At 72.7% G+C, this 55,419-nt stretch carries 57 protein-coding genes (2 of these 57 only partly in view); 23 read left to right on the top strand and 34 right to left on the bottom strand.

Annotated elements, in window-relative coordinates:
- Positions 1-475, top strand: partial view of an ABC transporter permease gene (locus ABZ794_RS12315; protein WP_357515542.1) — the 3' end only. 587 nt of this gene lie to the left of the window's left edge; the window shows 475 of its 1,062 coding nt (coding positions 588-1,062); its start codon lies beyond the left edge, outside the window; the stop codon is at positions 473-475.
- 177 nt (positions 476-652) lie between these two features.
- A complete protein-coding gene (locus ABZ794_RS12310) occupies positions 653-1,084 on the top strand; it encodes a carbohydrate binding domain-containing protein (protein ID WP_357515540.1) in 432 nt (143 codons plus the stop codon).
- Here ABZ794_RS12310 and ABZ794_RS12305 read toward each other — a convergent pair.
- On the bottom strand, positions 1,020-2,048 hold the full coding sequence (locus ABZ794_RS12305; protein WP_357515538.1) for a peptidoglycan-binding protein: 1,029 nt from the start codon (positions 2,046-2,048) through the stop codon (positions 1,020-1,022). The two genes, ABZ794_RS12310 and ABZ794_RS12305, sit on opposite strands and share 65 nt — an antisense overlap.
- A 254-nt stretch (positions 2,049-2,302) precedes the next feature.
- Between ABZ794_RS12305 and ABZ794_RS12300 the strand changes: the two genes are divergently transcribed.
- Complete coding sequence (locus ABZ794_RS12300) at positions 2,303-3,289, top strand: helix-turn-helix transcriptional regulator (RefSeq protein WP_357515536.1); 987 nt, start codon at positions 2,303-2,305, stop codon at positions 3,287-3,289.
- A 12-nt stretch (positions 3,290-3,301) separates the two neighbouring features.
- On the opposite strand, the gene ABZ794_RS12295 is transcribed toward ABZ794_RS12300, so the two are convergent.
- From ABZ794_RS12295 to pgsA, 8 genes are all read right to left on the bottom strand, one after another.
- A complete protein-coding gene (locus tag ABZ794_RS12295; protein WP_357515534.1) occupies positions 3,302-3,916 on the bottom strand; it encodes a DUF402 domain-containing protein in 615 nt (204 codons plus the stop codon).
- An 83-nt stretch (positions 3,917-3,999) separates the two neighbouring features.
- Entirely contained in the window at positions 4,000-4,752 is a 753-nt protein-coding gene (locus ABZ794_RS12290) for a YebC/PmpR family DNA-binding transcriptional regulator (protein WP_112583375.1), read from the bottom strand.
- Positions 4,753-5,035: 283 nt separating this feature from the next.
- Positions 5,036-5,641: a pyridoxal 5'-phosphate synthase glutaminase subunit PdxT gene (gene pdxT / locus ABZ794_RS12285; RefSeq protein ID WP_238688636.1), complete on the bottom strand. Its 606-nt coding sequence runs from the start codon at positions 5,639-5,641 to the stop codon at positions 5,036-5,038.
- A 103-nt stretch (positions 5,642-5,744) separates the two neighbouring features.
- Positions 5,745-6,662 (bottom strand): pyridoxal 5'-phosphate synthase lyase subunit PdxS, encoded by a 918-nt coding sequence (pdxS, locus tag ABZ794_RS12280; RefSeq protein WP_210785196.1) that lies wholly within the window; start codon positions 6,660-6,662, stop codon positions 5,745-5,747.
- 148 nt (positions 6,663-6,810) lie between these two features.
- Complete coding sequence (locus ABZ794_RS12275; protein WP_112583378.1) at positions 6,811-7,314, bottom strand: hypothetical protein; 504 nt, start codon at positions 7,312-7,314, stop codon at positions 6,811-6,813.
- 81 nt (positions 7,315-7,395) lie between these two features.
- Positions 7,396-8,556: a glycosyltransferase family 4 protein gene (locus ABZ794_RS12270; RefSeq protein WP_210785197.1), complete on the bottom strand. Its 1,161-nt coding sequence runs from the start codon at positions 8,554-8,556 to the stop codon at positions 7,396-7,398.
- A 16-nt stretch (positions 8,557-8,572) separates the two neighbouring features.
- The gene (locus ABZ794_RS12265; RefSeq protein WP_357515530.1) at positions 8,573-9,505 is read right to left on the bottom strand and encodes a phosphatidylinositol mannoside acyltransferase; all 933 of its coding nucleotides are present in this window, start codon (positions 9,503-9,505) and stop codon (positions 8,573-8,575) included.
- Positions 9,506-9,545: 40 nt separating this feature from the next.
- The gene (gene pgsA, locus ABZ794_RS12260) at positions 9,546-10,175 is read right to left on the bottom strand and encodes a phosphatidylinositol phosphate synthase (RefSeq protein ID WP_210785199.1); all 630 of its coding nucleotides are present in this window, start codon (positions 10,173-10,175) and stop codon (positions 9,546-9,548) included.
- Between the two features lie 250 nt (positions 10,176-10,425).
- Between pgsA and ABZ794_RS12255 the strand changes: the two genes are divergently transcribed.
- Positions 10,426-12,582 carry an elongation factor G-like protein EF-G2 gene (locus ABZ794_RS12255; RefSeq protein ID WP_357515528.1) on the top strand — a complete coding sequence of 719 codons (2,157 nt, stop codon included), beginning with the start codon at positions 10,426-10,428 and terminating at the stop codon, positions 12,580-12,582.
- Positions 12,583-12,688: 106 nt separating this feature from the next.
- On the opposite strand, the gene ABZ794_RS12250 is transcribed toward ABZ794_RS12255, so the two are convergent.
- Entirely contained in the window at positions 12,689-13,669 is a 981-nt protein-coding gene (locus tag ABZ794_RS12250) for an alpha/beta hydrolase (RefSeq protein WP_238688631.1), read from the bottom strand.
- Between the two features lie 231 nt (positions 13,670-13,900).
- Positions 13,901-14,959, bottom strand: a complete 1,059-nt coding sequence (locus ABZ794_RS12245) for an aldo/keto reductase (RefSeq protein ID WP_238688630.1) — start codon at positions 14,957-14,959, stop codon at positions 13,901-13,903.
- Between the two features lie 86 nt (positions 14,960-15,045).
- On the opposite strand from ABZ794_RS12245, the gene ABZ794_RS12240 reads away from it, so the two are divergent.
- Positions 15,046-15,540 (top strand): hypothetical protein, encoded by a 495-nt coding sequence (locus ABZ794_RS12240; RefSeq protein WP_357515525.1) that lies wholly within the window; start codon positions 15,046-15,048, stop codon positions 15,538-15,540.
- Between the two features lie 49 nt (positions 15,541-15,589).
- Here the strand turns inward: ABZ794_RS12240 and ABZ794_RS12235 are convergent, their stop codons facing one another.
- Positions 15,590-16,102, bottom strand: a complete 513-nt coding sequence (locus tag ABZ794_RS12235) for an HIT domain-containing protein (protein WP_238688677.1) — start codon at positions 16,100-16,102, stop codon at positions 15,590-15,592.
- Positions 16,103-16,278: 176 nt separating this feature from the next.
- Here ABZ794_RS12235 and ABZ794_RS12230 point away from each other — a divergent pair, with 176 nt between their 5' ends.
- Positions 16,279-17,007, top strand: coding sequence for a D-Ala-D-Ala carboxypeptidase family metallohydrolase (locus tag ABZ794_RS12230; RefSeq protein ID WP_210785203.1), 729 nt, complete (start codon positions 16,279-16,281; stop codon positions 17,005-17,007).
- 135 nt (positions 17,008-17,142) lie between these two features.
- Here the strand turns inward: ABZ794_RS12230 and thrS are convergent, their stop codons facing one another.
- Positions 17,143-19,152 (bottom strand): threonine--tRNA ligase, encoded by a 2,010-nt coding sequence (thrS, locus tag ABZ794_RS12225; protein WP_357515523.1) that lies wholly within the window; start codon positions 19,150-19,152, stop codon positions 17,143-17,145.
- Between the two features lie 188 nt (positions 19,153-19,340).
- Between thrS and ABZ794_RS12220 the strand changes: the two genes are divergently transcribed.
- Positions 19,341-20,273 carry a DUF1775 domain-containing protein gene (locus tag ABZ794_RS12220; protein WP_357515521.1) on the top strand — a complete coding sequence of 311 codons (933 nt, stop codon included), beginning with the start codon at positions 19,341-19,343 and terminating at the stop codon, positions 20,271-20,273.
- 142 nt (positions 20,274-20,415) lie between these two features.
- Here the strand turns inward: ABZ794_RS12220 and ABZ794_RS12215 are convergent, their stop codons facing one another.
- Entirely contained in the window at positions 20,416-21,336 is a 921-nt protein-coding gene (locus ABZ794_RS12215) for an ADP-ribosylglycohydrolase family protein (protein ID WP_210785206.1), read from the bottom strand.
- Positions 21,337-21,409: 73 nt separating this feature from the next.
- Here ABZ794_RS12215 and ABZ794_RS12210 point away from each other — a divergent pair, with 73 nt between their 5' ends.
- Positions 21,410-22,099, top strand: a complete 690-nt coding sequence (locus tag ABZ794_RS12210; RefSeq protein WP_091401712.1) for a response regulator transcription factor — start codon at positions 21,410-21,412, stop codon at positions 22,097-22,099.
- Between the two features lie 29 nt (positions 22,100-22,128).
- The gene (locus ABZ794_RS12205; protein WP_357515518.1) at positions 22,129-23,532 is read left to right on the top strand and encodes a HAMP domain-containing sensor histidine kinase; all 1,404 of its coding nucleotides are present in this window, start codon (positions 22,129-22,131) and stop codon (positions 23,530-23,532) included.
- Between the two features lie 239 nt (positions 23,533-23,771).
- Here ABZ794_RS12205 and ABZ794_RS12200 read toward each other — a convergent pair whose 3' ends face one another.
- Together ABZ794_RS12200 and ABZ794_RS12195 are read right to left on the bottom strand one after the other, a co-directional pair.
- Complete coding sequence (locus ABZ794_RS12200; protein WP_357515516.1) at positions 23,772-24,794, bottom strand: adenosine deaminase; 1,023 nt, start codon at positions 24,792-24,794, stop codon at positions 23,772-23,774.
- Positions 24,791-25,585, bottom strand: a complete 795-nt coding sequence (locus ABZ794_RS12195; protein ID WP_357515514.1) for a trans-aconitate 2-methyltransferase — start codon at positions 25,583-25,585, stop codon at positions 24,791-24,793. Before ABZ794_RS12195 ends, ABZ794_RS12200 begins: the two co-directional genes overlap by 4 nt.
- A gap of 83 nt (positions 25,586-25,668) precedes the next feature.
- Between ABZ794_RS12195 and ABZ794_RS12190 the strand changes: the two genes are divergently transcribed.
- Positions 25,669-26,652: an aldo/keto reductase gene (locus ABZ794_RS12190; RefSeq protein ID WP_091401706.1), complete on the top strand. Its 984-nt coding sequence runs from the start codon at positions 25,669-25,671 to the stop codon at positions 26,650-26,652.
- Positions 26,653-26,740: 88 nt separating this feature from the next.
- Positions 26,741-26,932 (top strand): hypothetical protein, encoded by a 192-nt coding sequence (locus tag ABZ794_RS12185; RefSeq protein ID WP_210785211.1) that lies wholly within the window; start codon positions 26,741-26,743, stop codon positions 26,930-26,932.
- Between the two features lie 121 nt (positions 26,933-27,053).
- Here ABZ794_RS12185 and ABZ794_RS12180 read toward each other — a convergent pair whose 3' ends face one another.
- From ABZ794_RS12180 to ABZ794_RS12150, 7 genes are all read right to left on the bottom strand, one after another.
- Complete coding sequence (locus ABZ794_RS12180) at positions 27,054-27,257, bottom strand: cold-shock protein (protein ID WP_030338233.1); 204 nt, start codon at positions 27,255-27,257, stop codon at positions 27,054-27,056.
- Positions 27,258-27,544: 287 nt separating this feature from the next.
- Positions 27,545-27,817: a DUF4235 domain-containing protein gene (locus ABZ794_RS12175; protein WP_124817926.1), complete on the bottom strand. Its 273-nt coding sequence runs from the start codon at positions 27,815-27,817 to the stop codon at positions 27,545-27,547.
- Positions 27,814-28,188 (bottom strand): DUF3618 domain-containing protein, encoded by a 375-nt coding sequence (locus ABZ794_RS12170; protein ID WP_210785212.1) that lies wholly within the window; start codon positions 28,186-28,188, stop codon positions 27,814-27,816. Before ABZ794_RS12170 ends, ABZ794_RS12175 begins: the two co-directional genes overlap by 4 nt.
- On the bottom strand, positions 28,185-28,619 hold the full coding sequence (locus tag ABZ794_RS12165) for a phage holin family protein (protein ID WP_030338239.1): 435 nt from the start codon (positions 28,617-28,619) through the stop codon (positions 28,185-28,187). The genes ABZ794_RS12170 and ABZ794_RS12165 overlap by 4 nt, the downstream gene beginning before the upstream one ends.
- A 228-nt stretch (positions 28,620-28,847) precedes the next feature.
- Positions 28,848-30,038 (bottom strand): mechanosensitive ion channel domain-containing protein, encoded by a 1,191-nt coding sequence (locus tag ABZ794_RS12160; protein ID WP_210785238.1) that lies wholly within the window; start codon positions 30,036-30,038, stop codon positions 28,848-28,850.
- 83 nt (positions 30,039-30,121) lie between these two features.
- Complete coding sequence (locus ABZ794_RS12155) at positions 30,122-30,943, bottom strand: DUF1206 domain-containing protein (protein WP_210785213.1); 822 nt, start codon at positions 30,941-30,943, stop codon at positions 30,122-30,124.
- A gap of 59 nt (positions 30,944-31,002) precedes the next feature.
- Positions 31,003-31,368 carry a hypothetical protein gene (locus ABZ794_RS12150; RefSeq protein ID WP_210785214.1) on the bottom strand — a complete coding sequence of 122 codons (366 nt, stop codon included), beginning with the start codon at positions 31,366-31,368 and terminating at the stop codon, positions 31,003-31,005.
- Positions 31,369-31,464: 96 nt separating this feature from the next.
- Here ABZ794_RS12150 and ABZ794_RS12145 point away from each other — a divergent pair, with 96 nt between their 5' ends.
- Together ABZ794_RS12145 and ABZ794_RS12140 are read left to right on the top strand one after the other, a co-directional pair.
- Positions 31,465-32,691, top strand: a complete 1,227-nt coding sequence (locus ABZ794_RS12145; protein ID WP_357515510.1) for a cysteine desulfurase-like protein — start codon at positions 31,465-31,467, stop codon at positions 32,689-32,691.
- Positions 32,688-32,975 (top strand): GNAT family N-acetyltransferase, encoded by a 288-nt coding sequence (locus ABZ794_RS12140; protein WP_210785216.1) that lies wholly within the window; start codon positions 32,688-32,690, stop codon positions 32,973-32,975. The genes ABZ794_RS12145 and ABZ794_RS12140 overlap by 4 nt, the downstream gene beginning before the upstream one ends.
- Positions 32,976-32,984: 9 nt before the next feature.
- On the opposite strand, the gene ABZ794_RS12135 is transcribed toward ABZ794_RS12140, so the two are convergent.
- Positions 32,985-34,475 (bottom strand): glycoside hydrolase family 3 protein, encoded by a 1,491-nt coding sequence (locus ABZ794_RS12135; protein ID WP_210785217.1) that lies wholly within the window; start codon positions 34,473-34,475, stop codon positions 32,985-32,987.
- A 217-nt stretch (positions 34,476-34,692) separates the two neighbouring features.
- On the opposite strand from ABZ794_RS12135, the gene ABZ794_RS12130 reads away from it, so the two are divergent.
- The 4 genes from ABZ794_RS12130 to ABZ794_RS12115 all read left to right on the top strand — a co-directional run bounded on the left by ABZ794_RS12130 (position 34,693) and on the right by ABZ794_RS12115 (position 38,166).
- Positions 34,693-34,818: a hypothetical protein gene (locus tag ABZ794_RS12130; RefSeq protein ID WP_255750123.1), complete on the top strand. Its 126-nt coding sequence runs from the start codon at positions 34,693-34,695 to the stop codon at positions 34,816-34,818.
- Positions 34,819-34,918: 100 nt separating this feature from the next.
- A complete protein-coding gene (locus tag ABZ794_RS12125) occupies positions 34,919-35,869 on the top strand; it encodes a TIGR03557 family F420-dependent LLM class oxidoreductase (RefSeq protein WP_357515507.1) in 951 nt (316 codons plus the stop codon).
- A gap of 73 nt (positions 35,870-35,942) precedes the next feature.
- Positions 35,943-37,574: a RecQ family ATP-dependent DNA helicase gene (locus ABZ794_RS12120; RefSeq protein ID WP_357515506.1), complete on the top strand. Its 1,632-nt coding sequence runs from the start codon at positions 35,943-35,945 to the stop codon at positions 37,572-37,574.
- 88 nt (positions 37,575-37,662) lie between these two features.
- A complete protein-coding gene (locus tag ABZ794_RS12115; RefSeq protein WP_357515504.1) occupies positions 37,663-38,166 on the top strand; it encodes a hypothetical protein in 504 nt (167 codons plus the stop codon).
- On the opposite strand, the gene ABZ794_RS12110 is transcribed toward ABZ794_RS12115, so the two are convergent.
- Positions 38,156-39,745 carry an MFS transporter gene (locus ABZ794_RS12110; RefSeq protein WP_357515502.1) on the bottom strand — a complete coding sequence of 530 codons (1,590 nt, stop codon included), beginning with the start codon at positions 39,743-39,745 and terminating at the stop codon, positions 38,156-38,158. The genes ABZ794_RS12115 and ABZ794_RS12110 overlap by 11 nt on opposite strands.
- 82 nt (positions 39,746-39,827) lie before the next feature.
- On the opposite strand from ABZ794_RS12110, the gene ABZ794_RS12105 reads away from it, so the two are divergent.
- Together ABZ794_RS12105 and ABZ794_RS12100 are read left to right on the top strand one after the other, a co-directional pair.
- A complete protein-coding gene (locus ABZ794_RS12105) occupies positions 39,828-40,589 on the top strand; it encodes a TetR/AcrR family transcriptional regulator (protein WP_357515500.1) in 762 nt (253 codons plus the stop codon).
- Positions 40,590-40,598: 9 nt separating this feature from the next.
- Positions 40,599-41,633, top strand: coding sequence for a helix-turn-helix domain-containing protein (locus tag ABZ794_RS12100; protein WP_210785223.1), 1,035 nt, complete (start codon positions 40,599-40,601; stop codon positions 41,631-41,633).
- Between the two features lie 154 nt (positions 41,634-41,787).
- Here ABZ794_RS12100 and ABZ794_RS12095 read toward each other — a convergent pair whose 3' ends face one another.
- From ABZ794_RS12095 to ABZ794_RS12060, 8 genes are read right to left on the bottom strand one after another with little or no spacing between them, the layout of a single operon-like run.
- On the bottom strand, positions 41,788-42,771 hold the full coding sequence (locus ABZ794_RS12095; RefSeq protein WP_210785224.1) for a DNA topoisomerase IB: 984 nt from the start codon (positions 42,769-42,771) through the stop codon (positions 41,788-41,790).
- A complete protein-coding gene (locus tag ABZ794_RS12090; protein WP_210785225.1) occupies positions 42,755-43,708 on the bottom strand; it encodes a glycosyltransferase family 9 protein in 954 nt (317 codons plus the stop codon). Before ABZ794_RS12090 ends, ABZ794_RS12095 begins: the two co-directional genes overlap by 17 nt.
- Positions 43,705-44,406 (bottom strand): SDR family oxidoreductase, encoded by a 702-nt coding sequence (locus ABZ794_RS12085; protein WP_210785226.1) that lies wholly within the window; start codon positions 44,404-44,406, stop codon positions 43,705-43,707. The genes ABZ794_RS12090 and ABZ794_RS12085 overlap by 4 nt, the downstream gene beginning before the upstream one ends.
- Positions 44,403-45,863: a PfkB family carbohydrate kinase gene (locus ABZ794_RS12080; RefSeq protein ID WP_357515497.1), complete on the bottom strand. Its 1,461-nt coding sequence runs from the start codon at positions 45,861-45,863 to the stop codon at positions 44,403-44,405. Before ABZ794_RS12080 ends, ABZ794_RS12085 begins: the two co-directional genes overlap by 4 nt.
- Positions 45,864-45,903: 40 nt before the next feature.
- On the bottom strand, positions 45,904-46,620 hold the full coding sequence (locus ABZ794_RS12075) for an SIS domain-containing protein (protein ID WP_357515607.1): 717 nt from the start codon (positions 46,618-46,620) through the stop codon (positions 45,904-45,906).
- Positions 46,617-47,834 (bottom strand): glycosyltransferase, encoded by a 1,218-nt coding sequence (locus ABZ794_RS12070; RefSeq protein WP_210785228.1) that lies wholly within the window; start codon positions 47,832-47,834, stop codon positions 46,617-46,619. Before ABZ794_RS12070 ends, ABZ794_RS12075 begins: the two co-directional genes overlap by 4 nt.
- Positions 47,819-48,793, bottom strand: coding sequence for a glycosyltransferase (locus ABZ794_RS12065; RefSeq protein ID WP_210785229.1), 975 nt, complete (start codon positions 48,791-48,793; stop codon positions 47,819-47,821). Before ABZ794_RS12065 ends, ABZ794_RS12070 begins: the two co-directional genes overlap by 16 nt.
- On the bottom strand, positions 48,790-50,466 hold the full coding sequence (locus ABZ794_RS12060; RefSeq protein ID WP_357515494.1) for an HAD-IIIA family hydrolase: 1,677 nt from the start codon (positions 50,464-50,466) through the stop codon (positions 48,790-48,792). Before ABZ794_RS12060 ends, ABZ794_RS12065 begins: the two co-directional genes overlap by 4 nt.
- 174 nt (positions 50,467-50,640) lie before the next feature.
- Here ABZ794_RS12060 and ABZ794_RS12055 point away from each other — a divergent pair, with 174 nt between their 5' ends.
- The 3 genes from ABZ794_RS12055 to ABZ794_RS12045 all read left to right on the top strand — a co-directional run bounded on the left by ABZ794_RS12055 (position 50,641) and on the right by ABZ794_RS12045 (position 52,983).
- The gene (locus ABZ794_RS12055; RefSeq protein ID WP_307850602.1) at positions 50,641-51,069 is read left to right on the top strand and encodes an SRPBCC family protein; all 429 of its coding nucleotides are present in this window, start codon (positions 50,641-50,643) and stop codon (positions 51,067-51,069) included.
- A complete protein-coding gene (locus tag ABZ794_RS12050; protein WP_238688462.1) occupies positions 51,066-52,067 on the top strand; it encodes an SDR family oxidoreductase in 1,002 nt (333 codons plus the stop codon). Before ABZ794_RS12055 ends, ABZ794_RS12050 begins: the two co-directional genes overlap by 4 nt.
- A gap of 148 nt (positions 52,068-52,215) precedes the next feature.
- Entirely contained in the window at positions 52,216-52,983 is a 768-nt protein-coding gene (locus tag ABZ794_RS12045; RefSeq protein ID WP_210785233.1) for a polyprenol monophosphomannose synthase, read from the top strand.
- A gap of 23 nt (positions 52,984-53,006) precedes the next feature.
- Here the strand turns inward: ABZ794_RS12045 and ABZ794_RS12040 are convergent, their stop codons facing one another.
- Entirely contained in the window at positions 53,007-54,614 is a 1,608-nt protein-coding gene (locus ABZ794_RS12040) for an NAD(P)/FAD-dependent oxidoreductase (protein WP_357515491.1), read from the bottom strand.
- A gap of 72 nt (positions 54,615-54,686) precedes the next feature.
- Here ABZ794_RS12040 and ABZ794_RS12035 point away from each other — a divergent pair, with 72 nt between their 5' ends.
- Positions 54,687-55,419: the 5' portion of an aldehyde dehydrogenase family protein gene (locus ABZ794_RS12035; protein WP_357515489.1), read on the top strand. The gene runs 701 nt beyond the window's last position; 733 of the gene's 1,434 nt are visible here — the first part of the coding sequence; the start codon lies at positions 54,687-54,689; the stop codon falls past the right edge of the window.

Genomic DNA, 55,419 nt, shown 5'->3' with positions numbered 1-55,419 from the left:
CGCGGTGGTGGCGGTGCTCGGGCTGCAACTCGGTGACAGCGGAGGTCTGCTCAGCCTGCTCGCCCCGGCGATCGGCTGGTTCGTACCGTTCTTCCTGATCGGTTTCGTGCTGCTCGCCGCCATGTGGGCCGCGGCCGGCGCGCTGGCCAACCGGCAGGAGGACATCGCCGCCGTCTCGACGCCGGTGCAGCTCGCCGTCATGCTGCCGTTCTTCGCGGTGATCTTCCTGAACGACAACGCCACAGCGATGCGGGTGCTGTCCTACCTGCCGTTCTCGTCGCCCACGGCCATGCCATTGCGGCTCTTCACCGGCGACGCGGCCGGCTGGGAGCCGATCGTCTCACTGGTCCTCCTGGTGCTCGCCGCCGGCGCGTTCCTCCTCGCCGGTGCCCGGGTGTACGAGGGGTCGCTCCTGCGCACCAACGGCCGGACCTCGCTGCGCACCGCCTGGCGGGAGCGGGAGACCATCGGCTGAGTCAGCGGTCCGCCCGCGCGGGCGTCGGTGTCCTGATCGGATGCCGGCGCCCGCTGCCGTACGGCACGGTTCCGAGCGCTGTTCGGTGGCCGTGAACAGCGCGAACGCTCCTACGTTGAGCCGATCCTCACGGCGACGACCTGGTCGTCGCCGGTTCCCGGACCGGAAAGGCTCTCGATGTCCCCACCGATCAACGCACGGCAACTGCGCCGTCTGCTCAGCGTCGTGCTCGCGGTCGCCCTCGCCAGCACCCTCACCGCCCTCGTCCGCCCCGCCCCGGCCGCCGCCGCCCCGGGCGATCTCATCCTCAACGGCACGTTCGACAACGGCAGCAGCCAGCCCTGGTGGACGCGGCTCGCCTCGACCAGCACCACTGTCAGCGCCGGGCAACTGCGCGTCCGCACCAGCGCCACGGTGGGCAAGCCCGTCTGGGAGGACCTGGTCGGTCACTTCGAGTTCGGGGTGACGGCCGCGCAGCCGTACCGGTTGCAGTTCGACGCCGCGGCCGACGTCAGCCGTTCCCTGCGCGTCTCGGTCTCCCGCGCTACGCCGCGCAGTTCCAGTGGCCGAAGTCGCCGGTACGAGACCAGACCTCCCGCGCCGCCCTGATGTTCCAGGCCGCGTCCAGCGCCGTCTGTCGGTCGACGCCGAACCGGGACACCTCCATGTCGCTGAACTGGAACAACCCCCAGCGCCGCGATCCGTCCTCGACGACCTCCACCCGGTACGGGTCCAGCCCAGACAGGCAGCGCGCCACCTGCACCGCCCCGGCCGGGTCCTCGGGGAACGTCCGCCGCAGATGTTTGCCGATCCGGTCCTCCGACCAGGTGGCGGGCACCTTGCGATCGCCCGCCAACTCGTCGAGCAACCGCTCGTCCGCGGTGCCACTGACCGGCAGGCCGTCAAACGCCTGGAACACCATCACCCGGCTGGTGGTGTCCGGGCCGAACCAGCCGTCGACCGGCACTGTGAGTCCGTCGGCCACCAGGTGCTCCTGGAGGCTCAGCACGCAGGGGCCGTACATGCCCTGGCGCAGCACCTCCGGGCAGCCGACTGTCGGCGAGCCGTCCACTGCGGGAGGGGCGAGAGGTCGCAGCGCACCGGTCGCCCCGACCGTCAGGACGCCGAGCACCGCCAGCAGCGCCAGCCGAAGCCAGCGACGGGCCGGCCAGGGCGCTTCGGGTAGCGGCGGAACCGAGCCGACGCTGGGGCGGATGGTCGCCGAGACGGTAGTGGACGGGCCGGCAGGGGTCGGTGCCGCCACACTGTCCCCTCGACCCTGCTCGCCGAGGCGAGCCTCGAGGTCCCGCCGTGTCTCCAGCCACCTGTCGACCTCGACCGTCGGGGTGCCGCAGGCGGCCAGCAACGCGACGACTGTGCGTTCCCGGGGCAGGGTCGTCCGCCCCAGCATCGTCGCGAGGGTACTCGGCGGCAGCCAGTGTCCGGCCGCCGAGGCTCGCCGGGCGAGCTCCCGATAGGTCAGACCGGAACGCCGCCGCACCTCCCTGAGCAACGCCACGTACTCCCCCGCCGTGGCCGCCTGCGGGACCGGATCCCGGACAGCGTCATCCATCGAATCTCCCCGTGTCATTGGTGTGGTCGAGCCCGAACCCGTGCCGGACCGAGCCCGTCGGCCCGTAGACCGGTCAGCGGCGCGGCCATCGAGAAATGACGCTAGGTAACCCGGTCGGCCAGGACAATGCCCTGGTCGCCGCGTTGGGCTGTCCGGGCAGCTCAGGGCATCATGTCCGGGTCTTGTCCGACCATCTCGGACAGTCACCGGGACCCCCGTTGCCCTCATGTCCGCGGTGTCTGGAGAATCGAGCGATGACCACGGGGGAGCTACGCCCGGACGACGCGTCCGACCCGGCCGAGTTCGTCGAGATGCTGCGCCGGCTCAAGGACCGGTCGGGGCTCACCTACCGGCAACTGGAGCAGCGTGCCGCGTCGACGGGTGACGTGCTGGCCCGCAGCACCGCGGCGGACATCCTGCGCCGGTCCACACTGCCGCGCCCCGAGGTGGTGGCCGCGTTCGTGCGCGCGTGCGGTGCGGGAGATCAGGTCGAGACGTGGCTACGGGCCCGGCACCGCCTCACGGCGGGTCAGTTGGCCCCGCTGTCCCCGGCAGCGGATTCACCGCCGGTCGACCCGGTCACGACAGTGGCCCCGGAGCACTCCGACCCGGCCCGCCCGCGCTGGTTCGCGCGGCCCGCGCCGCTGGCGCTCCTCGTCGTCGCCGCCCTGCTGGCCACGCTCGGCGTGGGCTTCTGGGTCGAGCGCCGCTACGACGAACAAGCGCGATCCACCGAGCCGACCGCGTCGGCGGCCGGCGGTGCCCGTTTCCCGAGCGCCGGGCGCAGCGAGATCCGCCCCGTCCGCAGCGCGCACCTCTGCCTCACCGAGGGTCGCGATCGCACCGGCCAGTACACCAAGGAGATAGCGGTCCAGCGGCCCTGCACGGAGGCCACCCCACCGGACACCTCGCTGGAACCGGTGGCCGACGGCATGTTCTTCATCCACTGGGTCCACCCGGTGCTCGGGAAGGGCTGCCTGACCATCCGCGAGGAGGATCCCGGCCGGGACCTGCTCGAACCCTGGAACGAAAAGGATTGCAGCGCGAACAGGTCGAAGCAGGTGTTCCACTTCGAACCGGCCGGGGCGACACCCGGCGCGTACCGCATCCGGCCCGACCGCAGCGAGCTGTGCGTCGGCCTGCGCGACGACGACAGCGCCGTGGCGGACGCGGCGCTGGTCGAGCCGTGCACCGGCGGCCCAGATCAGGTGTTCCTGGTCAACGCGCTGCCCGGGAACTGACGTCGGCGCCGCTCAGCGCGCGGGTGGCACCCGATCCCAGCCGGCGGGCAGCGGGGGCGCCGTCCAGGCGGAGTCGGGCTGCCAGGTGGCCCACGACGGGTCCCACCAGCGCTCACCCCCGTCGAGCAGGCCGGCGATCCGGTCACCCTCGGCCTGGATGGCGTCTCCCATGCCCGGGTAGCGCCCCTCGACGAGGCGCTGGGCGAACATCTCCACGTCCTTCCAGACGTACCGGTCGGCGTCCGCGGCCCACCACAGGTCCAGCTCGTGGTCAAGGGTGTCCACCCCGATCGGGGTACGCCGCACCGGGTCCTGAAGGTTGAAGTACCAGCCGGCGAAGTCGCGCCCCGGCCCGGTCCAGAACACGTCGATCGAGTGCGCTTCACCGGGACGTTGCAGCATCAGCTTGCCGTGCCCGGACCAGGAGCGGTGCCCGGCCGCCTCCCACGGGTGCCGCCCGCAGGGGAAGTCGCCGGTGTCCGGGAAGCCGAACTCGGCCCCCGGCGGGAGGTAGAGGGCGAGCAGGTCGGGCGAGTCCTCGACGCAGATCGTCGGACAGCCGAACCAGACCTCACCCCGCAGCACCTCACGCCGTACCACTGTGTCGCCAGGCGCAAACCGCTCCACCACCCCGCACCCCCTCGCTCGCCGCCCAACCCCAACCCCGCCGCGATCTTGCACTTGCTGTTGGGGTTGGGGCGGGGACAGGGTCAGGCGTCGACCGCCGCCATCACGTCGTCGCTGACGTCGAAGTTGGCGTAGACGTTCTGGACGTCGTCGCAGTCCTCCAGGACGTCGATCAGCTTGAAGATCTTGCGCGCGCCCTCTTCGTCCAGCGGCACGTTGACGCTGGGGATCAGGGAGGACTCGGCCGACTCGTACTCGATGCCGGCGTCCTGCAACGCCGTGCGCACCGGGATGAGGTCGGTCGGCTCGGAGACCACCTCGTACGCCTCGCCGAGGTCGTTGACCTCTTCGGCGCCGGCGTCGAGGACGGCCAGCATCACGTCGTCCTCGCTGGTGCCCTCCTTGGGGACGATCACCACGCCCTTGCGGGAGAACATGTACGACACCGAGCCGGCGTCGGCGAGCGAGCCGCCGTTGCGGGTCAGCGCGGTCCGTACCTCGGTCGCCGCGCGGTTGCGGTTGTCGGTGAGGCACTCGATGAGCATGGCCACGCCGCTCGGGCCGTACCCCTCATACATGATCGTCTGCCAGTCGGCGCCGCCGGCCTCCAGGCCGGAGCCACGCTTGACGGCGCGGTCGATGTTGTCGTTCGGCACCGAACTCTTCTTCGCCTTCTGGATGGCGTCGAAGAGCGTCGGATTGCCGGTGGGGTCGCCGCCGCCGATCCGCGCGGCCACCTCGACGTTCTTGATCAGCTTGGCGAACATCTTGCCGCGCTTGGCGTCGATGACGGCCTTCTTGTGCTTGGTCGTCGCCCACTTTGAGTGGCCGGACATCTTCTACCTCCGTTGCTACCCGCCGTCTGCATCGACCGCACCGCTCACGCCCCGCTCCCACCGGCGCACGCGGAGGTGCCGGTCAGCTCTGGTGGAAGCCGTGGCGGGCAGATGGCCCTGCCGAATCTCCGCAATCCTACCGACGTCCCCCGGGTCCCTGTCATGCACCGCGCACGGCAGTACCGCCCGGCCTCGACGGACAAGGGCAGACAGGACAAAACCCCTCGGGTCCGGCCACTACCGCGGCGAGCATCATGGACAGCCCGGCGCGGTCGCCCGCCGTTCAGCGGACGGCGCGGACCAGGTCCACGAAGTACGCGTGCACCCGCAGGTCACCGGTGAGTTCCGGGTGGAACGAGGTGGCCACCAGGTTGCCCTGTCGCACCGCCACGATCCGGTCGGCGGCCGGACCGTCGGACACCACCCCGATGACCTCGACGCCGGCACCGACCCGCTCGACCCACGGCGCGCGAATGAACACCGCGTGGAACGGCTCGCCCGGCACCCCGACGACGGTCACCGGCGCCTCGAACGAGTCGACCTGCCGGCCGAACGCGTTGCGCCGGACGGTCATGTCGATGCCGGCGAAACCCCGCTGATCGGGTCGACCGTCGAGCACCTCGGTCGCCAACATGATCATCCCGGCGCAGGAGCCGTAGACCGGCATGCCGTCGGCGATCCGCTTGTCGATCGGCTCGCGCATCTCGAAGATGTCGGCGAGCTTGCTCATGGTGGTGGACTCGCCGCCGGGGATGACCAGGCCGTCGACCGCGTCCAGCTCCGCCGGACGGCGGACCGGGCGGGCGTCCGCGCCCGCCGCGGCCAGCGCCGCCACGTGCTCGCGGACGTCGCCCTGGAGCGCGAGCACACCGATCACGGGTGCCGTCATGGTCGCACCGTTCCTCTCCGCGTCCGCCGCCCGGAAAGAACGCTCACCAACCCGTCTTTCCCTTGCGACTGCGGGGCTCGCACGAGCGGCTCACTCCTCACGCTCACCAACCGCGCTCGGCCAGGCGGTGCGGCTGCGGGATCTCGTCGACGTTGATGCCGACCATCGCCTCGCCGAGACCCCGGGAAACCTTGGCCAGCACGTCCGGGTCGTCGTGGAAGGTGGTCGCCTTGACGATCGCGGCGGCCCGCTGCGCCGGGTTGCCCGCCTTGAAGATGCCGGAACCCACGAAGACGCCCTCCGCGCCGAGCTGCATCATCATCGCCGCGTCGGCCGGCGTGGCGATCCCGCCCGCGGTGAACAGCACCACCGGCAGCTTGCCGCTCTCGGCGACCTCCTTGACCAGCTCGTACGGGGCCTGCAACTCCTTGGCCGCGACGTACAGCTCGTCGGTCGGCAGCGAGGCCAGCCGGCGGATCTCCTGGCGGATCTTCCGCATGTGGGTGGTGGCGTTGGAGACGTCACCGGTGCCCGCCTCGCCCTTGGAGCGGATCATCGCCGCGCCCTCGGTGATGCGGCGCAGCGCCTCGCCCAGGTTGGTCGCGCCACAGACGAACGGAACTGTGAACGCCCACTTGTCGATGTGGTTCGCGTAGTCGGCCGGGGTCAGCACCTCGGACTCGTCGACGTAGTCCACGCCGAGCGACTGGAGGATCCGCGCCTCCACGAAGTGGCCGATGCGGGCCTTGGCCATCACCGGGATGGAGACCGCCTCGATGATCCCGTCGATCATGTCGGGGTCGCTCATCCGGGACACGCCACCCTGCGCGCGGATGTCGGCGGGCACCCGCTCCAGGGCCATCACCGCGACGGCGCCGGCGTCCTCAGCGATCTTGGCCTGCTCGGCGTTGACGACGTCCATGATCACGCCGCCCTTGAGCATCTCGGCCATGCCACGCTTCACGCGGGCGGTGCCGACGACGGGGGCGGTACCGGTGTTCGAGGCGGTGTTTTCGGGCACGGGTCATCGCTCCTTGGACATGCTCTGGGGGTGGCAGCGAAAATGCTACGCGCGCTCCAACGCCGTACCGACAGCCAATCAGACCCCCGGTGGCCTGCACTGTGGCAGTGGTCACCGTCCCCGCCCCCGCCCAGCCGGGAGCAGCGGGTCAGGCGGCGGGGACGTCCGCCGGCACGACGAGGGTCGGGTCGTCGATGTCGAAGTAGCGCGGCCACTCCCGGCCCCGCCCCATCCGCAACAGGCGCACCAGCGGCCGGCTGCGCGCCGAGCGGGCGTCCCGGACCAGGTCGGTGTGCACCTGCCGGGACAACGCGAGCCGACGACTCGCGGCGATGACCGCCGCGCAGTCCGGGTCGCCCGGATCCAACTGGACGCCGCGCAACTGCCGGGTGAGGTCGTTCTCCGCCGCCTCCCGCTCGTCCGGGCTGGCGTCCAGGGCGATCCGGGCCGCCGCGTACAGCTCGACGCCGAAACGCCGCTCAGCCAGGACCGCGGCTGCCGCCGCGCGGCGCAGCAGGTGGGCGTCGAGGGCCCGGGCCGCCAGCTCCGCGCGGCCCTGGAGCCGCTCCACCCGGCCGGCGGTCCAGATGAGGTACGCCGCGACCAGCCCCACGACCACGCTCGCGGCCACCACCCACCACATGTGCGGCATCGTAGTGCTGCTCCGTTTCGTCCGATTGGGCGCGGCCGGACCGGTCCCGCCGGTCACCGCCGCACCACCCGTCACACCGGCTCAGCTCAGCCCCACCCATTCCTGGTCGATGACCCGCCCGTCGGTTGCCTCGATCGCCGCTGCGTATACCTCCAGAACGCGGCGAGCAACCACCGGCCAGTCGAAATTCGCGACCACCTGATCGCCGCAGGCACTCAGCGCGGCCCGCGCGGCCGGGTCGTCAAGCAGCTCGGCCAGCACGTCACGCAGCCCCACCGGGTCGCCCGTGGGGAAGAGCCGACCGGCCCGCCCACCGTCGAGGACCCGCCGGAACGCGTCCAGATCGCTGGCGATGACCGTCGTACCCGCGGCGAGGGCCTCGGTGAGGATCATGCCGAACGACTCACCGCCGGTGTTCGGTGCGACGTAGAGGTGCACACTGCGCAGCATGCGCGCCTTGTCCGCTTCGCTGACCAGGCCGAGGAACGTGATCCGCTCGTGCAGTTCGGCGGGGAACTGGTCGTACAGGTCGTCGGGGTCACCCGGGCCGGCGACGAGCAACCGCAGACCGGGCCGGGTCTCGGCCAGCGCCACGAACGCGTCCCGCAGCACCGGGAAGCCCTTGCGTGCCTCGGTGAAGCGGCCCAGGAAGCCGAGCGTGCCGCCGGTGCCGGTCGCGCACTCCCCCGGCCAGCCCGGCAACGGCTCGGCGTCGGCGAACTTGGCCACCGCCACCCCGTTGGGGACCTCCACCGCCCCGCCGTCCATGTGTTCGACCTGCACCTTGCGGGCCAGCGCGCTCACCGCGATCCGGGCCGTGATCCGCTCCAACACGATCTGGAGCACACCCTGCGCGGCGGCGAGGACCCGCGAACGGGTCATCGCGGTGTGGAACGTGGCCACCACCGGGCCACGGGCGGAGAGCACGGCCAGCAGCGACAGACTCAGCGTGAGCGGCTCGTGCACGTGCAGCACGTCGAAGTCGCCGTTGGTGATCCATCGCCGCACCCGGGCGGTCGACACCGGGCCGAACGCGATCCGGGCCACCGAACCGTTGTACGGCAGCGGGACGGCCCGCCCGGCGGACACCACGTACTCCGGCAGCGGCGAATCCTCGTCGGCCGGCGCGAGCACGCTGACCTCGTGGCCCAGCGCGATCAGCGCCTCGGCGAGGTCCATGACGTGGTTCTGCACCCCACCGGGCACGTCGAAGGAGTACGGGCACACGATGCCGATCCGCATCCGTCAGCCCACCTCCTCAGGCCGGGCCGGAGGCCGACGAGGGCAGCGCCGCGCCCTCCCCCGACCTCGCCTGGTCCAGCCACATCCGCTGCAACATGTGCCAGTCTTCCGGATGGCGGGCGATACCCGCCGCCAGACCGTCGGCGATCAGCTGGGTCAGCGACCGGACCCGCTGGTCCAGCGGCCCCACCTCGGGGCCCGGCACCGGCAGCGGACCAGCCAGCGACGCGCGGGCGGCATCCGGTTCGTACCACAGCGAGGCCACGTAGAGGGGCGCGCCGGTGTGCAGCGCGAGCAGCGCCGGCCCGGCGGGCATCCGGGTCTTCCCGCCGAAGAAGTCCACCTCCACCCCTCGGGCGGAGAGGTCCCGGTCGGCCAGCAACGGCACCACCGCACCGGCACGGACCCGGTCCAGCAGCACGTCGAACGCCGGACGCGGCCCCCCGTGGGTCGGCAGGATCTCCATTCCCAAACTCGCCCGGAAGGCCAGGAAACGCTTGTAGACGCCCTCCGGCTTGAGCCGCTCCATGACGGTGGTGATCGGCCAACCGGTGGCCGCCACCCAGGCGCCAGCGGCATCCCAGTTACCGGCGTGCGGCAGGGCCACCACCGCGCCCCGACCGGCGGCCACGTCGGCGGCGAGCAGCTCGGCGCCGTCGAGCCGGAAACCGGACAGGATCTGCGACCGGCTCAGTGCGGGCAGCCGGAACGCCTCCATCCAGTACCGGGCGTACGAGCGCAACCCGCGCTTGACGAGATCGTCCAACTCGGCGTCGGGCAGCTCCGGGCCGACCACCCGACGCAGGTTCGCGCGCAGTCGGGCCGTACCCCCGCCGCCGGCGCGGTGGGCGCGGTCCGCGCCCGCCTGGAACGCCGCCGCCACCAACGGCCGGGGTAGCGCGCGAACCACCCGCCACCCGGCGATGTAGCCCAGCTCGGTGAGGTTCACGCGACTCGGCCGCCGGTCGTCCGAGTCGCCGGCACGCCAATCATGCCTGGCCGTCCGGCTGGAGCTGCTGGGCCTGGCGGTAGACGTGCGTCATCCGCTGCCCCACCGTGAAGATCGACACGGCGGCGAGCAGCCAGAGCGCGATCTCCAGGGCCGGATCGACACCGACGCCGGTGAGGATCCCGCCGACCCCGACGATCAGCAGCCGCTCGGTGCGTTCGGCGATGCCCACGTTGCAGGTCATGCCGAGCCCCTCGGCGCGAGCCTTGACATAGGAGACCAGGCTGCCGGCGGCCAGGCAGACCAACGCGGCGGCCACCCCGGAGTAGTCGTTCTCTGTGGCCAGCCAGTACGCGACGGCACCGAAGACGGCGCTGTCGGCTACCCGGTCCATGCTTGAGTCGAGGAACGCGCCGAATTTGGTGGAGCCGCCGCTCATCCGGGCCATCGTCCCGTCGAGCAGGTCGGTGAGCGCGAACAGGGTGACGATCAACGCGCCCGCGACCAGGTGGCCGCGGGCACCGAAGCCGAGCGCGCCGACGAGCACACCAACGGTGCCCGCGACGGTGACGGCATTGGGGGTGACGCCCGCGCGCAGCAGGGCGCGGGCAATCGGCTCGACGACGCGGGTCATCCCCGCGCGGGCCGACACTTGGAAGATCTTCGCCATGGCGGTCCCCACGATAACGGTCCGCCCAGCTCCGGCGATACGGACGGTACCGCCGACCCGCCCGGGAGAGGCTTGTGCCTACCCGGCAACGGGTGTGAGATCGAGCCGGGAGGTGAGCCAGCTCACCCGTCCGCCCGTCCCGTTCCCGCTGTGCAGCAGACCACCGGAGGATATCGCCGCGCACTCGCCCCGGGCCGCTTCCACCTCGCGCGGCGGTCGCCACCACCACCGGCTGAGGGAGGTGCGCCCCATGGCGCAGAAGAGTCACGAGAAGGGTTCCACCGGCGGCACGCCGGTGGTGACCGAGCCCGAGCGGGTTCGCAACGTGGTGCTCGTCGGGCACTCCGGGGCGGGCAAGACCACACTGGTCGAGGCCCTGCTCGCCGCGACCGGCACGATCGGCAGGGTCGGCACCGTCGCCGACGGCACCACTGTCGGCGACCACGACCCCGCCGCCGTACGCCAGCAGCGCTCGGTCAGCCTGTCCTGCGCGCCACTGCTGCACAACGGCATCAAGGTCAATCTGCTGGACACCCCCGGGTACGCCGACTTCGTCGGCGAGTTGCGCGCCGGGCTGCGGGCCGCCGACGCCGCGCTCTTCGTGGTCTCCGCCGCGGGCGGCATGGACGCGGCGACCGTCGCGCTCTGGGAGGAGTGCGCCGCCGTCGACATGCCCCGCGCGGTCGCGGTGGCCCGACTGGACCAACCCCGCGCCGACGTCGACGAGACGGTGGCGCTCTGCCAGCGCCTCTTCGGCGACAACGTGATGCCCCTCTACCTGCCGATGCTCGGCGACGACGGGGTGTCCACCGAGGGGCTGCTCGGCCTGATCACCCGTCGGGTCTTCGACTACAGTGCCGGGCTGCCCGCCGACGTCCGCGACCCGGACCCGGAGCACCAGCGGGCCATCGACGAGTCCCGCGACGAGCTGATCGAGGGGATCATCGCCGAGAGCGAGGACGAGACCCTCATGGACCGCTACCTCGACGGCGAGGAGATCGGCGACGAGGTGCTCATCGACGACCTGGAGAAGGCCGTCGCCCGGGGCCACTTCTACCCGGTGGTGCCGGTCTGCGCCGAGACCGGTGTCGGGCTGGACGTGCTGCTGGAGGTGCTGACCGCCGCGTTCCCCTCGCCGCTGGAGCACGAGCTGCCGGCGGTGACCGGCGTGGACGGCTCACCGCGTCCGCCGCTGAGCTGCGACCCGGCCGGGCCGCTGGTCGCCGAGGTCGTCAAGACCACCATCGACCGCCACGTCGGTCGGGTCTCGCTGGTACGGGTCTTCTCCGGCACGCTGCGCCCCGACCAGAGGGTGCACGTCTCCGGGCACGGCATGGCCGAACGTGGGCACCCCGACCACGACGCCGACGAGCGGGTCGGGCACATCTACACCCCGCTGGGCGCCACGGTGCGGGAGGTGTCGCTCTGCGTGGCCGGTGACATCTGCGCGATCACCAAGTCGGGCAGCGCCGAGACCGGCGACACCATCTCGACCACTGACGACCCGCTGCTGATCGCCCCCTGGGAGATGCCGGAGCCGCTGCTGCCGGTGGCGATCGCCGCCCGGAGCCGCGCCGACGAGGACGCCCTGGCCCGCAACCTCTCCCGCCTGGTCGCCGGCGACCCCACGCTGCGTCTGGAGCGCAACCCGGAGACCCACCAACTGGTGCTCTGGTGCATGGGCGAGGCACACGCGGACGTGGTGCTCGACCGGCTGCGCGCCGGCGGCGTCGAACTGGACACCGAACCGGTCAAGGTGTCACTGCGCGAGACGCTGACAGTGCCCGCGAAGGGACACGGCCGCCACGTCAAGCAGTCCGGCGGCCACGGCCAGTACGCGGTCTGCGACATCGAGGTCGAGCCGCTGCCCCGCGGCAGTGGCTTCGAGTTCGTCGACCGGGTGGTCGGCGGCGCGGTGCCGCACAACTACATCCCGTCCGTGGAGAAGGGCGTCCGCGCCCAACTGGAGCGCGGCCTGGTCGCCGGGCACCCCGTGGTGGACCTGCGGGTGACCCTGGTCGACGGCAAGTCGCACAGCGTCGACTCCTCCGACGCGGCCTTCCAGACCGCCGGCGCGCTGGCGCTGCGCGACGCCGCCGAGCGTGGCCAGCCGGCCCTGCTGGAGCCGATCGACGAGGTCACCATCCGGGTTCCGGACGGCTCGGTGGGCACGGTGATGGGCGACCTGTCCGGCCGACGCGGCCGGGTGCTCGGCACCGAACCGGACCCGGACACCGAGGGCCGCACCCTCGTCCGCGCCGAAGTGCCGGCCACCGAGCTGCTCCGGTACGCCGTCGAGCTGCGTTCCATGACGGCCGGCACCGGCACCTTCCGCCGCCACTTCGTCCGCCACGACCCCATGCCCGCCCACGTGGCCGACCAGACCCGCAAGGAACACACCCCCTGACCCCCACGCCGTGCCCGAACAGCATTCGGCGGAGTGCGGGCCGGGTGGGCGACGGCTCGATCGGCCATCGCCCACCCGGCCCGCCCGGTGCCTCAGTTCGGCCCGCTCAGCCGAAGAACGACCTCAGGTGCTGGACGAGCACCTGGGGCTGCTCCTCCACGAAGTAGTGCCCGGTGTTGGCGATCTGTACCAGCTGCACGTTGGTGGCCTGCTGGGTGAGCGTCGCGGCAAAGCTCGGGTAGAAGATGTCGTGGGCGATACCTAGGACCGGGACGGTCACCGGCGCGTACGTCCCGTTGTCAACGATGTCCTGGCCCAGCGCCTTGTACCAGCCGTTGCCGCCCCGGATGGCGTCCGGAGTTGAATATGCCTGGGCGTAGACGGCCCTGTCGAAATCGCTTATGGCTTGCTTGTTGACCAGGAGGTTGTCGAACATCCAGTCGACGAGGAAGCGGGACCGGCCCGTGATGAGCTGCTCCGGCAGCTGTGACACCTGATTGAAGGCGAACCACCAGGGGTGGAACGGGGCACCCGGCGCCGGCAGCATCCGGAACTCGTAGTAGTTGCTGTTCGGGTGTTCCACGTCCAGCATGGCGATCTTGTTGACGACCGCGGGGTGGTTCGCCGCCATGCTGTAGGCGACCATCGACCCCATGTCGTGACCCACGACGTTCACCTTGGTGTAGCCCAGCGCCCCGGCCAGCGCCGCGATGTCCGCCGCCAAGGTCTTCTTGTCGTACCCGGACGCCGGCTTGCTGGAGCCGCCGGCACCGCGCAGGTCCACGGCGATCACGCGGTATCGGGTGGCCAGCGCCGGCATCACCTTGTGGTACTCCCACCAGGTCTGCGGCCAGCCGTGCAGCAGGATCAAGGGCGCCCCGCGCCCACCGGCGACGTAGTGCAGCCGGACTCCGTTGACCTCCGCGTACCTGCTCGTGAACCCCCCCGGAAGGGTGGCTGCGAGGTCGGCGGCGGCCGGGGCGGCGGCCAGCGCTCCGTCGGTGGACGGTGCGGCCTGTGCCGCGGTGCCGGTCGCCACTGCGGCGACCGCGCCGGCGCCGAGCGCGATCAGCTTCCTTCTGTTCATCGAAGACACGCATGCTCCAGTTCTCTAGACGTGACATGCATCCTTGCCGATTCCTGGTAGATGCAGGGTTGCGCCAAGGTCATGGATGCCCGATGGTCGATCGGGAATGACCGATGGGGTCTAATTTCCTGCGCTTGTGTCCGATGGCCGGGACGGCCAGAGTTCGCGGCCAGTTCCCGGCTGCCGTCCGGCCTTTGCGGCGCCCGCAGAGCTCGCCGGCCCGCACAGCTCTCAGGGGTGGACGGTGGGGTGGGTCGGACGGGGCCAGTGTGGGCGGTCGGCGTCGCGCAGGGCCGCGGTGCGGACGGCGGCGAGCTGACGCTCCACCTCGACGAACTGGTCCGCCGGCAGCGGGCCCCGGTGCAGCGCGGCGGCGTTCTCCTCGACCTGGGCGACCGTACGGCAGCCCGGGATCGGGATGGTGCGACCGCTGCGCGCCCAGATCCAGCCCAATGCGCCCTGGGCGAGGGTGCGCCCGTCGGCGGTGAGCGCGGCACGGACCGCGCCGACCCGGCGCAGCCACTCCGGTGCCGGCCGGCCACCCCGGAACCACTCCAACCAGCCCGGGGCCAGCCCGCGCACGTCGTCGCGGGGAAGCGTCGACCCGGCCGTGTACTTGCCGGTGAGCAGCCCCATCCCGAGCGGGCCCCGGTTGACGCTGGCCAGGTCGTACTTGTCGCAGACGGCGAGCAGCTCGGGGGCGTCGCGCAGCACTGACAGGGCGTGTTGCACGGCGGTGGCACCGGCGGCGGCGTGCCCGAACGCGGCGGCCCGGTCGGTGCGGTCGGTGCTCCACCCGTACGCGCGGATCAGGCCCTCGGCCACCAGGTCCTCGCAGGTCCCGATGAGCGCCTGCGCCCTCGGCACCGACAGGTCGGCCAGGTGCAGCTGATAGAGGTCGATCCGGTCGGTGTCCAGCCGGCGCAGCGAGGCGGTCACGGCAGTGCGCAGGTACCCGGGCGACGCGTCCTCGCCGGTGGCCTGCCGGGCGGCCTCGTCGAAGGTGTAACCCCACTTGGTGGCGATCACGGCGTCGTCGCGGCGACCGGCGAGCGCGCGACCGAGCACCCGCTCACCGTGCCCGGCACCGTACGTGTCGGCAGTGTCGAAGAGGGTGATGCCCAGATCGAGTGCCCGGCGTACGGCGCGCACCGACTCGTCGTCGTCCACCGCGCCCCAGCCCAGTGGCTGGGTGCCCTCCGCCCAGGGCCCGCCGATCGCCCAGCACCCCATGCCGAGGGCGCTGACCTCGATGCCGCTGCGCCCCAACACCCGTGTCGTGACTGCCATCGGCCGATCGTGCCACCTTCGGCGGGCCGGGGCGTAGCAGATCCGCTGGCGGACACGCGGGTGCACGGAGACGGTCACGGTGCGGCATGATCAGCGCCATGCGACGGCTCGGGGTGGACATCGGCGGTGTGATCATCGAGCCGGCCGACGACGACGCGGACACCTCGTTCTTCGGCGCGCACTACCTGCGTACCCCGGCCGTCGTCGGGGCGTTCGACGCGCTCGCGGCGCTCGGCCCGGCGTTCGACGAGGTGCACCTGGTGTCCAAGTGCGGGGAGGCCACCGAACGGCGTACCCGGGAGTGGCTGGCCCACCACGACTTTCCGGCCCGCACCGGCGTCCCGGTCGAGCGGGTGCACTTCTGCCGCACCCGACCGGACAAGGCGCCGATCGCCAGACGCCTCGACCTGACCCACTTCGTGGACGACAAGCTGGAGGTGCTCGGCTATCTCGCCTCGGTGCCGCACCGCTTCCTGTTCCGGCCCCGAAAGGCCGAGGTCGCCGCACACGCCGCACTGCTGCCCCACGTACGCCGGGTGGAGAGCTGGTCGGAGCTGACCTCGTTGCTGCGCGCCGACTAGCCGGACCGGTGCGGAGGTCGCGCGACCGGCGTTGCGCGACCGGCGGCGGTCAGGACGGCCAGGCGCGGGCGAGCAGGTCGCGGGTGTCGCCGAGCAGCTGCGGCAGGACCTTGGTACGGCCGATCACGGGCATGAAGTTCGCGTCGCCGCCCCAGCGCGGCACCACGTGCTGGTGCAGGTGCGCGGCGATGCCGGCGCCGGCCACCCCGCCCTGGTTCATGCCCAGGTTGAAGCCGTGGGCGTTGCTGACCTTGCGGATCACCCGCATGGCGGTCTGGGTGTACGACGCCAGCTCGGTGGTCTCCGACACGTCCAGGTCGGTGTAGTCGGCGACGTGCCGGTAGGGGCAGACCAGCAGGTGCCCTGGGTTGTACGGGTAGAGGTTGAGCACCACGAAGACGTGCTCGCCGCGGGCCACCACCAGGCTCTCCTGCGGGGGCAGCTTCGGCCCCCGACAGAAGGGGCAGCCGGTGGGCTTCTCGTAGCCCTCGGCCGGGCGGTCCTCGCCGGAGATGTAGGTCATCCGGTGCGGCGTCCAGAGCCGCTCCAGGCCGTCCGCCATGCCGTCACTGTCCGTGTGCCGTTCCGCCCCTGTCACGAGCCGATCCTACGGAGCCCCGCGGGCACGCCGCGACACCTGCCGTCGGGAAACCCGGGACTGCAAGTTCTTGACGGATCAAGGCGGAAGCCTGAAACTTCCATGCATCCACGCACTTCCATGAATCGATGGAGGGTTACATGTTCCGACGGCTCGGCAGGTTCCTCGCGGCACTGGCGTTGACCGCCGCCACCACAGTGGCCGGCGTCACCCTCACCGCCGGCGCGGCCCAGGCGGACGGCTGCTACACCTGGGGGCGCACCCTGGCCCAGGGGGCGTCCGGCGAGGATGTCCGGCAACTCCAGATCCGGGTCGCCGGCTACCCCGGCTACGGCGCGGTGCTCACCCTCGACGGCGCGTACGGCCCGGCCACCCGATCGGCGGTGATCCGCTTCCAGCAGGCGTACGGGCTGCCGGCCGACGGCATCGCCGGCCCACAGACGTTCAACCGGCTCTACGCCCTCCAGGACAACGACTGCACCCCGGCCAACTTCAGCTACCCCGAGCTGAACAAGTGCAACAGTGACTGGTCCGGCGGCGCGGTCTCGGCGAGCACCGCCCGGTTCAACGCACTCGTCTCGATGTGGAAGCTCCAGGCCATGCGCCACGCCCTCGGCGATGTGTCCATCGCGATCAGCAGCAGCTTCCGCAGCTACGCCTGCAACAGCGCGGTCGGCGGAGCGTCGAACAGCCGACACCTGTACGGCGACGGGGTCGACCTGGTCGGCTCCCCGTCGTTCTGCCGGCTGGCGCAGCAGGCCCGCAACCACGGCTTCGGGCAGATCCTCGGCCCCGGCTACCCCGACCACAACGACCACACCCACGTGGCAGCGGTCGGAGGCTGGTCAGCGCCCAACTGCGGCATCTGACCCCCGCCGCCTCCCGGCGAAGATCGCGCTCGAACATGGAAGTAGTGGCCTTCCCCACCGGGGAGGCCACTACTTCCTGGATCGAGCACGGTCATGGGCGCGGGGGCCGTGCGAGCGGGCCGTGCGGTGGTCTCGTTACTCCGCGGCGGCGGACGGGCCGATGTTGGTCCGCGAGCTGACCACGTCCAGCACGTGGGTCACCGCCTCGGCGACCGGCACCCCGTTGCGCTGGGAGCCGTCGCGGTAGCGGAAGGAGACCGTACCGGCGGCCACGTCATCGTCACCGGCGATCACCATGAACGGGATCTTCTGCTGCTGCGCCGTCCGGATCTTCTTCTGCATCCGGTCGTCACCCGCGTCCACCTGCGCCCGGATGCCCTCGGCGCGCAGCGCCGCGACGAAGCCGTGCAGGTAGTCGGTGTGGTCCTCGCGGATCGGGATGCCCACCACCTGCACCGGCGCGAGCCAGGCCGGGAAGGCACCCGCGTAGTGCTCGGTGAGCACCCCGAAGAACCGCTCGATCGACCCGAACAGCGCACGGTGGATCATCACGGGCCGCTGCCGGCTACCGTCGGCGGCCTGGTACTCCAACGCGAACCGCTCCGGCTGGTTGAAGTCGACCTGGATGGTGGACATCTGCCAGGTCCGGCCGATGGCGTCCCGGGCCTGCACGGAGATCTTCGGCCCGTAGAACGCCGCGCCGCCCGGGTCGGGGACCAGGTCCAGGCCGGAGGTCGCGGCGGCGGTGCGCAGCGCCTCGGTGGCCTCGGCCCAGTCCTCGTCGGCCCCGATGAACTTGGGCGAGTCGTCCCGGGTCGACAGCTCCAGGTAGAAGTCGTCCAGGCCGTAGTCGCGCAGCAGGTCGAGCACGAAGCTGAGCAGCGTGGACAGCTCGCCGGCCATCTGCTCACGGGTGCAGTAGATGTGCGAGTCGTCCTGGGTCAGGCCGCGGACCCGGGTGAGGCCGTGCACGACGCCGGACTTCTCGTACCGGTAGACGGTGCCGAACTCGAACATCCGCAGCGGCAGCTCCCGGTACGACCGCCCGCGCGACCTGAAGATCAGGTTGTGCATCGGGCAGTTCATCGCCTTGAGGTAGTAGTCCGCGCCCTCCAGTTGCATGGGCGGGAACATGGTGTCCGCGTAGTACGGCAGGTGACCGGAGGTCTGGAACAGCTGCGCCTTGGTGATGTGCGGGGTGTTGACGAACTCGTACCCCGCCTCCTCGTGCCGCCGCCGCGAGTAGTGCTCCATCTCCCGGCGGATGATGCCGCCCTTGGGGTGGAAGACCGCCAGGCCGGAGCCGATCTCGTCGGGGAAACTGAACAGGTCGAGGTCCGCGCCGAGCTTGCGGTGGTCGCGCCGGGCGGCCTCCTCCAACAGCTTCAGGTACGCCTTGAGCTCGTCGCGGGTCGGCCACGCGGTGCCGTACACCCGCTGTAGTTGGGGGTTCTTCTCCGACCCCCGCCAGTACGCGGCGGCGGAGCGCATCAGCTTGAACGCGCCGATCAGTCGGGTGGTCGGCAGGTGCGGACCCCGGCACAGGTCCGACCAGCAGACCTTGTCCTCCTTGGCGTCGAGGTTGTCGTAGATGGTCAGCTCGCCGCCGCCCACCTCCATCACCTCGTCGGTGTCCAGGCCCTCGCCCTTGACCTCGATCAACTCCAGCTTGAACGGCTCGTCGGCGAGCTCCGAGCGCGCCTCGTCCAGGCTGCCGAAGCGGCGACGACGGAACCGCTGCCCGGACTTGATGATCTCCTGCATGCGCTTCTCGAGCTTGCTGAGGTCATCTGGCTGGAACGGCTTCTCGACGTCGAAGTCGTAGTAGAAGCCGTTCTCGATGGGCGGGCCGATGCCCAGCTTGGCCTCGGGGAAGATGTCCTGCACGGCCTGGGCGAGGACGTGCGCGGTGGAGTGGCGCAGCACGTTGAGCCCGTCGGGCGAATCCAGGGTCACCGGCTCGACGACGGTCTCCTCGGCCGGCGCCCAGTCCAGGTCGCGCAGCTGACCCTCGGGGTCGCGGACCACGACGATCGCCTTGGGGCCGTTCGCGGGCAGTCCGGCCGCGGCCACCGCGTCGGCCGCCGTGGTCCCGGCGGCGACGACGACGGGGTCGGCCACGGCGGGGGTACGGGGTGCGGACACGGTGACTCCTCCAAGTGGTACGAAACGGTGCCGATCCTCGGCTCCTGCCGATGCTATCGGTCGACCCGCCCGCGACCGGGAAGGGCACCTCCTTACCGCCGACGTTGAACCTTTCGCGCCTCGCAGCCGAACTAGAAGGTGTGGCCGGAAACCGGTGCCGGCCGCGTCGACACGGATGGGGGCACGAGATGGCGAGCACGTACGGCGGTGGCCGTCGGCGGCGGATCGTGGCGGCGACCGCGGTGACCGCCGCTGGGCTGCTGCTCTGGCCGGGCACGGCGTACGCGGCGGACGTGACGACCACCCCGACCGAGGCCCGGCAGGGCGAGGCGGTACGGCTGGAGTTCAGCGTTCCGGAGGAACGGGCCGGTACGAAGACCAACCAGATCGAGGTCCGGCTGCCGGCCGACGCGCCGATCGCCGAGGTCTACCCCATGTCGGTGAACGGCTGGGCGCCCCGGATCAGCTCCCGCACCCTGGACAAGCCGGTGGCCGGTATCCACTCCTCCGGGGTGAGCACTGTGACGACCGCTGTGACCTGGGTCCGGGTCGGTGAGAGTGACCCCGGGCCGGCTCGGCTGGCGCTCTCCATGGGGCCGATGCCGCAGGCCGAGCGGCTCACCTTCGAGGTGGTCCAGACGTACGCCGACGGCACTGTGGTCCGGTGGGCGGACGCCACCGGTCCGCGCCGGGCCCCGACGCTCGCCCTGCTGCCGGCGGCGCCCGGCGCGGCGGGTCCGGCCGCGCACGGCGGGCACGCCGGCCCCCCGGCGGCCGGCGCACCGGCCGCAGCGGACAACGGTGTGGACGCCGCACCGCCGGCCCGATCGGGCGACGCCGACGAGGGCAGCGCCGACGGGATGCTGGCCGCCGGCCTGCTGGCCGGGCTGGGCGGCGGCGCGGCGATCGGCTGGCTGGTCAGCCGTTGGCGCCGCCGCGACCCGGGCGAGGCCACCGCGCTCGCCGAGGTGACCGGCGACCCGGACGAGGCCGCGACGCTGGCCGAGATAACCGGCCGCGGGAACGACACCGCAACGCCAGACCCGACGCCCGCGAGCCCGCAGCCGGCGGACCCCCGGTCCGCCGACCCGCAGCCCGCTGTTCCCGCAGCATCGCGGTGATCCACTCGGGTTCCTGGAAACCGCTGCATCCCCGCACGGACAGCCCGATTCGCAGGAAGCCGAGTTGATCGTAGGCAGCGCCAGCGCAGGGCAGGGCAGGCGCAGGGCAAGGCAGCCCGGGTCGCCCGGGCAGCCCCGGGGGTCAGGGGAGCCAGGTAGGTAGCGGCTCGCGGGCGGCCAGCCACTTTTCGGGCACCCCGCCCGGGGTGCCGACGCCGGTGTGCGCCGCCACCACCGCTCCGGCGATGGCGGCCGTGGTGTCCACGTCCCCACCGGCCCGTACGCACGTCTCGATGGCCGCCGGATAGTCGTCGAGGTGGGTGGCGGCCACCCAGAGGGTGAACCCGACGGTGTCCTGGGCGGTCACCCGGGAGCCGTTGCCGAGCGCCGCCACCACCTGGGGCAACGGCCGGCCGAGCAGCCCGGCGGCCCGGTGTACGCCCCGATACACCTCGGTGACCGGGTCGAGCGCGGCGGCGATCCCGGCCAGCAGGCGCTCCGGGGCCGGCCGGTGCCCGTCGAGGCGGGCTCGGGCGGCCAGCGCGGCGGCGACGGCGACGGCGACCGCGCCGGCGATCCCCTCCGGGTGCGCGTGCGTCACCTCGGCGGACGCGCGGGCCTGGGCGGCGGCGCGCGCTGTCGAGTCGGCGAAGTACGCGCCCAGCGGGCCGACCCGCATCGCCGCGCCGTTGCCGCAGGAGCCCTGCCCGTCGAAGGCGGAGGCGGCGGCCAGCGGCCACGGGGTGCCGGTGCGGATCAGCCCCAGGATGAGCATCGCGCCCGCGCCGTAGCCTCGGCGCTCGGTGCACCGCTCGGCGAAGGAGAGGGCCAGCCGGTCCCGGTCGATGCCGCCGGAGTCGGCCAACTGGGCGAGAACCGAGCAGGCCATCTCGGTGTCGTCGGTCCATTCCCAGGGCGCCGACGGCAGCGCGTCGGCGGCGAGATCCACGGGCACCGGCCCCGGCAGGAAGTACTGCGCGCCGAGCGCGTCGCCGGTGGAGAGACCGGCGAGGCTGTCCCGGGCGAGCGCCAGGCGGGCATCGGCGAACAGGGTGAACGACATCGTCGTACCAGCTTGCCCGGTCGCCAGGCACGCCGCAACGCGATCAACTTGCCAGGCCAAGTACGGTCTTGTCGTGGCCTCCGTGCTCCTGGTCGAAGACGATCACGTCGTACGCGGCGCGATGCTGCGGTCCCTCACCGACCGGGGGCATGCCGTGCACGCCGTGGGTACGGCGTTGGACGCCCTGCGTCGGGTCGCCGCGGAGACACCCGACCTGGTGGTGCTCGACCTCGGCCTACCCGACCTGGACGGCTCGGACGCGCTGCGGATGTTGCGCGGCATCACCGACGTTCCGATCATCATCGCCACCGCCCGCGACGACGAGCAGTCGGTGGTCAAGCTGCTGCGCGCCGGCGCCGACGACTACATGGTCAAGCCGTTCACCGGCGCGCACCTGGACGCCCGGATCACCACGGTGCTGCGCCGGGCCGGCCGGGCCAGTCGGTCCGTGCAGCCCGCTGTGCACAGCGTCGGCGGGCTGCGGGTGGACGTGGGCGAGCGCAGCGCCCAGCTCGACGGGGAGCCGCTGGCGCTGACCCGCAAGGAATTCGACCTGTTGGCGTATCTCGCCGCACGACCTGGGCGGGTAGTGTCCCGCCGGGAACTCTTGGAGGAGGTATGGCGGCAGCCATCGGTCGGCGAGGATCAGACCATCGACGTTCACCTGTACTGGCTCCGCAGAAAGATGGGCGAGTCCGCGGCGAAGCCGCGCTACCTGCGCACCGTGCGGGGGGTCGGATTCCGGCTGGTGGCACCGGACTGAGGACGGCGCTGGCCCTGCTCACGGCCGGCATGTGCAGTCTCGTGGCGCTCGCGTTCCTGATCCCGCTCGGGCTCAGCCTGCGCGAGCAGAGCCGGGACGAGGCGATCGCCGACGCGGCGCGGCGCAGCGCCCTGGTGACCGGCGCGCTGGCGGTCAGCACCGACCCGGCGGTCGTCGAGCGTGCCGTGGTGGCCAGCGCCGAGGGCGCACCCACCCGGCCCGTGGTGCACGGGTTGGGGTTGGACGAGTCGGCTGGTCGGGCCAGCGGCAGCGACCTGGACCGGGCCCGCTCCGAGCGCCAGTCGTTGGTCGTCGACGTCGACGGGGGTGTGGCCCGGCTCGACCCGGTCGTCCTCGGTGACCGGACGGCAGTGGTCGAGGTGTTCCTTCCGGAGTCGGCGCTGGGCGAGGGCGCCGGCGGCACCTGGTTGCTGCTGTTCGCGGTCGGCGCGGCGATGGCCGGCGCGGCGGTGCTGGTGGTCGACCGGGTCGCCGCCCGCGCGGTGGACTCCACCCGTGGTCTGGTCAAGGCCGCGCTCTCCATCGGCGACGGGGACCTCGGCGTACGAGTCGAGCCGACCGGTCCGCGCGAGCTGGCCGAGGCCGGGTACGCCTTCAACCGGATGGCGGACCGGCTGGACGCGGCCCGCACCGACGAGCGGGAGTTGGTGGCCGACCTGTCGCACCGTCTGCGTACCCCGTTGACGGTGCTGCGGTTGGACGCGGAGGCGTTGGAGTCCGACGACACCAGCGTGGGTTCGTTCAGCCCGGCGGAGTTGGACCGGCTGCGCGGGATCCGGCGGATCCGGCAGGCGATCGTCACCCTGGAGGGTGAGATCGACGTGCTGATCAAGACCACCCGTAAGACGGTGGCGCTCGAGGCCGGGCCGGCGATGTGCGACGTCAGCGAGGTGGTCCGGGACCGGATGGTGTTCTGGGCGGCGTTGGCCGGCGACCAGAACCGGCCGCACCGGGTCAACGGCGCCCAGCTGCGCATCCCGGCGCCGGTGCCGCGGGCCGAACTGGCCGCCGCGCTGGACGCGGTGATCGGCAACGTCTTCCGCTACACGCCGCAGGGCACCGCCTTCGAGGTGGCGGTGTCCCGGCGCGACGGTTACGTGGCGATCCGGATCGACGACGCCGGCCCCGGCATCGCCAACCCGGACCGGGCGCTGCGCCGGGGCGCCAGTGACCAGGGCTCGACCGGGCTCGGGCTGGACATCGCCAAGCGGGTCGCGTTGCAGGCCAACGGCTCGGTGAGCATCGACCGGGCCCGGCTGGGCGGGGCCAGCGTGGTGATGCTGCTCGCCGACCCGGAGGCGACGCCCCGGCAGGTCAGCCGCTTCGGTCTGGTCGGTCGGATGGCCCGCGACGCCCGGGACACGAAGGCCACCGGACGTCGCTGGCCCCGCCAGCGCCCCACCGACGACTGACCCGGCCGAACCCGGGGCTGTGCGCCGGCGCAAGTCTTCCTTAGATCGCGGTTAACGACCGCGTTGGATCGGCCGCGGGCTGACAGGATCAGAGCACGAACCCACCAGTTCCACCGGCCGAGCGCACCACGCACCGGCGGCCGGTGGAGCCGCGCGCGCGGCGGGAGTCACAGGTCCCCCCACACCCACGCTCCCGCCGCGCGCCCTGCTCAACCGACCGGCCCAGCCGACCGACCAGCTCAGCCGGCGGTCGCGAGGTACGCGTCGATCTCGGCGAGGATGCGCTGCTGGCCGGCGGTGTCCAGGAAGGACGCGGTCACCGCGTTGCGGGCCAGCCCGGCCAGGCCCTCGGCACCGACGCCGAGCAGGCGGGCCGCCACCGCGTACTCGTCGTTGAGGGTGGTGCCGAACATCGGCGGGTCGTCGGAGTTGATGGTGACCAGCAGCCCGGCCTCGACCAGCCGGGGCAGCGGATGCTCGTCGAGGGTGGCCACCGCCCTGGTGCGGACGTTGGACGTCGGGCAGATCTCCATCCCGATCTGCCGCTCGGCCAGGTACGCGAGCAGTTGCGGGTCCTGCGCGGCGGAGATGCCGTGCCCGATCCGCTCGGCGCCCAACTCGTTCAGCGCGTCCCAGACGGTCTGCGGCCCGGTGGTCTCCCCGGCGTGCGGCACCGAGCGCAACCCGGCGGCGCGGGCCTGGTCGAAGTAGGGCCGGAACTGCGGTCGGGGTACGCCGATCTCCGGGCCGCCCAGACCGAAACTGACCAGCCCGTCCGGGCGCTCGTCCAGCGCGATGCGCAGCGTCTCCTCGGCTGCCGGCAGGCCGGCCTCGCCGGGGATGTCGAAGCACCAGCGCAGCTCGATGCCGAAGTCGGCCAGGGCGCGCTTGCGGGCGTCCTCGATCGCCTCGCAGAACGCCGGCGCGGGAATGCCCCGTCGGACGTGCGAGTACGGGGTGATGGTCAGCTCCGCGTACCGGACCTGTTGGCGGGCCAGCTCGCGGGCCACCTCGTGGGTGAGGATCCAGACGTCCTCCGGGTCGCGGATGAGATCCACGACGCTCAGGTAGACCTCGATGAAGTGCGCGAAGTCGCGGAACTCGAAGTAGTTGGCGAGCGCGTCCGGGTCGGCCGGCACGGGGGTACGCCCCTCGTGGCGCGCCGCCAACTCGGCGACGATCCGGGGCAGGGCGGAGCCGACGTGGTGCACGTGCAGCTCCACCTTGGGCAGGCCGGCGATGAAGGTGGACAGGTCGATCACTGGTTCTCCTGGGCATGGTCGCCGGTGCGGGCGACGACGAAGACGCGGCGGAACGGGAAGTACACCTGACCCTGCCGCACCGGGTACGCCGCGGTGAGCCGTACTCCCAGCTCGGCCCGGAAGGCGGACCAGCCGGCGGCGTCCAGTGCGGCCCGGACCGGGCGCAGCGCGGTGCCCTCCATCCAGGCCAGCACCGGGTGCTCGGCGGCGGGTCGAGCCGGCAGCAGGTGCACGTAGGTAGTCTCCCAGGCGTCCACCTCGCAACCGGCGGCGGTCAGCAGCGCCGCGTAGTCGGCCGGGTCGTCGACCGGGTCCGCGCGCAGCAGCGGGGCGACCTCGGCCCGCCAGGTCGGCCGGTTGGCGACCTCCCGCAGGGCCCTGTGCGAGTCGGCGGCGAAGTTGCCGGGGACCTGCATGGCGAGCCAGGCGCCGACGGGCAGCTCGGTGGCCCAGCGGCGCAGCAGCTCCTGGTGGCCGGGGACCCATTGCAGCGCCGCGTTGGTGACCACCACGTCCTCGTCGCCGGCCGGACGCCAGTCGCGAAGGTCGGCGACCGCGAAGTCGACCGGCGCGCCGAGGGCTTCGGCCCGCTCGATCATTTCGGGCGAGGAGTCGAGGCCGCGCACCCGGCTGGTCGGCCAGCGTTCGGCGAGGACGGCGGTGAGCTGGCCGGGGCCGCAGCCGAGGTCGACCACCGCCCGGGGTCGCTCGGCCGGGATCCGGGCGAGGAGGTCGTGAAACGGCCGGGATCGCTCGTCGCCGAAGCGCAGGTAGGTCGTCGGGTCCCACATGGTCGCCTCCCAAACCGTACGTCCGTACTGCTGACGGTACGGCTCCCGTGGCAGGGTGGCAACCCGATCACTAGGCTCGGGGCATGGAACAGCGCAGCTTCAACCGGCTCGGCCGGACCGTTGGCGCGGTCGGCCTGGGCGCGTGGCAACTCGGCGCCGACTGGGGCACCGTCAGCGAGGACGACGCGATGGCGGTGCTCGCCGCCGCCGTGGACGCCGGGGTCACCTTCCTCGACACCGCCGACGTGTACGGCGACGGCCGCAGCGAGCAGCTGATCGGCCGCTTCCTGCGCACCCGACCCGACGCCGGGCTGACCGTCGCCACCAAGATGGGCCGCCGCGTCGAGCAGCGCCCGGAGGCGTACACCCTGGCCAACTTCCGGCAGTGGACCGACCGCTCCCGGGCCAACCTGGGCATGGACACCCTGGACCTGGTCCAGTTGCACTGCCCGCCCACCGAGGTCTTCTCCTCCGACGAGGTCTTCGACGGCCTGGACACCCTCGTCGCCGAAAAGGCCATCGCCGGGTACGGGGTCAGCGTCGAGACCTGCGACCAGGCCCTCACCGCGATCGCCCGACCGGGGGTGGCCAGCGTCCAGATCATCCTCAACGCGGTCCGCCACAAGCCCCTGGAGCGGGTGCTGCCGGCCGCGGCCGCAGCCGGTGTCGGCATCATCGCCCGCGTGCCGCTCGCCAGTGGCCTGCTCTCCGGCCGCTACGACGAGCACACCGAGTTCCCCGCCGACGACCACCGCAACTACAACCGGCACGGCGCGGCCTTCGACGTCGGAGAGACGTTCTCCGGAGTCGACTTCGACCGAGGTCTGGCCGCCGTACGCCGGCTGGCCCCGCTCGTCGACGCGGACCGCACGATGGCGCAGTTCGCCCTGCGCTGGGTGTTGGACCAGGCGGGCGTCACAGTGGTCATCCCCGGCGCGCGCGACGCCGACCAGGCCCGACGCAACGCCGCCGCGGCGGCCCTGTCCCCGCTCACCGACGAGCAGCTGGCAGCCGTCCGCGAGACCTACGACGAGCTGATCCGCCCGCAGGTGCACGACCGGTGGTGACCCGCGCGCCCGGGGTGCTCGCGTCACGCCACCCGGCCGGCGATGCTGGACGGCGGCGCGCCGCCCCGGGCGGCGGAGAGGGGACGCGATGAGAGGTTGGCTTCCGCTCACCCTCGGCCTGGTGGCCGTGGTGATCGGTGCGGTGTGGACGGTCCAGGGCCTCGGCTACGTCAGCGGCAGCGTGATGACCGACGAGAAGATCTGGGCGGTGATCGGCCCGCTCGTGACGGCGGCCGGGCTGGTGGTGCTCTGGCTCGGCCTGCGCTCGCGTCGACGCTGACCGGTCGTTGCACCGGCGAGCCTGAGCAGGCGAAAGCCCCGCATCCCAACCGGGATGCGGGGCTTTACCGCGACCCTTGAACCGGATCGTCCCACCGGCCGGCGGGGGCCGGCCGTCCTACTCAGATGGGACGGACCTGCTCAGCCTGCGGGCCCTTCTGACCCTGAGCAATCTCGAACTCCACCCGCTGGTTCTCCTCCAGCGAGCGGTAGCCGCTGGTCTGGATGGCCGAGAAGTGGACGAACACGTCAGCACCCCCACCATCGACGGTGATGAAGCCGAAGCCCTTGTCAGCGTTGAACCACTTCACGGTTCCCTGAGCCATGTGTTTCTCCCTCTAAAAACTGGCGGCCGTGCACGCCGTCCGGCCGATTGGCCGTTTTTGAGCAGCGGTGCCTGAGGCGGCCCCACGAAGGAGACTTCTCTCAACCCACGCCATCTCGCAACAGCGGGGACCAGCAAATCACGGAGGCAAAAAGTCTGTCACGACCTCTCCGACGAATTTCTCCGACATGTGACCTGACGGATGCCTCAGGTGCGCTGGGCGGCGTGCGATGCCATGCGAAAGCCCCCTTCCCATCGATGCGGGAAGGGGGCTGAAGTCGCTGCTGGTCAGTCCGGCCAGCTGCCGGTCATCCGGCGTACGCCGACCGCGCCGCCCCGGTCCACTGCCGCCCGGACGACAGCGAAGATGGCGCCCTGCAACGCGGCGGCGGCCAGGATCTCGCCCCAGCCGCGATCCTCGTCGGTCGCGTTGGGCGCCTCACCGTCGCCCGCGGTGGCCTTCCAGACCTGCCGGAAGATCGCCCCGGCCACCGTGCCCGCGGCGATACCCAGCAACACGCCGACCGGCCGGTATGCGACCCTGCCGATACTCTTGCTCACCTACGCCTCCCCCGCACGATCATCAGCACCACCACGGTGGCCACCGCGCCGGCCGCGATGGCCGCCCACGGCACCGGGTTTCGGCGCACCAACTCGCCCTTGTCGTACGCCTGTGCGCGTACCATCTCGCCCTTTTCGTACGCCTGCGCCCGCGCCATTCCGGCGCCACGGGCGGCCTGCCCGCGGACCCGAGCGACGGTCTGCGCCGCCTGCTCCCGCATCCGCTCCTTGGCCTGCTCGGCGGACTCCTTCAGACGCGCCTTGACGTCGGCCTTGGCGGCCAACGCCTCCATCGTCTCGCCCAACTCGACCCGGGTGCGACGGATCTCCTCGCGGAGGGCCTCCGTGTCGCCGGTCCCGTTACCGGTCATTGCCGCCCCCTGTCCTTCACCGCGGCGGTGACGGTGTCCATGTCTGCCCGGAGGCTACGGACCGTGGCCGCCGGCACCGGCGGGACGGCACGGCTGACCTGCTTCTTGCCCACCAGGGCGAGGATGCCGGCCACCAGGAAGCAGGCCACCGCCACGATCAGCGCAGCAGCCCAGGCGGGCAACACCAGGTCGAGCAACAGGATCGCCGTGGCGACCAGCGCACCAAGACCGAAGAACGCGAGCGCGCCACCGCCGCCGAACAGGCCGATCCCGATGCCCGCGTGCTTACCCTTCTGGGTCAACTCCGCTCGGGCCAGCGTCAGTTCGTCCCGTACGAGGCGGGAGATCTGCTCAGTGGCCCGCTGCACCAACTCGGCGGTGGAGGGCTCGCTCCCGTTCTGGGATGTGCGGGCTTTCGCCACGTCAGCCATGCTGTCCTCCTTTCCTCATCACCGCGCTGTATGCCCGAAGTCGCCGCTCGTCAATCCTAAAGCGCGCCAAGCAGCTCACCGTCCCGTTGTCCGGACGCCGCGCCGCCGATACGCGGCCAGCCGCCGCGATCACGCCAGAGACGTCCGGCAGCACATCCCCCACCCAAGCCCGACCAAACCTCCCGCACCGGCCCCCTCCACCCCGGGCCGGGCCGGGGTGGGGGTGGGTTATTGGGGGCGGGTTTCTTCGGGGCCTACGAAGGCTTCGCTGCGGGCGTCGCCGTCGTCGCTGCCGCCGAAGACACGGGCGTCGTCGGGCGCCTCGGTGTCGGACAGGCGGCGGGCCGGCCGCCTCGGCTGCACCCACTGCCAGGACAGGTTGCTGTTGGAGTCGCCCAGTTCGGTGCGCAGCCGGGGCATGGCGGTCGGGCGGTTGTCCCGGATCCAGGCGACCAGGTGCTCCCGGACGAGGCAGCGCAGGTCCCACAGACTGCCCGCGTCGGCGGCGCTGACCAGCGCGCGCAACCGGACCATTCCGCCGGTGGCGTCGGTGACCTGCAGGACGCAGACCCGCCCGTCCCACAGCTCGGTGCCCTCGACGAGGCGCCGCAGCTCCTCGCGCATGATCTGCACCGGCACCGCCCAGTCGACGTCGAATTCGGCGGTGCCGAGCACCGCCGCCTCCGTCCGGGTCCAGTTCTGGAACGGCTTGCTGGTGAAGTACGAGGTGGGCAGGATCAACCGGCGGTCGTCCCAGATCTGCACCACGACGTAGCTGAGTGTCAGTTCCTCGATGCGACCCCACTCCCCCTCGACGACGACCACGTCGTCGAGCCGGACGGCGTCGCTGAAGGCGAGTTGGAGGCCGGCGAAGACGTTGCCGAGCAGGCTCTGTGCGGCGAGCGCGGCCACCACACCGACCACACCGGCCGAGGTCAGCACACCGGCGCCGATGCCCCGCACGCTGGGGAACGTCATCAGCATCACGCCGACGGCCAGGATGACGATCACCGCGATGGTCAGTCGGCGCAGCATCACCACCTGGGTCCGGACCCGCCGGGCGTGCCGGTTGTCCGGTACGTCGACCCGGAACCGGGCCAGCGCGGTGTCCTCCACGACGAGCAGCAGACCGGCGACCAGCCAGGCGAGGGTGGCGATGACGCCGAGGATGAGCAGGTGCAGCAGCAGCCGACGCCAGCTCTCGCCGACCGCGTACCCGGTGCTGAAGCGGACGGCGAACTGCACGGCCAGGACCGTTGCGGCGACCTGGAACGGGCGGTGCGCGTGGTCGGTCAGCTCGGTCAACAGCAGTGACCGGCGGCCGAACCGCCGGGTCAACCGGTGGACGACCTCGACCAGGAACAGGGCGACCGCCGCCGCGACGAGCGCGGCGACGGCCGTTTCGAGATAGTTCTGCACGGCTTCGGTGCTCCCCTTCGACCAGGCGTCGGGCACTTCGGGCAAAAGCCCAAGAGTGCCCGACAGCCCGGGAATCGACCAGTTCAGACCTTGCGGTACCGGGACTGGAGGAAGCAGTAGACGCCGAAGGCGGCGATGCCGAGGGCGACCAGGGTCAGCAGGAACATGCCGTAGGACTGCTCACGCAGGGCGTGCAGCGCGGCGTCCAGACCACGGGCCTTCTCCGGGTCGTAGTTCACCGCGGCCACGATGACCAGCAGACCGGCGATGCCGTACGCGACGCCCTTGGCGATGTATCCGGCCATGCCCAGCCGGCGGGCGAGCTGGCGGGTCTTCGGGTTCATCTCGCCGGTCTTGAGGTGCTTCTCGAACTTCTTCCGGGCGCCGTAGATCACCAGGCCGATGCCGATCGCGGCGACGACCAGGCCGGCCAGGCCGACCAGCCACCGGCCACCGCTGGAGGTCATCAGCTTGCCGGTCAACGCCTCCTGCTGGTCGGCGCTGTTCGACCCGGCGTCGGAGAAGACCTTGAAGGCGGTCCAGGCGAAGTAGAGGTAGACGATGGTCCGGCCGGCCGAGGCGACCCGTTCCATCACCCGCTCCTTGCCGCGCTCGGCGCGGTGCCCGACCGCCGCCTCCAGCGCCTGCCAGATCGCCATCGCGAGCAGGCCGACAGCGACGGCGATGACCAGGAACTTGCCGAGGGGCTGCGCGGAGAGGGTACGCAGCGCGCCGGACTGGTCGCCGTCGTCGGACGACGTGCCGAACGCGATCTGCAACGCCAACCAGGCGAAGAGGAGGTGGACGATGCCGTAGCCGATGAAGCCGGCCCGGGCGAGGAGTTCCAGCCACCGGCTGTCCGCCGTACGGGAGGCGGTGGCTTCGGCGCTACGGGTAAGTGACATGGCGTCACAATCTCCGATTCTGAAGATTCCCAAACGTCGGCCACCGCCGCCCGCCCGGGTCAGCTACCCGGGTTGCGCGCTACGCGAATCTTGACCTGTTGGTCGGTCACGCTGTCCAGGGTGACAGCGAAGCCCCCGGCCTCGGCGGCCTGCTGGCCGGTGGTGAGGGTGAGCTGCTCACCGGCGACCTCGACGGTCACCTGGTCACCCTCGGCGCCGACCAGCTTGGCCTCGACGCCCAGGATGGTGGCGCTGGCGTCGACACCCCGCTCGAAGGTGACGGTGCAGGCGTCCAGCCCGCAGTCGGTGGAGGCGCCCTGGGAGCTGCACCCGGCGAGCACGGCGAGGCCGAGCGCCAGACCGGCGAAGAGACCGGCGGCGCGGCGGACGGTGGGAATGGGCACGGTGGCGGGTCGGTTCGTCACCCCGCCAAGAGTACGAGACATCCGCGACGGCACCGCCCAACGGTGATCACCTGGCGGCCGGGAAGGGTACGGGGAGCACCGGCTAGGGTCCGGGACATGCCGTTCGACATCGCCCGCACCCGGGCCGCGTACCCCGCCCTGACCGAGGGCTTCGTCCACTTCGACGGTGCCGGCGGCACCCAGACCGCGGCCGGTGTGATCGACGCGGTCACCGACGCCATGCGGTCGGCGGTGGGCAACCGCAGCGCCGCCTTCCTACCGGGTCGCCGGTCGTTGGAGCTGGTGGCCGAGGCCCGCTCGGCGGTGGCCGACCTGCTCGGCGCCGACCCGGCCGGGGTGGTGCTCGGCCCGAGCGCTACCGCGCTGACGTACACCCTGGCCCGCACGCTCGGCGCGGCCTGGCACCCGGGTGACGAGGTGGTGGTCTCCCGGCTCGACCACGACGCGAACGTGCGGCCGTGGGTGCAGGCCGCCGAGGCGGCCGGCGCGACGGTGCGGTGGGCCGAGGTCGACCGGCACACCGGTGAACTCCCCGCGGCACAGTACGCGGACCTGGTGGGTGAGCGGACCCGGTTGGTGGCGGTCACCGCCGGCAGCAACGCCATCGGCACCATGCCGGACGTGCCGGCGATCGCCAAGATCGCGCACGCGGTCGGCGCGCTGGTCTACGTCGACGGCGTGCACTCGGTGCCGCACGGGCCGACCGACCTGGCCTCGCTCGGCGCCGACGTGCTGGTCACCAGCGCGTACAAGTGGTCCGGCCCGCACCTGGCGGCGATGGTGGCGGACCCGGCCCGGTGGGCGGCGTTGCGCCCGGCGAAGCTGGTGCCGTCCTCCGACGCGGTGCCGGACCGGTTCGAGTACGGCACGCCGAGCTTCCCGCTGCTGGCCGGCGTGGCCGCGGCGGTGGATCACCTGGCGGGGCTGGACCCGGACGCGGTCGGGGACCGGCGGGCCCGGCTGCGGGCCGGGCTGGCCGCCGCCCAGGCGCACGAGGAGGCGCTACTGGACCGGCTGCTCGCCGGGCTGGCGCGGCGGCCGGCGATCACCGTCTACGGCTCGCCGGCGCGGCGCTGCCCGACGGTCTCGTTCCGGATCGCCGGGATGTCCCCGACGGCCACCCAGGAGGCGTTGGGCGACGCCGGGTTCTGCCTCTCCGTCGGCGACTACTACGCCTACGAGTACTTCCAGCTGATGGGTCTGCGCGACAGCGGCGGGGCGGTGCGGGCCAGCATCTACCACTACAACACGGCCGACGAGGTGGACCGGTTGCTCGGCGAACTCGACGCGTTGGCCGAGCGGGCGGGGAGAATGGCCGGATGAGCACCCTGGTCGAGGACAACCCGGCGAAGCACCGCTTCGAGATCCTTGTCGACGACGCGCTGGCCGGCTTCACCGCGTACCTGCCGCGCGGGGAGGTCCTGGTCTTCACCCACACCGAGGTGGACCGGGGCTTTCAGGGCAAGGGGGTGGGTGGCACGCTGATCCGCGGCACCCTGGACCAGCTCCGGGCCCGCGGCACGACAGTGGTGCCGCAGTGCCCCTTCATGGCCGCGTTCATCGACAAGCACCCCGAGTACGCCGACCTGGTCGCCGACCTCCCGTAGCGCGGACCGTCAGCGGACGCCGGTGAGCACCTCGGCGGCGGCCTGCCCGCTGGCCCGGGTGGCGCCGTGGGTGGCCAGGTGCACCGCCCCGGTGACCAGCTCGGGCACGCCCAACTCGACCACTACGGCGTCCGGCCGGGCGGCCAACGCGCGGTGCACGGCGGCGCGCATCCAGTCGTGCCGGTGCTGGTCGCGGACGACCAGGACCAGAGGGCGGCTGCCCGCACCGGCGCTCGGGTCGGCTGGGACGTCGGGTTCGGCGTAGCGGACCGTGCTGGTGCCGGGCAGCAGCTCGGTCAGTGGTCCGCCGATGCCCCACGGGGTCTCGGCGCCGATGGCGATGTTGCGCAGCGGCTCGAACTCGACGACGTGTGCCGCGCGGGTCAGGGGCAGCGCGACAGTCGTGCCCGGGGCGGCGGTGACCCGGACGGCCCGGCGGGCGGCGACCAGGCCGACGTCGGCGGTGGCGCGCGCTCCGGCCGAGCCGGAGCTGCGGGCGGCCACCGTCCAGGCGGCGAGTTGACCGACGCGCTTGGCGGCCTCGGCGAGACGTTCCTCGGGCAGCTCACCGGAGACGACGGCGGCCACGATGGCGTCGCGCAGCTCGCCGGCGGCCTGCTCGTCGGCCCGTTCGCCGCCGATGCAGATGGCGTCGGCCCCGGCGGCGAGGGCGCGGACCGTCGCCCCGGCGAAGCCGTACCGGTCGGCGACCGCGCGCATCTCCATCGCGTCGGTGACCACCACGCCGGAGAAGCCCAGCTCGTCGCGGAGCAACCCGCCCAGGATGCGCTGACTCAGCGTCGCCGGCAGGTGCGGGTCGAGCGCGGGCACCAGCAGGTGACCGGTCATCACCGCCTGCACCCCGGCGGCCACGGCGGCGCGGAACGGGGCCAGTTCGCAGGCGTCCAGCCGGTCCCGGTCGGCGGTGATCCGGGGCAGGTCGTGGTGTGAGTCGACCCGGGTGTCGCCGTGCCCGGGGAAGTGTTTGGCGCAGGCCGCGACGCCGCCGGCCTGGAGCCCGCGGACCCAGGCGGCGGTGTGCCGCGCGACCAGCACCGGGTCGGCGCCGAAGGAGCGGACGCCGATCACCGGGTTCGCCGGGTTGGAGTTGACGTCGGCGTCCGGGGCGTAGTTGAGGGTGACCCCCGCCGCGGCCAGCTCGGCGCCGAGGTCCCGGGCGACGGCCTCGGTCAGCTCCGGGTCGTCGACAGCGCCGAGGGCGAAGTTGCCGGGCCGGGAGCTGCCGTGCACCGACTCCAGCCGGGTGACGTCGCCGGCCTCCTCGTCGATCGCCACGATGACGTCCGGCCGTTCCGCGCGCAGCGTCGCGGTGAGCGCGGCCACCTGCTCGGTGTCGACGACGTTGCGAGCGAAGAGCACCACCGAGCCGAGACCCTCGCCGAGCCAGCGGCACACCCATGGTGGTGGGGTGGTGCCGACGAAGCCGGGTTGCAGGACGGCGGCGGCGAGCGCCGGGAGGTGCCCGTTGGTAGTGGTCACTCCGCCCCCTCGCAGTGATCGATGTCGATCACCGGCGACGGTGCGCCCCCGTCGATCCGCTGGTTGCGCTCGCTCATGCGGCCCCCGTACCCCATCTCTCGCGCGCCCTCGGCGCACCGCCACCGGCAGGCGGTCCTGCCATGGTCACACTGAGCGATTCAATAGTCAATAAACCTTACAGTTGCCTGGCGGCCCGCTTCCCGGGGAGAGTGCGGGGATGGATCCCGTCCTGCTGGCCGACGCGACGAGCCCGGCCGACATCCCCGGCGTACGCCTGCTCGGCCTGGTGGTCGGCGCGCTGCTGCTCCTCGCCGCGATCCGGGCGATGTTCGGTCGACGCTGAGCGAGCCGTGCCGATCCGGGCCCGGCGGTCCGGGTGTGGTCCCCCACGACCGGGGTACGGCTCTTGCCATCAGCAGGTCCGCGTGCCGAAGGGGTAAGCCATGAAGATCGGATATTTCCTGTCCAGTGAGGAGTTCACGCCAGCCGAGTTGCTGGAGCAGGCGCGCGGTGCCGAACGGGCCGGCTTCGAGGCGCTGTGGATCTCCGACCACTACCACCCCTGGGTGGACGCACAGGGCCAGAGCCCGTTCGTCTGGTCGATGATCGGCGCGCTCAGCCAGGTCTGTTCGCTGCCGGTGACCACGGCGGTGACCTGCCCGACAGTGCGGATCCACCCGGCCGTGATCGCGCAGGCGGCGGCGACCAGCGCGGTGCTGCACGGTGGGCGCTTCGTGCTCGGTGTCGGCACCGGCGAGGCACTCAACGAGCACATCTTCGGCGACGCCTGGCCGCAGGCCGACGTCCGGCTGGAGATGCTGGAGGAGGCAGTCGAGGTGCTGCGCGCGCTGTGGGGCGGTGGCTTCGTCAACCACCACGGCAAGCACTACACAGTGGAGAACGCCCGGATCTACACGCTGCCCGACTCTCCCCCGTCGATCTACGTCTCCGGCTTCGGGCCGAAGTCCATCGACCTGGCCGCGCGGATCGGTGACGGCTACGTGAGCACGATGCCCGACGGCGAGATGGTCCGGCGCTTCCGCGAGAACGGCGGCGGCGACAAGCCGTGCCAGGCCGGCTTCAAGGCGGCGTACGCGGACAGCGAGGAGGAGGGGCTGCGCATCGCGTACGAGCGCTGGCCGAACGCGGGGGTGCCGGGTGAGCTGTCCCAGGTGCTGCCCTCGCCGCGGCACTTCGAGCAGGCCGCCGAGTTGGTCAAGCCGGAGATGCTGAAGGACGCGTTCGTCTGCGGCAACAGCGCCGACGCGCACCTGGAGATGATCGACCAGTACGCCAAGGCCGGCTTCGACGAGGTCTACGTGGCCAACACCGGCCCGCACTACCAGGGTCTGTTCGACCTCTACCAGCGCGAGGTCCTGCCCCGCCTGCGCTGAGTCGGCCATCAACGAGCCCATGATCGTCCGAATGCGTTTCGGCGGTCATGGGCTCGGGTACCTCCGGCCCTCGATGAAACTGTCCACGCACTCGATGACGTTGCGCCGCGCGGCCCGCAGCCTTTTCGGCTGGAAGGCGCTACGGCCCAACCAACTGGCCGCCATGCGCGCCGTGATGAAGCGACGCGACGCCCTGGTGGTGTTGCCCACCGGCGCCGGCAAGTCGGCGATCTACCAGATCCCGGCCAGCCTGATCCCCGGACCCACAGTGGTGATCTCCCCGCTGCTGGCCCTCCAGCAGGATCAGATCGCCTCCCTCAACGAGCGGCAACGCCCGGAGCTGCGGGCGGTGCGGATCAGCTCGAACGAGTCGCCGACCCAGCAGGCCGAGGCGATCACCGAGATCCGCGAGGGCCGGGCGGAGTTCCTCTTCATCACCCCGGAACAGCTCAGCAACCCGGACCGGATGGCCGAGGTCGCCGAACTGAAGCCGGCCCTGGTGGCGATCGACGAGGCGCACTGCATCTCCGCGTGGGGGCACGACTTCCGCCCCGACTACCTGGCCCTCGGGCACCTCATCGACGGCATCGGCCGACCGCCGGTGGTCGCGCTGACCGCCACCGCCTCCCCTCCGGTACGCGACGACATCATCGCCCGGCTGCGACTGCGCGAGCCGGAGGTGGTGGTCTCCGGACTGGACCGGCCGAACCTGTTCGTCGAGGTCGCGCACTGCCCCACCGAGGACTACCGGTGGCGGCGGCTGATCGCGCTGCTGAGCGACGACGAGCGGCCCGGGATCATCTACGTGCCGACCCGTCGCGCCGCCGAGGAGCTGGCCACCCGGTTGACCGACGCCGGCTACCCGGCGCAGTTCTACCACGGTGGGATGGCGGCCGGCGCACGCCACGAACTGCACGAGGCGTTCCTCGCCGACCAGGTCCCCATCATGGTGGCGACCTCGGCGTTCGGCATGGGCATCGACAAGCCCAACATCGCCTGGGTGGTGCACATGGCGCTGCCCGACTCACCGGACAGCTACTTCCAGGAGATCGGCCGGGCCGGCCGCGACGGGCAACCGGCCCGGGTGCTGCTGCTCTGGCAGGCCGAGGACGTGGGCCTGCAACGGTTCTTCAGCGGCGGCCTGCCCGACGTCGACGAGCTGCGCGACCTCGCCGCGCTGCTGCGTCGCGAGCCGGCCACCAAGACCGGACTGCGCGAGACCACCGGCCTCGGGCCGCGCAAGCTGGGCCAGTACCTCTCCCTGTTGGAGCAGGTCGGGGCGGCCGAACCGCGCGCACGACAGCGCATCGGCGCGCCCCGTTACTCCCCCACCCCGACCGACGCCGCCGCGGCGGCGCTGGCAGAGGCGGAGCGCCAGCAGACCGTGACCCGGTCCCGCACCGACATGATGCGGGCCTTCGCCGAGACCCGGGCCTGCCGGGGGCAGACCCTGCTGGCCTACTTCGGCGAGCAGATGACGCAGGTCTGCGGCCACTGCGACAACTGCCACAACGGCACCAGCGTGGCCGACCAGGGCGCTGTGGGCCCGTTCCCGGTGCACAGCCAGGTGCGGCACCCGGAGTGGGGGTCCGGCATGGTGCTCTCCTACGAGGAGGACAAGATGACGGTCCTGTTCGAGGAGGTCGGGTACAAGACGTTGTCCGTGCGCGTGGTGTCCGAACAGGGCCTGCTGACCCTGGACTAGCCTGACCCGGGCGCCACTTTCGGGCCCGGTGGATCGACCAAGCAGAGCACCGATTGACCAAGCAGAGCAGGGCGGAAGGGGCGTTGTCGTGATCGAGCAGCCGGCGTACACCGGGTTCGGTTTCTCCGACGAGGAGTGGGGGCTGCTGGTCGGCCTGCCGCAGTCGGTGCTGACCGCGGCGAGCGCCGCCGAGTCCGACGGCACCCGCCGGACCATGGCGGAGACCGCGGCCGGGCTGGAGACCATCGCCGCCGGCCGGGAGTCGGCCAGCCCGCTCGTCGCCGCCGTGGCCGGCGAGATCGTCACCCGGGTCGGTGACCCGGACACCGGCGAGGAGTTGCCGGTCATCGCGCCCGCCGACCCCGCGGCGTACATCGACGACGTGCTGCTGCGGGCCGGTGAGGCCGGCGCGTTGCTGGCCGCGCGGGTCGACGAGGGTGAGGCCGGCGCGTACAAGCACTGGCTCGTGAAGATCGCCGAGCAGGTGGTGGGCGCCGCGTCCAGCGGTGGGCTGCTGGGCATCGGCGGCGAGTCGGTCAGCGACTCCGAGCGGCGTTTCCGCGACCGGCTCGCGCACGTGCTCATCGACTGACCGACGACAACGACGTATCGGCCGGACCGGTCGGCTCGACGGCCAGCGCCGTGGAGTCGGCCGGTCGGACGCCGCGCAGCGCGACCAGCGCGGTGACCGCGCCCAGCAGCATCACCGCCATGGCGGCGTACGCGGCCAGGTGCAGCCCGTCGGTGAACGCGACAGCGGCGGCGTGCCGCACCGCGTCGGCCAGCTCCGCCGGCAGCTCCTGGGCGACCGCGAGCGCACCGCCCAAAGTCTCCCGGGCCGCGGCGGCGGTGTCGGCGGGCAGCCCGGCCGGCAGGCCGTCGACGATCTCGCGGTGGTAGACCGCCGCGCCCACGCTGCCCAGGATCGCCATTCCCAGCGCACCGCCCAGCTCGCTGCTGGATTCGGTCAGCGCCGACGCGACACCGGCCTGCTCGGGCGGCGCCGCGCCGAGGACCAGCTCGGTGACGAGGGACATCACCATCACCAGGCCGGCCGCGTAGACACTGGCGCCGACGAGCAGCAGCCACAGCGGCGTCTCCGGGGTGACCCGGGTCAACACCACGAAGCCGACCACGGCGATTCCGAACCCCGCACCGATCAGGTACGCCCGCTCGACGCGCTGGGCGAGGGCGGCGGCGGCCGGCGCGACTCCGCCCACGGCGAGGGACGGCACGAGGCTCCACAGCGCCGCCCGCAGCGGGCTCAGGCCGAGCACCAGTTGGAGGTGCTGGGTGGTGAAGATGGCGAAGCCGACGATGGCGAACATCGCCAGCAGGTTGACCGCGAGCGACCCGGCGAAGCCGCGACGGCGGAACAACGCGAGGTCCACCATCGGGTACGCCCGGGTCCGCTGCCGGTGCAGGAAGATCGCCCCCACCAGCAGACCGCCGACGATGGCGAGGACCCGCACCGGGCTGAGGCCGTCGCGGGCCATCTCCTTGATGCCGTAGATGACCGGCAGCAGCGCGCCGAGCGACAGTGCCGCGCTGACCAGGTCGAACCGCCCGGTGGCCGGGTTGCGGAACTCGGGCACCAGGAGCGGGACGAGCAGAAGCAGCATCAGCATCGCCGGGATGTTGATCAGGAAGATCGAGCCCCACCAGAAGTGCTCCAGCAGGATGCCGCTGAGCACCGGACCGATCGCGATACCACCGGTGAGGGTGGCGGTCCAGATGCCGATGGCGGTGCCGCGCTGCTTGGCGTCGTGGAACATGTTGCGCACCAGGGCGAGCGTCGAGGGCATCAGGGTGGCACCACCGACGCCGAGCAGGGCCCGCGCGGCGATCAACGTCGCGGTGCTGTCGGCGTACGCGGCCAGCAGCGACGCCGCGCCGAACGCGGTGGCCCCGATCAACAGGAGTCGGCGCCGGCCGATCCGGTCACCCAGAGCGCCCATGGTGATGAGCAGCCCGGCCAGCACGAAGCCGTAGATGTCGAAGATCCATAGCTGCTCAGTCGCGGTGGGGCGCAACTCCGCGCTGATGAACGGGACGGCGAAGTAGAGCACCGACACGTCCATCGAGACCAGGAGCAGCGGCAGCATCAGCACCGTGAGCCCGATCCACTCCCGCCGGCCCGCTCGCGGTGCCGGTGTGGTGGTGACCGTCATGACCAGTTCTCCTTCTGCGTAGGGCGTACGCTGTTATGCGTAGACCATACGCAGAACTAGGATGGCGGGGCAAGGAGGAAATGTGGCGGCGAAGACAGACGACAGCGGGCCCGTACTCCCGCCGGCCATCGAGAGCGCCTGGGGGCTGCGGGAGCGGCAACCCAAGGGCCCACGGCCGGGAATGAGCGTGCCCGCCATCGTGGACGCCGCCGTACGCGTGGCCGACGCCGACGGTCTGGCGGCCGTCTCGATGAGCCGGGTGGCCAAGGAGCTGGGCGCCGCGACCATGGCCCTCTACCGGTACGTCGGCTCGAAGGACGAGCTGCTCATGCTCATGGTGGACACCGGGTACGGCCCATCCCCCGGGCCGCCCCCACCCGAGGACGACTGGCGCGCCGGCCTCACCCGTTGGGCCTGGGCCGAGCACGAGGTACTGCGGCAACGCTCCTGGCTGCTGCACGTGCCGATCAGCGGCCCACCGATCACCCCGCAGCAGCTCGGCTGGATGGAGGACGGGCTGCGCTGCCTCGACGGCACCACGCTCGGCGAGGGCGAGAAGATGTCGGTGCTCCTGCTGATCACCGGCTACGTCCGCAACGAGGCCACCCTCACGTCGCAGATCGCCGAGGGCAGCCGGGCGGCCGGCGTCGAGCCCAGCGAGATGATGCCGGCGTACAGCCGGCTGGTGACCCGGCTCATCGACCCGGCCCGCTTCCCCGCGCTGCACCGGGTGCTGAGCGCCGGCGTGCTCACCCAGGACGACGACCCCGACGACGAGTTCGCCTTCGGCCTGGACCGGATCCTCGACGGCGTCGAGGCGCTGATCCGACGCCGGGCGGGCTGAGGGAGCCCCATGCTGCCGAGACACACCATCGACACCACGGTCCTGCCACCGGGCGAACGGTTCGGCATGTGGCTGGACCTGGTCGCACGTACCTCAGCGCCGCTGCGCATCCAGTCCGCGCACAGCGACGACTTCGCCGCCCGCGCCGACTTCACCGCTCTCGGCCCGATCCAGCTGGTGCAGTACGAGTACCCGTCGCTGGACGCCACCCGTACCCGGAAGCTGGTCCGTCAGTCCGACCCGGAGCTGTACATCCTCGCCCTCACCACCGGCGGCCTCGGCACGTCCAGCCAGGACGGTCGCCGCAGCGAGATCCTGGCCGGCGAGTTCACCTTCTACGACGCGTCCCGGCCGCACGTCGTCTGCCACCACGCGACCGAGCCCGAGCGGAACCAGGCCACCTCGATCATCACGATGATCCCGCACGCCGCGCTGCCACTGCCACCACAGCGGATGGCCGCGCTCTACGGCGGCCGGATGTCCGGCAGCGAGGGGATCGGGGCGTTGCTCGCGCAGTTCCTGCTCCAGGTGACCGGGCACCCCGAGCAGTACCACGCCGCCGACGCCAGCCGGCTCGGCGCGGTGGGGCTCGACCTGGCCACCACCATGCTCGGCCGGCACCTCGTCGCCGAGGACGCCGTGCCCACCGAGGTCCGCCGCCGGGCGCTGCTCACCCAGGTGCAGTCGTACATCCACAGTCACCTCGGCGACGCGACGCTCGGCCCGCAGGTGGTCGCCGACGCCCACCACATCTCGGTGCGGTCCCTGCACCGATTGTTCGAGGCCGAGGACGCCACTGTGGCGTCGTACATCCGGGATCTGCGGCTGGCCCGGTGCCGGCGCGACCTGACCGACCCGGCGCTGCGCAGGCAGCCCGTGCAGACCGTCGCGGCGCGGTGGGGTTTTTCCGACAAGGCCCACTTCAGCCGGGCATTCCGGGCCGCGTACGGCACCACCCCGCAGGAACACCGTGACAGTGGCTCGGATTTGGCGCGGATCGTCAACCGCCAGGCGTCCACGGTCAACTCGCTGCCGGCAGACTGACACCAACGCGGCCGGCCATCACCTGGTGGGCCGCCAACGGGGGCCGTGGCGAGGCGCCCGCCGCTCGCGCGGCGGGCGGCCGCCCGGTGGCACCCCGCTGACGCCGAGGCTCCGGCTCCGTCGCGCTTCCCCCCAGAATCGCCGACGGGGCCGGTCAGGCCCCCTCCAGCAGCTTCAGGACGACCTGCTCCGCCTCCTCGCGAGGCGCCTGCGGGTCCACCGACGCCACCACCCCGTCGTGGTAGAGGTCGACCACCCGAGGGTCCACGTAGGACGCGCGAGCCACCGTCGGCGTGTTGCCCAGCAGCTCCGCCACCTCACGCATCACGGCGACCACCGCCTTCCGCCGGGCGGTCACCGAGCGGGCCGGACCGGCGGTGGCCAACTCGGTGGCCGCGAGCACCGTGGCGTGCCAGGTGCGGAAGTCCTTCGCTGTCATCTCCCCACCGCTGGCGTCGCGCAGGTAACCGTTGACCTCGTCGCTACGCACGTCGCGCCACTCCCGGCCGTCCCAGTAGCCGAACAGCCGCTCCGCCCGTCGCCGACGACGGCGCAGATTCACCAGCACCTGGCACAGCTCCGGGTCCTCGATCCGGCGTACCTGCTCGATGCCCCCCTTCGCGGGAAACACGAACACCACGCAGCCGCTCCGGGACCGGGCATGCTCGGGGCGCAGGGTGGACACCCCGTACGTCGGGTCGTCGCCGTTCGCGTACTGGTCACTGCCGACCCGGAACATCCCCATGTCCAGCAGGCGGGTCACCGTCGCCAGCACCCGGTCCCGGCCCAGTCCACGGCCGTCCAGGTCGCGCCCCACCCGTTCGCGCAGCGCCGGTAGCCGCCGGGCCACCTCCAGCATGTGGTCGAACTTCGCCTCGTCCTGCTTCTCCCGCCACCGCGGGTGGTAGATGTACTGCTTGCGCCCGGCCGCGTCGATCCCGATCGCCTGGATGTGCCCGTTCGGGTGCGGCGCGATCCACACGTCCTGCCAGGCCGGCGGGATGACCAACTCCCGCAGCCGGGCCAGGACATCCGGATCCCGCACCGGAGCCCCGGACGAGTCGACGAAGAGCCAACCCCGTCCGCGCCGACGCCGTCCGTACCCCGGTCGACCCGGGTCGCTACGCCGCAACCGCACCGGAGACCCGCACCACCCTCTCCACCTCGGCCACGGCGACGAGCACCTCGTCAAGGCGCAGAGCCGCCATCGTCGGGTGGCTTCCTACCCCATCCCACCTGGACCAATCCGCCTCGCCGGCCCAGAGCACCCGGTGCCGTGGCCGGTCCGGTGGTGGCCCCCACAGCGCCGGCGGCACCGGCCCGAAGAGGACGACCGACGGGGTGCCGTACCCGGTGGCCAGGTGAGCGACCCCGGTGTCCCCGCTGACCACCAGCCGGGCGTCGGCCACCAGCGCGGCGAGCGCGCCCAGGTCGGTCCGGCCGGCCAGCACAGCCTCCGAGCTCAGGCCCGCCGCCTCGGCCACCCGGGCCGCCAGCGCCCGTTCGTCGGCCGAGCCGGTGAGCAGCACCCGGTGCCCCTGGTCGGTCAGTGCCCGGGCCAGCGCGGCGAACCGCTCGGCGGGCCACCGCTTGGCCGGGATCTTGCTGCCCGGGTGCAGCACCGTGACGCCGCTGGGCAGCCCCGCCGAAGGGGTCCGACGCAGGCTGAGGTCGGCGCGGTCGGCCGGGATGTCGTACCAGGACAGCAGCCGGCACCACCGGTCCACCTCGTGCTCGTCGACAGCCCAGCGCGGGCCGTCGGCGCAGCCGGCGTCCGGGCTGGCGAAGGCGAGCAGCCGACCGGGCCGGGTGGCCGCGAGCAGCCGGTGCGACTGCGGGCCGCGTCCGTGCAGGTTGACCGCGACCCGCGGGGCCGACTCCACCCGGAGAGGGCGATCCAGCCCTGCGGTGTCCACCAGCCGGTCGACGCCGCCGACCAGGTCGACCAGCGGGGCCAGCCAGCCGGGCGCGGCGAGCGCCAGCTCCCGCGACGGGTACGCGGCCCGAAGCGCCCGCAGCGCGGGCACCGCGGTCACCAGATCGCCGACGCCGAGGGCGCGCAGCACAAGGATCACGGGTACGAGGTCTCCTGCTCGGCGCAGACCACCATCTCGCGCACCGCGCAACCGGGCGGCTGGTTGAGCGCGAACATGATCGCGGCGGCGGTGTCGGCGGGCTCGTTGAGGTTCGCGTCCGGCCCCGGCTTGTACTGCGGGTCACGTTCGTCGAAGAACGCGGTGCGCATGCCACCCGGAATGAGCAGGGTGACGCCGACCTGACCGGCCAGCTCGGCGGCGAGGGCTCGGGTGAACCCCACCACGCCGAACTTCGCCGCGCAGTACGCGGTGGCGTCGCTGACCGCCTTGACGCCCAGGGTGGAGGCGACGGTGACGATGCGGCCCCGGGAGGTCAGCAGGAACGGCAGCGCGGCCCGGATCACCGCCGCGGTGGCCAGCAGGTCGACGGCGACGATCCGGTCCCAGGTCTCCCCCGGCAGGTCGGCGAGTCGGCCCGGCACGTCCGTGCCGGCGGCGGTCACCACCGCGTCCAGGCCACCGGCCTGCTCGGCGAGGTGCTGGGTGGCCACCTCGGCGGCACGCGTGTCGGCCAGGTCGCACTCGGTCCAGGACACCCCGTCGGCCGGCGGCTGCCGGTCCAGCACGAGCGGTCGGCCACCGGAGGCGGCCACCGCGGCGACCACCGCGGCGCCGAGGCCGCTGGCGCCGCCGGTGACCAGGACGGTGGGCCCGGCACCGGGCCGCGTGGCGGTCATCGGGTCCGCTCCGCGAGCGTGCGGACGATCAGGTCGGTGGTCGAACGACCGTCCAGATAGGGCACCACGACGGTGTTCCCACCCCAACGGCGCAGGACCTCCGCCTCCGGCAGTGTGGCGTTCGCGTCCCCACCGCCGGTGGCGTAGTCGCCGCCCTTGACCCACACGTCGGGGCGTACCCAGGACAGCGCCGTCTCCGGGGTCGGCTCGTCGAAGACGAGGACCGCGTCGACGCAGCTCAGCGCGGCCAGCAGTCGGGCGCGGTCGCCTTCGGACTGCACCGGCCGGTCCGGTCCCTTCAACCCGGCCACGCTGGCGTCGGAGTTCAGGCAGACGATCAGGCAGTCGCCGAGCTGCCGGGCCGCCTCCAGGGTGGCCACGTGCCCGGCGTGCAGCAGGTCGAAGCAACCGCCGGTCGCCACCACAGTGCCACCCGCGGCACGTATCTCACCCAGGAGCGTGGCGACGGCGGCGACTCCCACCCGGTCGGCCACCGCAGCACCTCGTGGTACCGGCTGGAGGGCTCGTGGCCCCGGCGCACTCCTGGCCCGCACCGCAGGCGCCGACGGAGGCAGTGCGGTGGCCACTCCCCCACCGGCCACGTACGCGGACGCCTCGGCGACCGCCACCTGCACCGCCTCGGAGACCAGCGCGCCCTGGGCCAGCGCGAGGCTGGCCGCCGCCGCGAACCGGTCGCCGGCGCCGCAGGTGTCCCCCTCGGCGCTACCCGGCGTCGGCACCACCAGCGGCGTCGACCCGGCGTGGCAGAGCAGCGCGCCGTCGCCGCCCAGCGTCACGGCGACCGCGCCGGCCCGCCAGCGCCGCCGTAGCCCCTGGGCGCCCCGGGACGCGGTGGCCAGTCGGGAGGCGCCGGGCAGCGCGGGGACCAGCTCGCGCACCTCGGACTCGTTCGGGGTGGCCAGGTGTACGCCGGGCACGGCCGCCGGGCCGCGCGGATGCGGGTCCCACACCACCGGCGCGCGGGTGGTGGCCAACGCGTCGCGTAGCGCGGGCTGCCGGGCCACCCCCCGGCCGTAGTCGCTGACCAGCACCGCCGACGCCGCGGCGATCACCCGGAGCACCTCGTCGGAGGGCTGACCCGGCTCCCCGGACGTGCCGCCCCGGTCGTGGCGCAGCAGCACCCGCCCCCGGGCCCGCAGCCGGATCTTCTCCGGCGTCGCGCCGGAGAGGGCCAGTGGGTACACCTGCACCCCGGCGGCGGCGAGCAGCGCGCTCAGTCGGGCCCCGCCGGCGTCGTCGGCGAGCGCTGTCACCAGCACCACCTCGGCGCCCTGCGCGGCGGCGAACACCGCCGCCAGCCCGGCGCCCCCCGGTCGGTCGGTGGCCACGGTCTCGTCGAGCACCGGCACCGGGGAGTCCGGGCAGAGCCGGTTCACCACACCTTCCACGTCCCGGTCGAGCAGGGTGTCCCCGAGCACCACCACCGGTCCCCTCACGCTTGCCTCCTCATCCTCACGCGTCGACCTGCTGTCCGGCTCACGCGTCGACCTGCTGTCCGGGCCCACCGTCGAGCACCACCTCGACCCCGGTGCGTACCGGCGCGGCGCTCAGCCGACCGGACGGTGCGGGCCCCCCGGGCACGGGGTGGACGACCGCCGGGTCGGCGACCGCCGCCAGCGCGACGGGCAACTCCTGTTCGAGGTATTCGCAGAGCAGATGACTGGTCACCAGGTGCAGCTCCTGGACGACCTGGGTGTCCGGGGACGCGACGGCCAGCACGTCGTCGCAGGCGTCGGCGAGCGGATTGGGGGCGACGCCGGTGAGCGCCCAGGTGGTCACCCCGACGTCGCGGGCCGCCTGCGCGGCGGCGACCAGGTTGGGGCTGGTTCCGCTGGTGCTCAGCAACAGCAGGATGTCGCCCGCGCGGCCGTGGGCGCGCACCTGGCGGGCGTACACGTCGGTGTAGCCGTAGTCGTTGGCGATGGCGGTGAGCGCGCTCGTCTCGGCGTGCAGCGCGATCGCGGACAGCGGCTGACGGTCGTCGTGCAGCTTGCCGACCAGCTCGGCGGTGAGGTGCTGGGCTTCGGCGGCGCTGCCACCGTTGCCGGCCACCAGCAGCCGACCCCCGGCGGCCAACCGGTGGGCCAGGTCCGCGCCCCAGCGCGCCAGCTGGCGCTCACACCGTCGGTACGGCACCAGCGCCGCCGCGAGATTCGTCAGGTGGGTGTCGAGCAGGCTGCCCGTCGGCATCAGGCCACCACCCGGGTCGGCCGGCGCACGGCGGCCACCTCGCTGTAGACCTCGACCAGCCGCTCGGCGGTGGCCGCCCACGAGTACCGCTCGCGGGCCCGCTCACGCGCCGCCGTCGCGTACGCGAAACGCCTGATCCGGTCGTCGAGCAACCCCTGGATCGCGGTCGCCAGCGCGCGCGGGTCCCGGGCCGGCACGAGGTCACCTGTCGTCCCGTCGACAACCGTGTCCCGGATGCCGCCCACGGCCGTGCCGACGACCGGCACCCCACAGGCCATCGCCTCCAGCGGGGTCAACCCGAACGGCTCGTACCAGGGCGCCGCCACCAGCAGGTCCGCCGAGCGGTACCAGCGGCCCATCTCCTCCCGGGGCACCGCGCCGACCAGGTGCACCCGGTCGGCCACCCCGCACGACTCCGCGAGGGCCCGCAGCCGGCGGGCGTACGGGTCGGTCTCCAACAGCCCCTCGGGTGGGCCGCCGACGACCACGCACTCGGCGTCCGGGACCAGCGCCATCGCGCGGATCACGGTCTGGAAGCCCTTGCGCTCGACCAGCCGACCCACTGTGAGGATGCGGGCTCGTCCGGGTTCCCGGTCGGCGGCCGGCCCGAGCGGGGCGAAGGTGGCGAGGTTGACCCCGGACGGCACCACTGTCATCCGGGACCGGGGCACACCCATCCGGACCAGCTCGCCCACCTCGTCGCGGCACTGCGCGACGATCCGGTCCACCGAGCGGCCCAGCTCCCGCTCGTAGGAGACGCGTCGGGCCGGGCTGGTGTCCTGCACCCCCTGGTAGCGACGCTTCACAGTGCCCAGCGCGTGGTACGTCTGCACCACCGGCACCCCGGTCTGCCTACCGGCGGTCAGCCCGGCCAGTCCGCTCATCCAGAAGTGCGCGTGGATCACCTCGGGCACCCAGTCGCCGCCGCGCCACCGCTCGATCAGCCAGTTGCTGAACTCCCGCATGTGCGGCAGCAGCGCGTCCTTTGCCACCGGCTCGGCCGGGCCGGCCGGCACGTGCACCACGTCGTACCCGTCCGGGCTGCGGACGGTCACCGGCAGGTCGGGCGCGTCGCGGCGGGTGTAGACCCGCACGTCGTGCCCGGCGGCGGCGAGCGCTGCGGACAGCTCCGCGACGTGCGTGTTCTGGCCGCCGGCGTCCTCCCCTCCGAGGACGGCGAGCGGGCTGGCGTGCTCCGAGATCATCGCGATCCGCATACTTCCTCCTCCAGCAGCCGGTCCCAGTCAGCGAGGAAACGGTCGAGGCCGTACCTGTCGCGCGCGGCGGTTCGCGCCGCCGCTCCGGCCTGGCGCGCGGTAGCCGGTTCGGCGATGAACCGGCGGGCGGCGTCGAGCAGGGTGTCGGTCCGGGTGGCGAGCGCCCCCGCCTCCGGGGGCACCGCCATCACCGCCTCGGTGGTGGCGAGCGCGACGACCGGCATGCCGATCGACATCGCCTCGATGAGGCTGAGCCCGAGGGAGGTCCACCGGCACAGGTGCAGGTACGCCCGCCGCCGGGCCAGTTCGGTGTGCATCCGCTCCTGGGGCACGTCGTCGTGGCTGGTGAGCCGGTCGGCGGGCAGCCCGAGGTGGTCGGCCAGGCCGGCGACGCCCATGCCGAACACATCCAGCGGCGCGATCTCGGCGAACTGTGGCAGCAGGTCGGTGCCGGTGACCCGACCTCGCCGTACCGGCTCGTTGATCACCACGGCGAGCCGGTCCAACTCGCCCGTGTAGGACGCGGAGGGGGCGACGATGCCGTGGTCGACCACTGTGGTGCGCGTGGCGCCGGTGTCCCAGAAGATCTGGTTGAACCCGGTGACGTGGGCGATGAGCAGGTCGTCGCGGTCAGCCATCGGGTGGCGGGTGTTCGGCACGTCGCCCTTGGGGGTGTTGTGCTCGACGTAGATCGCGGGAAGGTCGCGGCCGGGGCGGCGACCAAGCCACTGCTCGGCCCGGTCGATCTCCTCGGGGCGTTGCAGGATGACCAGGTCGACGTCAGCGCTCGGCAACTCCTCCGGGCTGACCTCGACCGCGCTGTCCGGCCACGGGTAGGTGCGGGCCCGGCCGAGGCCGTACGGGCCGCGGTCGGGTGTGGTGGGAATCAGGTAGCGATGGCTACCGTGCACGAACGACGTGGTCCAGGAGCCGTGCACGTGCCAGAGCAGGATGTTCATCGGCCGCCACCACCGCTGACGGCGAGGGTCCGGAGCGCGTCGACCACGTCGCCCGGGTCGACGCCACTGAGGCAGGGGTGCCCGGGGACCGGGCAACTGGCCGCCCGGGTGTCCCGGCAGGGAGCGGCGGCGTCGCCGAGGCGGACGGTGGGCACCCGGTAGGGCCCCCACTGGCCGAACGGGACGGTCGGCGCGAACAGACTCACCACCGGCACACCCGCGGCGGCCGCGAGATGCGCGGGCCCGGTGTTGCCGACCACTACCGCGCTGGCGTCCGCGACGATCGCGGCCAGCCCGGCCAGGTCGGTGCGGCCGCCCAGGTCGGTGCCGCCGGCCGCGGCGACCCGGGCGGTGACCGCGCGCTCGTCCGGGCCGCCGGTGACCAGCACCCGGTGCCCGGCGTCGGCCAGCGCCCCGACGATCCGGGTGGCCACCTCGGGCGGGCAGGCCCGGCTCGACGCGGCCGACCCGGGGTGCAGCACCACGTACCCGGGATCGCCGAGGTCGGCCGGGCGCGGCGGCACGGCGTCCCGGCGGAGCCGCAGGACCGGTTCGTCGCCGTCGGGCAGCCGGTGGCCGGCGGCGGCGGCCAGCGAGAGGGCGCGTTCGGGTTCGGGGACGCCCACCGGCACCCGGTGCCGGATGTCCAGCAGCGAGCCCGGATAGTCGTCGCTGATCGCCGCGATCCGGTCGATCCCGGCCATCCGCAACAGCAGGGCCAGCGGCAGGGCGGACTGGTGGAACGAGGTGAACACCACCGCCTGGTCCGCGCCGACCGCGCCCAGTCGCGCGGACAGGCTCCGCATGGCGTCCGGGTCGACCGGCCCCGGCGCGGGGTCGATCCACGGCAGCGGATGCTCGATGATCTCGTCGACGCCGGGCAACAGGTTGGCGGCGGCCCGACCGCGTGGCCCGCACAGCAGCACCACCCGCTCCGCTCCGGCCGCGACGGCGCGGATCGCCGGGCCGGTGACCAGCACGTCACCCGCCGAATCCGAGCGGACCACGAGCGCCGTCCGTACCGGTTCGGTGGGCGGGTTCGAGGGCTGCACGGCCTGTTGGCGGCGCAGGATCTCCGCCACCGCCGCCGGCAGATCGGTGGCCACCCACCCGGCGGCGGCGACCTCCTCCGGCCGGGTCACCGGGGTGGGCACCAGCACCCCCGCGGCCCCGGCGGCCATGGCGGCGCCGACGTCCCGGCCGATGTCGCCCACGAGTACGCAGCGGGACGGCGTCGTGCCCAGCTCGCGGGCGGCGGCGTACACCAGACCCGGCGCCGGCTTGCGGCAGTCACAGCCGTCGGCGTCGTCGTGCGGGCAGACCAGCCACGCGTCGAAACGGCCCAGCAGTTCCTCGACGCGGGCGTGCACCGCCCGCATCTGCTCACCGGTGAAGTAACCCCTGGCCAGGCCCGACTGATTCGTGACGACCGCCAGCCGCAACCCGGCCGCGCGCAGCCGGTCCAGCGCCGCCCGCGCGCCCGGCACCGGCCGCACCTTCTCCGGGTCGCCGTTGTACGGCACGTCCTCGATCAGGGTGCCGTCGCGGTCCAGCAGGACCGCGTCGTAGAGCACCGCTCGAGGGCTTGCGACAGACCCCGAACCGGCGCGGTCAGCAGCGGCGTACACCTGGGCTGACCTGCGCTGATACGGATCCTCCTGGTCCTGTCGCACAGCCGGCGGGTTCCCTGCGCCCCGAGGAGTAAACGTCGTCGTCGAGGGGGTGGGCCAGCGCCGCCAGCGGTGCCCCGGGTCGGCCTTACCCGCCGTCCGAGAGAAGCTAACCCGGTCAACTGTTAGCCAGTGCCGTGCTCCGGGTATGGGATCCCGGTGGCGATTGTGGAGAAAGTGATAGACGCTTCCCCGCAGCAGGTGTTCGACGTGCTCGCGGACGGATGGACGTACAGCGACTGGGTGGTCGGCACTGCCCACGTGCGGGACGTGGACGACACCTGGCCCCGGGTGGGCAGCCAACTGCACCACCGTGCCGGGCCGTGGCCGCTCTCCTTGCAGGACGCCTCGACGGTGCTGGTCTGCGAGCCGCCGCATCGGCTCGTGCTCAAGGCCGGGCTCTGGCCGGCGGGCGAGGCGATAGTGGCCTTCACCCTGGAGCCGGTGGGCGACGGCGCCACCCGGGTACGCCTCGGCGAGGACTTCGCGGCGGGCCCGCTGCGGTGGGTCCACAACAAGATCAACGATCTGGTGCTGCACCGGCGTAACCGGGAGACGCTGGCCCGCCTCTCCGACATCGCCACCCGACAGAAGGGGTCACCGTGACCCGGACCGTCGTGGTGACCGGCGCGAGCGCCGGCGTGGGCCGGGCCGTCGCCCACGCGTACGCGGCGCGCGGCGCCCGGCTGGCGCTGCTGGCTCGGGGCGAGGCGGGTCTGGCCGCCGCCGAGCGGGAGTGCCGACTGCGCGGCGCGACCGAGGTGCGGGTGTACCGGGTCGACGTGGCCGACGCGGGCGCGGTGCAGCAGGCCGCCGACGACGTGGTGCACCGCTGGGGCGGCATCGACGTGTGGATCAACAACGCGATGGCGTCGGTGTTCGCGCCGGCGTGGGAGATTCCGGCGCGTGAGTTCCGTCGGGTCACCGAGGTCACCTACCTGGGCACTGTGCACGGCACCCTCGCCGCGCTGCGGCACATGCGGGCGCACGGGCGGGGCACGATCGTGCAGGTGGGCTCGGCGTTGGCCTACCGGGGGATCCCACTCCAGTCGGCGTACTGCGCGAGCAAGCACGCCGTCCAGGGGTTCAACGACTCGCTGCGCGCCGAGCTGCTGCACGACTGCCCGGGGGTGAAGTTGTCGATGGTGCAGCTGCCGGCGGTCAACACGCCGCAGTTCTCCTGGGTCCGCACCCGGCTCCCCCGGCATCCGCAGCCGGTGCCGCCGATCTTCACTCCGGAGCTGGCCGCCCGAGCCATCGTCTGGGCCGCCGACCGCGGCACCAGGGAGCTGAACGTGGGTGGCCCGACCTGGCGGGCCCGGGTGGGCGACGCCCTGTTCCCCGGCCTGCTGGACCGGAAACTCGCGCGCGACGGCTACGACAGCCAGCAGACCGGCGAGAAGATCGATCCAGCGACCTGGCGGGACAATCTGGATCACCCCGGCGATGCGGACACGGACCGGGGCACCACCGGTGTGTTCCGCGAACAGGCGCATGACCGTTCCGCGGCGCTCTGGGTCGGCACGCACAAACCGGCGCTCTCCGGTGTCGCGCTCGCCGTCGCGGCGCTCGCCCTCAGCGCTGTCGCTCGCCGTCGGCGCTGACCAAAACAAGCCTCTGACCAGGGCTTCAACGCCCGCGCGCGGTAGCGACGAGGGTTCGCAACGCCCGGAAGGGGTGCCTCCCTCGGACCGAATCCGGGAACTAGATACCCTTTCCATGACCCTTGTCCGCAAACCGAGGATGACCGACATGATCAAGCCGGTGCAGTTGCCGTCGCCGTGGCGGGACGCACGCCTGACCGTCGTCGTGCCCACGTACAACGAGGCGGGCAACCTCCCGACGCTGGTCGAGCGACTGCTCGCGCTGCCACTGCCGGGGCTGCGCATCCTCGTCGCCGACGACAACTCCCCCGACGGCACCGGGGAGGTGGCCGACAAGCTGGCCATCGAGCACCCCGACCGGGTCGAGGTCGTGCACCGCGCCGGCAAGGAGGGCCTCGGCCGGGCGTACGTGGACGGGATGACCCGGGCGATCGAGGGCGGCGCCGAGTACGTGGCGCAGATGGACGCCGACCTCTCGCACCCGCCCGAGGCGCTGCCGGGGATGCTCGGCGCGCTGCTCTCCACCCAGGCCAGCGTGGTGATCGGTTCCCGGTACGTGCCCGGCGGCGAGCTGGACGAGAACTGGCCGCTCTACCGCCGGGCGCTCAGCGGCTGGGCCAACCTCTACGTGCACACCCTGCTGCGGGTACGCATCCGGGACCTCACCGCCGGCTTCAAGATCTGGCAGGCCGAAGCCCTGCGCGACATCGACCTGGAGCGGGTGCAGTCCAACGGCTACAGCTTCCAGGTGGAGATGCACTACCTCGCGACCAAGCTGGGGCACACCATCCTGGAGGTGCCGATCCGCTTCGAGGAGCGGCGCGACGGCGTCTCCAAGATGACCACCGCGACCAAGGTGGAGAGCGCGCTCATGCCCTTCCGTCTCCGCAGCAAACACCGCAACATCACCCGCTAACAGCGAGGTGGAGGGCCGGGCGGTTAGTCGGGGTAGATGGCGCGGTGGGCGGTGGAGATGGCTGCGGCGTAGGCGCGGCCGGTGAGCGCGCGGTCACGGGCCAGCGCGGCGCGGGCCGCGTTCGCGCCCGGTGCGCCGTGCACGCCGCCACCGGGGTGCGCCGACGCGCTGGCCAGGAAGAGCCGGTCCACCGGGGTGTCCGCCCGGCCCAGGCCAGGGATCGGACGCAGGAAGAGCTGCTGGTACGCCGCGGCGGTCCCGCCGCCGAGCGTGCCACCGACCAGGCTCGGGTTGCCCTTCTCCAGGTCGGCCGGTCCGGCCACGTGTCGGCCCACGATCAGGCTTCGGAAACCCGGGGCCGCCGCCTCCAGCACGTCCTCCATCCGCTGCACGTGCCCGGCGACCTCCTCGGCCCGCCAGTTCCGCCGGAACGGCAGATGGGTGTACGACCAGAGCGACTCGGTGCCCGGCGGGGAGTGACTCGGGTCCGCCACCGACATCTGCCCGACCAGCAGGAACGGGTCGCGGGGCAGCTCGCCACGGGCCAGCTCACTGGCGTAGTGGGTGAGCCCGTTCAGGTCCGCGCCGAGGTGCACGGTGCCGGCCCCGGCCAACTGCCGGTTCGTCCAGGGCACCGGCGCGGAGAGCGCCCAGTCCACCTTCAGCGTGGAGCCGTCCCACCGGAAGTGCGCCAGGTCCTCCACGAGCCGGGACGGCAGCGCCGCCGCGCCGACCAGGTCGAGGTAGAGCGCCGGCGCCGGCACGTCGGCGAGCACGGCCCGCCGGGCCCGCCACAGCGCGCCGCCGACGGTCCGGACCCCCATCGCCCGGCCCCGGGCGGTGAGCACCCGGTCGGCCCGGGCACCGTAGATGATCGTCCCGCCGCGCCCCTGTAGCCGATCCACCAGCGCGTTGGTGATCTGCTGCGCGCCGCCGTCGGGCACCGGCCAGCCGACCTGCTGGCCGAGCATGGCCAGCAGCCAGCCGTACACCCCGGAGCCGGCCTCCTCCGGGGAGAGGTCGGTGTGCAGGGCGCAGCCGGCCAGCAGGGCCGGCCCGCCGGGACCGTCGAAGAGTTCGTCGCCAAGTTTGCGGACCGGTACCACGAGCCGGCGCGCGAGTCGCAGCGCACCGGCGACGCGCAACCGACGCAGCAGGCCCAGCCCGCCGCGTACCGGCGGGAACGGCGAGGTGATCGCCTCCAGCATCGGCTCGGCCACGTCGAGCCAGTCGGTGTACGCGTTGAGCCAGCGCTTACCGTCGCCGGGGGCGAACTGCTCCAGCGAGGCGGCCGTGACGTCCGGATCCCGATTGATCACCGCGGCTCGACCGTCCGGCAGCAGGTGCGCCAGCACGTCCGGCGAGTGCCGCCAGGACAGCCCGTGTCGGCCCAGGTCCAGGCCGCCCAGCACCGGTGAGGCGTACCCGAGGGGGTAGAACGAGCTGTAGAGGTCGCTCAGGTAGCCGGGCGCGGTGACCTCGGCGGAGCGGACGGCGCCGCCGGGCACCGCTGTCGCCTCCAGCACCACCACGTCCCAGCCGGCGTCGGCCAGCAGGTTGGCCGCCACCAGGCCGTTGTGCCCGGCGCCGACGACGACGGCGTCCGCGCTCTGCGCGGTGGTGGTTGTCATCGGATCCGCCTACCCGGCGCGCAACCGGGCGAAACGCGTTTGCCTCGTCGAGGCCGGGGCATCCAACGCCGCATGTACACGGTTGCGCAGCTGGTGGGCGGGGTGTGGGGTGCGGGCGGCGACGGCGGCGAACTGGTCGTGCGTGATCCGGCGGACGACGCGCCGGTGAGCACGGTGCCGGTGGCCACTGCCGACGAGGTGGGCAAGGCGACCCAGGCGGCCCGCAACGCGGCGTCCCAGTGGGCGGCGACCGCGCCGGCGGAACGGGCGGCGGCGCTGCACCGGGCCGCGGACGCGGTGGAGGCGGTCGTCGAGGAGTTGGCGGCGGCGGTCACCGCGGAGATGGGCAAGCCGTTGGCGGACGCGCGCGGCGGCGTCGAGGCGGGAATCGGCACCCTGCGACAGTATGCGGAACTGGCGCCGCTGCGCGGCGGGCGCACGCTGAACGGCGAGACCGACGCGCTGGACTTCCTGACCCCGCAGCCTCGCGGGGTGGTCGCGGCGATCACCCCCTGGAACGACCCGGTGGCGGTCTCCTGTGGACTGCTCGGCGCCGCCCTGGTGACCGGGAACGCGGTGCTCTACAAGCCGAGCGAACGGACACCGGCGACGGGTTGGCTGCTGGCCCGGGCACTGGACCAGGCGCTGCCGGCCGGGGTGTTGTCGCTGCTCACCGGAGGCCCGGAGGTGGGTGCGGCGCTGGCGGCGCAGGACGTCGACGTGGTGGCCCACGTGGGTTCCACAGCGACCGGGCGGGCGATCGCCGCCGCGGCGGCCCGGACCGGCGCGAAGGTGCTCCTCGAGA

The sequence above is a fragment of the Micromonospora sp. NPDC047187 genome (genome assembly GCF_040643355.1).
Lineage (GTDB): Bacteria > Actinomycetota > Actinomycetes > Mycobacteriales > Micromonosporaceae > Micromonospora > Micromonospora salmantinae.
Note: the sequence above shows the minus strand (reverse complement) of the source record. Positions and strands in the feature narration are given on the sequence as shown.

Excerpts from the sequence above, each read along its gene's own strand:
- ABZ794_RS12215 (WP_210785206.1), bottom strand. The coding sequence starts at position 21,336 with ATGTCGTTCACCCTGTTCGCCGATGCCCGCCTGGCGCTCGCCCGGGAC.
- ABZ794_RS12120 (WP_357515506.1), top strand. The coding sequence starts at position 35,943 with ATGAAACTGTCCACGCACTCGATGACGTTGCGCCGCGCGGCCCGCAGC.
- ABZ794_RS12145 (WP_357515510.1), top strand. The coding sequence starts at position 31,465 with ATGCCGTTCGACATCGCCCGCACCCGGGCCGCGTACCCCGCCCTGACC.
- ABZ794_RS12130 (WP_255750123.1), top strand. The coding sequence starts at position 34,693 with ATGGATCCCGTCCTGCTGGCCGACGCGACGAGCCCGGCCGACATCCCC.
- ABZ794_RS12290 (WP_112583375.1), bottom strand. The coding sequence starts at position 4,752 with ATGTCCGGCCACTCAAAGTGGGCGACGACCAAGCACAAGAAGGCCGTC.
- ABZ794_RS12125 (WP_357515507.1), top strand. The coding sequence starts at position 34,919 with ATGAAGATCGGATATTTCCTGTCCAGTGAGGAGTTCACGCCAGCCGAG.
- ABZ794_RS12065 (WP_210785229.1), bottom strand. The coding sequence starts at position 48,793 with ATGAACATCCTGCTCTGGCACGTGCACGGCTCCTGGACCACGTCGTTC.
- ABZ794_RS12155 (WP_210785213.1), bottom strand. The coding sequence starts at position 30,943 with ATGTCACTTACCCGTAGCGCCGAAGCCACCGCCTCCCGTACGGCGGAC.
- ABZ794_RS12165 (WP_030338239.1), bottom strand. The coding sequence starts at position 28,619 with ATGGCTGACGTGGCGAAAGCCCGCACATCCCAGAACGGGAGCGAGCCC.
- ABZ794_RS12220 (WP_357515521.1), top strand. The coding sequence starts at position 19,341 with ATGGCGAGCACGTACGGCGGTGGCCGTCGGCGGCGGATCGTGGCGGCG.
- ABZ794_RS12270 (WP_210785197.1), bottom strand. The coding sequence starts at position 8,556 with ATGCGGATCGGCATCGTGTGCCCGTACTCCTTCGACGTGCCCGGTGGG.
- ABZ794_RS12275 (WP_112583378.1), bottom strand. The coding sequence starts at position 7,314 with ATGCCGCACATGTGGTGGGTGGTGGCCGCGAGCGTGGTCGTGGGGCTG.
- ABZ794_RS12180 (WP_030338233.1), bottom strand. The coding sequence starts at position 27,257 with ATGGCTCAGGGAACCGTGAAGTGGTTCAACGCTGACAAGGGCTTCGGC.
- ABZ794_RS12140 (WP_210785216.1), top strand. The coding sequence starts at position 32,688 with ATGAGCACCCTGGTCGAGGACAACCCGGCGAAGCACCGCTTCGAGATC.
- ABZ794_RS12310 (WP_357515540.1), top strand. The coding sequence starts at position 653 with ATGTCCCCACCGATCAACGCACGGCAACTGCGCCGTCTGCTCAGCGTC.
- ABZ794_RS12045 (WP_210785233.1), top strand. The coding sequence starts at position 52,216 with ATGATCAAGCCGGTGCAGTTGCCGTCGCCGTGGCGGGACGCACGCCTG.
- ABZ794_RS12190 (WP_091401706.1), top strand. The coding sequence starts at position 25,669 with ATGGAACAGCGCAGCTTCAACCGGCTCGGCCGGACCGTTGGCGCGGTC.
- ABZ794_RS12240 (WP_357515525.1), top strand. The coding sequence starts at position 15,046 with ATGATCAGCGCCATGCGACGGCTCGGGGTGGACATCGGCGGTGTGATC.
- ABZ794_RS12040 (WP_357515491.1), bottom strand. The coding sequence starts at position 54,614 with ATGACAACCACCACCGCGCAGAGCGCGGACGCCGTCGTCGTCGGCGCC.
- pdxT (WP_238688636.1), bottom strand. The coding sequence starts at position 5,641 with ATGACGGCACCCGTGATCGGTGTGCTCGCGCTCCAGGGCGACGTCCGC.
- ABZ794_RS12245 (WP_238688630.1), bottom strand. The coding sequence starts at position 14,959 with ATGGCAGTCACGACACGGGTGTTGGGGCGCAGCGGCATCGAGGTCAGC.
- ABZ794_RS12100 (WP_210785223.1), top strand. The coding sequence starts at position 40,599 with ATGCTGCCGAGACACACCATCGACACCACGGTCCTGCCACCGGGCGAA.
- ABZ794_RS12300 (WP_357515536.1), top strand. The coding sequence starts at position 2,303 with ATGACCACGGGGGAGCTACGCCCGGACGACGCGTCCGACCCGGCCGAG.
- pgsA (WP_210785199.1), bottom strand. The coding sequence starts at position 10,175 with ATGGCGAAGATCTTCCAAGTGTCGGCCCGCGCGGGGATGACCCGCGTC.
- ABZ794_RS12110 (WP_357515502.1), bottom strand. The coding sequence starts at position 39,745 with ATGACGGTCACCACCACACCGGCACCGCGAGCGGGCCGGCGGGAGTGG.
- ABZ794_RS12205 (WP_357515518.1), top strand. The coding sequence starts at position 22,129 with ATGTGCAGTCTCGTGGCGCTCGCGTTCCTGATCCCGCTCGGGCTCAGC.
- ABZ794_RS12250 (WP_238688631.1), bottom strand. The coding sequence starts at position 13,669 with ATGAACAGAAGGAAGCTGATCGCGCTCGGCGCCGGCGCGGTCGCCGCA.
- ABZ794_RS12070 (WP_210785228.1), bottom strand. The coding sequence starts at position 47,834 with ATGCGGATCGCGATGATCTCGGAGCACGCCAGCCCGCTCGCCGTCCTC.
- ABZ794_RS12255 (WP_357515528.1), top strand. The coding sequence starts at position 10,426 with ATGGCGCAGAAGAGTCACGAGAAGGGTTCCACCGGCGGCACGCCGGTG.
- ABZ794_RS12170 (WP_210785212.1), bottom strand. The coding sequence starts at position 28,188 with ATGACCGGTAACGGGACCGGCGACACGGAGGCCCTCCGCGAGGAGATC.
- ABZ794_RS12305 (WP_357515538.1), bottom strand. The coding sequence starts at position 2,048 with ATGGATGACGCTGTCCGGGATCCGGTCCCGCAGGCGGCCACGGCGGGG.
- ABZ794_RS12235 (WP_238688677.1), bottom strand. The coding sequence starts at position 16,102 with ATGGCGGACGGCCTGGAGCGGCTCTGGACGCCGCACCGGATGACCTAC.
- ABZ794_RS12185 (WP_210785211.1), top strand. The coding sequence starts at position 26,741 with ATGAGAGGTTGGCTTCCGCTCACCCTCGGCCTGGTGGCCGTGGTGATC.
- ABZ794_RS12085 (WP_210785226.1), bottom strand. The coding sequence starts at position 44,406 with ATGACCGCCACGCGGCCCGGTGCCGGGCCCACCGTCCTGGTCACCGGC.
- ABZ794_RS12230 (WP_210785203.1), top strand. The coding sequence starts at position 16,279 with ATGTTCCGACGGCTCGGCAGGTTCCTCGCGGCACTGGCGTTGACCGCC.
- ABZ794_RS12195 (WP_357515514.1), bottom strand. The coding sequence starts at position 25,585 with ATGTGGGACCCGACGACCTACCTGCGCTTCGGCGACGAGCGATCCCGG.